Raw genomic sequence first — 51249 nt, forward strand, 5'->3', positions numbered from 1 at the left:
AGCGTATTCGATACTCCGAAAGATTAGGAGATACTTCTGTTTTTGAGACAAATATATTCGATGAAAATGCCAATTTGATTGAGTACAAGAGCAAAGAGAATATGCCTATTCAAGCAAAAATTATATTTCATTATGACGAAAATAATTTCTGCTATAGGGAAGATTACTATCGAAATCATATCCTCTATCAATACAAAGAAATCAACAGGACTCCTTTAAAGCAAGTGGAACGATACTACAGTGTGACTGGTGAGTATAAGGGCTTGCAGCAAACGACCTACTTCAACGAAGATGGTAAAGAAGAAAAGTTGATTATTAAGAGAAAGGGACACCCAAAAGTGACGAGAAAGTACTTTTATCATGATAATGGAAATCTGAAACAAATCTGGGTTAAGAAAGATGGCAAACCGACGATCGCCAATTTTGATCTGAATGGAGATAGAATAGGGGAGGAACAGAAAAAGGAGGTTCCAAGAAAAGTTCTTGCCTATCATGAAGATGGGGCCGTGAAAATAGATACGCGCATCTTTACCGTGACAGATATACTTCCAGATGAGATTATAAAAGTGGGAAAAGGATATCAAGATGAGTATAGTATGGAAATGTATACGTATTACCTTCCGAATGGACTCAATGAAATGACTCAAATATGTATCGAAGATAAGCTGATGTACACCTACTTTTCTGATTACACCTTTCATGAAACAGAAGCTCCCCTTGAACCATTTATTGAAAAAGAAGTAAATATCTCAACATCCTCCTTAGAGTAGAGCATAAGAATTATTTCCACACTCCTTAGAAATTTATTAAATTGGATGTATAGGAAATGAAAATAATCGCTTATGAGATCTATGATAATGTATTTTGGAATGCTATTAATTAGCCTTGGATTAAATGCACAAAACGATAATCCGAAATATGATGCAGAGCTCGCGGCTGCTTTAGGTGCCGATGATTATGGGATGAAGACTTATGTGTTTGTCATTCTGAAAACGGGAGATAATACTTCGAAAGATGAAGAAAAGAGAAATACCAGTTTTGCAGGGCATATGAAGAATATTTCGCAATTGGTGAAAGAAGATAAGTTAGTTATTGCAGGTCCGATGCTGAAAAACGATAAAAACTATCGTGGCATCTTTATTCTAAATGTTGACAATCTAGAAGCTGCTGAGGATTTACTTGCAACTGATCCAGCCATCAAAGATGGATATATTGCTTACGAAATGTATCCTTGGTATGGTTCTGCAGCGATATCCGAATATCTAGAAGCTTCAGATAAAGTTTGGAAAATTAAGCCCTAACTTATAAGCATATGAATAAAGGGACTCAATGCAGAAAATGCATTAGAATTTGATGGCAAACTTATCTATTATAAAAATTTCCTTGGCGAATTAATTCGAAAGCGACATTTTAGAAACCTGGCAGTCTTTGCAATCTTTGATTTCTCCGAAATAGGTTTCCCTGTATTTGTGCAGGGTTTTAAATGGAATCCCTAAGATAGTTTTTTTGATGTAGGTAACTTTAGTAAGCAGAACTCCCATTTTAGGGTGGTATCTGGTTTCTAGTTTTCTTCTTCTTTTAACGGATAATATTCTAAGTATCAAAAGCTATAATTTTATTAAAAAAATGGATTATGAAAGATATTCTTAACACGAATCCAATGTTTATCAAGCCGCAAAGGTACAAAAATTTAATGGATTAGCTTTTAGACCACGGTTTCTAGGTAGAATTAGACTATTAATGCAGTTATTAGCAAGCAGGAAGAATTCGCTAATAATCGGACAAGGGATTGCATTTGCATTGAAAATGGCAAGATTTCACCATACATGCTCTTGCTGAATTCCAAGGTCTTGAGAGACCAAAAAAAAGACCCGAAACATTGCTGCATCGGGTCTTATATATTTTAAATCTGTAAGATTCTATCTTGCGTAAGCCACCGCTCTTTTTTCTCTGATAACCGTCACTTTCACTTGACCAGGATATTGCATTTCATCCTGAATCTTCTGAGAAATCATAAATGATAAGTCATCTGCAAATGCATCCGTTACTTTATCACTTTCTACGATTACTCTAAGTTCTCTTCCTGCCTGAAGTGCATATGCTTTCTGTACACCATCATATTCCATTGCTAGATCTTCTAACTCAGTAATACGTTTCAAGTAACTTTCTAGAATTTCTCTTCTTGCTCCCGGTCTCGCTCCAGATATAGCATCACATGCTTGAACGATCGGTGCAATAATGTTATTCATTTCTACCTCGTCATGGTGAGCACCTACAGCGTTACAGATGATATCACTCTCTTTATGCTTCTCACATAACTGCATTCCTAAGATTGCGTGTGATAATTCTGATTCCTCTTCTGCTACCTTTCCGATATCGTGGAGCAATCCTCCTCTCTTTGCCATTTTAACTTGCTTAGGACTCATTCCTAATTCAGAAGCCATAATTGCGCATAAGTGAGCTGTCTCGATTGAGTGCTTTAATAGATTCTGACCATATGAGGATCTAAATCTCATTCTACCGACCATTTTCACTAAGTAAGGGTGAAGACCGTGAATATCAAGATCAATTACAGTTCTTTCTCCTATTTCTACGATCTGTTCGTCTAATTGCTTTCTAACCTTAGCAACAACTTCTTCGATCTTAGTTGGGTGAATTCTTCCATCAGCAACTAATCTCTTCAGTGCTAATCGACAGATTTCTCTTCTGATTGGATCAAAACTAGAAATGATAATCGCTTCTGGAGTATCGTCAACAACGATCTCAGCTCCAGTAGCTGCTTCTAGCGCTCTAATATTTCGCCCTTCTCTTCCTATAATCTGACCTTTGATATCGTCTGATTCTAGATTGAAAACAGAAACAGTATTCTCAATGGTATATTCAGCACACATTCTTTGTATAGACTGAATAACTATTTTCTTAGCTTCTTTGTTGGCAGTTAATTGAGCCTGAGAGATCACATCTTTTTGTAAAGCCATTGCATCGGTTTCAGCTTTCGCTTTTACGGCTTCTAATAATTGCTCTTTCGCTTCTGCTTCTGAAAGTTTAGCGACTGATTCCAGTGCTTTGATATGATGTTCATTCGCTTTATCCAGTTGTTCTTTCTTAGTAGAAACTATTTTTAATTGTTTCTCAAGATTGGTACGAATATTCTCTATTTCCTGTTCTTTACTTTCGATGTTTTCTAATTTGTCATCAAAAGATTGTTGTTTCTTGGCTATTTCTTTTTCCTTCTCTTTAATTTCTAGTCCAAGTTCTTTTAACTCAAGTATTTGTTGATTCTTCTTTGCATCTAGATCAGATTTTAAAGCAGCAAATTTGTCTTTAGCTTCTCTAATCTTCTTTTGCTTGATGTCTTCGTTTTTAGATTCTGCTCGTGATACGATTTTTTCAGCTTTCGTTTCTGCTTCATCTATTTTTCTCTTAGCAGTAATATCTGCTTCCTTTAATGTCAGATCTGCTTTCTTATTGGCTTCTTCTATTTTACCTAAACTGCCTCGTTTAACAGTAAAGTATACAGCAAGAAAACCAACTACGGCCCCAACTACGAGTCCTATAACTAATCCCATCATGTCCATATGTTCTTAATTTAAAAATGATTAATACCGTTCACCTTCGTGACGGCTTTATGTAGAAGTGAAAATCCTACAGGATTACACTTCATTAAGAACAGCAAAATTTTAATCTAGGAGCGCTTCTATTTCATCTAACTTACTACCTAATACTCTAACTTCATCAGGCTTTTGAGCCTTCTGTAGTTCATAGGCGTAAGAAATAATTGCCAGACTCATATAATCACGAATGTCTTTTCCTTCGTACGACAACTGTAAATCATTGATTTTGTCATTAATATCTTTTTCAATGCTCCGCATAATCGGCTCTTCAGCATCGTTGACTTTGACAGGATATGTTCTTCCCGCAATCGTTAGAATGATTCGTTTCAATTTCTCTTCAGACATCTCTTTTCTATGTTCGTAATAAATCGATAACTTGATCTATTTCACTTACATGAGCTTCTATTTTATTTCTAAATTCTTTTTTCTGATCAGGGTTTAGCTGATTAGAGTTAGATTCTTTATGGTTAGCTTTATTTTCTAGCTCGTTAATTATTACTTTTTGCTGTTTAAGCTTTTCAACTAAATTTTTATTCTCTTCTTTATAATATGCATTTTCCTTTTCCAGCATTTCTAATCGAGTTTTTAGCTGCTTAACTTTTAACTCAATATTACTTGCCTTTTTTAAAAGTGCTTGCATAGTTCAAATATATTAATTTATTATCAAATAATTATGCCAATGATTTTCAGTTGGTTATTTCCGAATGAAAGCTCCTAAGTTTTTTTCGAATTTATCCATCATCGATTTCATTACTTTATCTACTTCTTTATCTTTTAATGTCTTGTCTAATTCTTGAAACTCGAAACTTACTGCATACGATTTCTTGCCTTCTCCTAATTGCTCATCGTTTTTATAAACGTCGAATAAATTGACCTCCTTCAAAATCCGCTTATCCGTCTTTTTTGCAATCGATTCAACATCGCTGAATTTAACATGATCTCCTACTACTAGCGCTAAGTCTCTTCTCACCTTAGGATATTTGCTGATTACAGAACTCTGTATTTTGTTCTTTGCTCCAGCTTTAACCACTTCATTCCAGTCCAATTCCCCGAATACAACTTCTTGCTTAACACCCATTTTTCCAGATAGTTTTGGATGTAAGACGCCGATCTCTGCAATGACTTTCGGTCCTCGGTGATACTTGATACCGTATAAGTAATGTTCATTTTCAATTTCTGATACTTGAAAAGAATTTACACCTAAAGATTCAAGGAGTTGATTAACTGCTGATTTAACATAATAAAAGCCTTGGTTCTCAATTTTCGCACTGTACATCCAAGATTCCTTATACAAGGAACCAGAAAGCGTTATACTTAATTGTTCTTTCTCCTTTATTTCTTCGCCCTCTTTCCAATAAACTCTTCCGAACTCAAACAACTTAAGATCATTAACCTGTCTATTGACATTATATTCCACAGCTTCAAGTGCACTATGCACCATGTCAGCACGCATTACATTAAGGTGAATATTCGAAGTGTTATTGATGTAAACCAACTTGTCTTGCTCCGAAGCTTCGTAATATTTTGCTTGATTAAGCGATACCGCCATCATTTCATTAAAACCAAATCCACAAAGCAGATCAGCCGCTTTATTACGGAGTGCTGGCTTATTAGGCTTTGGCTTGTAAGAAATATTACTGACTACTTTTTCAGGAATAGAAACTTTATTGAATCCGTAAATTCTTAAGACTTCTTCTATCACATCTGCTTCACGAAGTACATCAGCCTTATTCGTAGGTATTTTTACAATAATGCTATCATCATTTTCACTAATAATGTCAATGTGAAGTGCTTCAAGGATATTATTTACATTCTCTCTTGAAATATCGTCACCGATCAGTCGGTTGATATTAGAATATTTAACTGGAATTTCCTTTGGCTCTATTTTTTGAGGATAAAGGTCAATGATCTCTGAAGCGATTTTTGCGTCTGCATATTCGACCATTAGTTGAGCTGCTCTCTTTAACGCTGTTACGGTTGAGTTAGGATTGCTTCCCTTTTCGAAAGTCACCGCCGCATCTGTTCTTAGAAGATGTCTAGTGCTGGTTTTTCGAATCGATTTCGGATTAAAATACGCACTTTCTAAAAAGATGCTCTTTGTAGTATCAGAAACACCTGAATCTAGACCTCCAAAGACACCTCCTATACACATACCTTGATCATTTCCATCACAAATCATGACATCCTCCGGATGAAGTGTTCTTTCTTTTCCATCTAGATCTACGAAGGTAGCTCCTTCAGCAAGCGTTTGAACCTTGATATGGTTTCCTGCTATTTTTTCAGCATCAAAGGCATGTAATGGTTGTCCCATTTCATGTAGAACAAAATTAGTGATATCTACAACATTGTTTTTCGGATTGATGCCGATCGCCTTTAGATTATTTTTCAACCAATCTGGAGATTCCTTGATGACTATATTTTCAATTTTTACTCCTGAATATCGAGGAGCTCCATTTTCATCTATAAGGCTAACTTTAATTCCTCCATCACCGCTACCTTCCTTAAACGCAGAAAAGTCTGGATATGTAATTTTACCATCATGATCTGTATTCACTTTCAGATATGCTGCTAAATCCTCTGCAACACCGATATGAGAAGTTGCATCAGAACGATTAGGCGTTAATCCTATTTCATACACAATATCATTATTGATTTCAAATAATTCTTTAGCCCATTGGCCGACTTTTGTATCTTCAGGGAGGACCATGATTCCATCGTGACTTTCTCCTAGTCCGACTTCATCTTCGGCACAAATCATTCCGTTAGAAACTTCGCCTCGGATCTTGCCAGCTTTGATTTTCCAAGCTTCTCCGTCAGGAGCATATAGTGTAGTTCCTACCGTTGCAACTAATACTTTCTGGTTTTTAGCTACATTCGGAGCACCGCAAACGATTTGGATTGCTTCTGCTTCACCGATGTCTACTTTCGTAAGGGAAAGTTTATCAGCGTTAGGATGTTTTCCGCATTCAATTACATGACCGACTTTGATTCCTTCGAGACCACCTTTTATCGTTTCAATTTCCTCCATTCCTTCTACCTCAAGCCCTATAGCTGTTAGAATTTCAGAGATTTCCTCAGGACTTTGTTCAAGGATAATATATTGCTTAAGCCAATTGAGAGATATCTTCATTTACTTGTTTATCGTGTTATATTTTTCCTAAAGGTTAAGTATCAATTCTAACCTCTAAAAACTAAAAGCCCCAAAGATAAGAATGTTACTAATGAAACCTGCATTGTTACGCCCAAAAATAAATGGGTAGTCAATTGCTAGTCTAAAGACTTGATAAATAGAAAAAAACTGCTTGCAGGATAATAGAGCAAGCAGTTAATAATCATAGGAAATTGCAATATTTTATAGATAGTTAAGCGCTTACAATGCGCTGCGTTAAATAACTATTCTTTTTCAGTTGAAATGAATTTGTAGACGACTCCAGCAAGGATGGCTCCAGCAATAGGTGCTACCCAGAAGAGCCACAGCTGACCTAGTGCCCAGTCTCCAGCAAATAATGCTTGACTAGTACTTCTTGCAGGATTTACAGATGTATTGGTTACAGGTATACTGATGAGGTGTATTAAGGTCAGACATAAACCAATTGCAATACCAGCAAGTCCTGCCGGTGCCTTGGGGTATGTGGAACCTAGAATAATAAATAGAAAAAAGAAAGTAAGCACAAATTCTGTTATTAATGCTGCTAGCATGCTGTATCCAGCGGGAGAATGTTCTCCATAGCCATTAGCTGCGAAGTCTCCTACTTCATAACCGACTTTTCCTGAAGCAATTAAATATAGTGTTGCTGCTCCAGCGATACCTCCTAAAAGTTGAGCGCCAATGTAACCCAATAAATCTTTTCCTTCGAATCGACCTCCGACCCATAATCCAATAGAGACAGCAGGGTTAAGATGGCAACCTGAAATATGGCCGATGGCATAGGCCATTGTTAGAACAGTAAGACCAAAAGCTAATGAAACACCTACGAAGCCAATACCTAATTCTGGGTAAGCAGCTGCTAGAATAGCACTACCACATCCACCAAGTACTAACCAAAATGTTCCGAAGAATTCTGCGATTAATTTTTTCATTGTTTTAAGTTTCGTTTAACAATATTTCTTCTTTGGACTAGAAAAGAATATAAAAGTCACAAAAAACCTAAAAATGAGGATGATCATGTTGTAGATTCGGGTTGGAACCAAACAAAAAAAAGCCACTCAGAAATGAGTGGCTTTGTATCTTATAAGTAAGTGAGATTTATTAATCTGCTTTTACTACTTCAAAGTCAACTTTCGCATCTACTTGAGGATGTAAGTTTAGAACAGCAGTATATTTTCCTAAAGTTTTAATGTCTTCAGGAAGAACAATTCTTCTTCTTTCTACATCAACATCCTGCTCTTCTTTAAGCTTATTAGCTATCTGAAGATTAGTTACACTACCGAAGATTTTACCAGAAGTTCCTGATTTTGCAGGAATAGTAAGGGTAACATCTTTAAGTTTTTGCGCTATTTCTTGGAATTCACTTAATCGTGCAGCACGTTCTGCTTCTTCCTTAGCGATGATGTCGTTTAATTTACCTTTGTTCTGAGCATTAGCGATAAGGCCAAGCCCACGCGGGATAAGATAGTTTCTACCGTAACCATTTTTCACAGTTACAATTGAATGCTTATCTCCCAGGTTATCTATATCTGTTAATAATATTATATTCATTTCTAAGTATTTTTTTAGTTAAGCAATTACTTAAAAAGATCAGTTACATAAGGAAGCATTGCTAGGTGTCTAGACCTTTTGATAGCTACTGCTACTTTTTTCTGATATTTTAAAGAGTTTCCAGAAATTCTTCTAGGAAGAATTTTTCCTTGTTCATTAATAAACTGAGCTAAAAAATCTGGATCTTTATAATCGATGTGCTTGATTCCAAATTTTCTAAATCTACAGTACTTTTTACGCTGCTTCCCGATGTTCGGGTTACTTAGAAATTTTATATCGTCTCTATTTGCCATGATTCGAATCTTTAATAAATGATAAAATTATTCCTCTTCTGTCTTAGTGACAGCAGGTGGAACAGGAGGTTTAGTTGGAACTGGTGCTGGAGCTTTAGCTTTTGATGCAGCAACAGCTTCAGTAGGAGCAGCAGATCTAGAAGGCTTACGGCCATCTTTCTTATCTTTTTTGTCCTTCTTGGTAATCTTACCAATTTTACCTTCTCTTTTATCTTCGTTATATTTCACGCCGTATTTGTCTAATGCAACAGTTAAGAATCTCATGATTCTTTCGTCTCTTCGCATTGACAATTCTAGATTTGAAATGATAGCACCGCTTTCGATTTCAAATTCTAAGCTGTAATAGATCCCTGAAGATCTTCTGTTTATAGGATACGCTAACTGGCGTAATCCCATCTCATCCATGTTTACGATTTTTCCACCGCCGTCTTTAACGAGGTCTTCGTATGTCTGAGCTGTCCCTTTAATTTCATCGCTGGACAGTACTGGATCAACGATGAAAGTTACTTCATAATTTCGCATTAATAAAGTTTAATTTTTAAATATTGTTTAAAATGGAGCGCAAAGATAGTATTTTTATAATCTTTTGCAAACGAAGTTGTTTAAAAAACATATTATTAATTTCTTCACATGTCATTGATTCTCAATATTTCACCTTTTTTTAGATCCGTCCGCTGTCTAGCGGATGAATCTCAAAAAACGCATCATTGTGTGAATCAAGCCTATCCGCCGCAATGCTATGGAAGGCGGGCACATGCAAATAATCTGAACATTTGTTATTAAAACAACTTCAATAATAACTTGCTCTAATGCATAGACTTATCTACTTATTTCTAATAATTTTACCATTTTCGTGTATGAAAAAGGCTGAAATCAATATTCCCGTACCTAATCCGACTAGCTATGATATGGCGAACACACCACTTACGGAAGATGTATTTTATGATAAAATACTTGGCGCACTGGTCGGTTCGGCCATCGGTGATGCGATGGGAGCACCTACAGAGATGTGGGATAGAAACGATATCCAGGCGAAATTTGGTTTTGTAAATGGCTTGACACCTGTTATAAGAGAAAAAAGCCCAGAAGGTACTTGGCAACATAATATGATTTCCGGATCTACGACTGATGATACCCGATGGAAAATGTTAGTAGGTCAATATTTGATCGAGAATAAGGGGGAAATGTCTCCGGATTCATTTGCCAAATTTATTGTTACTTATTATCAATCATTGCTCAAGGGATTAAGTAACAAAGAAGTTCTCAACTCAACGGATGTGTTGGAAGATGAAATGGAAAAGGTGGATTGGATTAAAGAATGGGCGCGAGTTGCCTTGGTTTATGGAAAGGATGAAGTCGAATATGCAGCGGCGCAGAATAGATTTTATGGAGGTGAAATGGCATGTGGTGGTTTGCTTTATTCGCCAATGTTTGGATTAACTGCCACAAGTTCAGAAAAGGCCTATCGAACAGCATTCGAGCATTCCTTTTTTGATATTGGTTATGCACGAGATCTTTCAGCATTGGCATCGGTGATGACGAATTTGGCATTATATCATGAATCCATTGATACTATACTGACGGAAACGTTTAAGGTTGACCCTTTTAAATACAAAGAAAGTCGCTTAATAGGACGATTGTCTTATAATATGGCGATGGAGGCGAAAGGAATTGTCCAAGCACCTATAGAAGTAGAACAAGATCAAATATTCGATACACCACCTTTAAATTTTAAAGGAAGTCCAGAGGATTGGTATCGACTCAATAATATTTATGATAGACTCTCTTCCACCCAGCGATCTATTGCCTTTCATGCAGGAGAAATCTGGCAGATACTTATTGCGGGCTTGACTTATGGTGATGGCGATATTCTAAAAACCATGCAATTCATTGTAAACTATGGTCGAGATAATGATACCGTCGCAGCAATTGCGGGTATGATTTTAGGTGCAAAGGTTGGGTTCACAGGATTGCCTGTGGAAATTAGAGACGAAGTTGTAAGAGTAAGTAAGGATGTAATGGGTATAGACTTAAAAGAACTTGCTAAGAAGTTGGTGAAGAATTAAAGTGTCAAGTATAGCTTGTAAAAGATTCTGGTTTTACTCGAATACTTAATCTTGAATAATATTCTCATCTGAGTAAACCACGTCATGTTCTAGCTCTAATCATTAATAAAAACGCTCTTGGTTTTGTTTACTTTGTATTTCTTTACCAAAGTAGTAGACGAGAATTTATAACAATGGACGATTTTGAATATTACTCAAATAGCTGAAGATTTTGCAATTTTCTTGTTGTAAAAATATTGTGCGGTGAAAATGAAGAACAATAGTAATAGAATAATTAGGCCCCATTCTCCCATGACTGGGACAGCAACATTAACCTGTAATGTGGCTGACGCTGACCCACTATTTCCCGCATCTTAGGTTAGATCGCTGGTTGTGTTAACAAAGGCGCCAGTAACAGTTGCTGTTACATCTACCATGATTTCACATGATGAATTTGCTCCGACATCCCCACCTGAATAAGATATACTTGTAGAACCTAGAGCAGCGATTATAGATCCTCCTATGCAAGTTGAGGAAATATTTGGAACAGCGCTGACCTGAAGACCTGCAGGCAGATTATCCACAAAGGATAAATTGGCTGAAGTAGCGTTGGAGATGGAATTGTCTATCGTAAATATTAAAGTGGTGGATTGCCCCTCAGATATCATCGGTGGATCAAAAGCTTTGCTGAAAATAGGAACAGGAGGCAATATGGAGACAGTTTGACAAGTGGAGTCTGAACCAAAATTATTTGCTACGGTCAAACAAGTCGTATAATTTCCATACGCGCCAAATGTATGCGTAACATTTTGCTGAGTGGATGTATTACCATCTCCAAAATCCCACAACCAAGTAGTAGGTGACTCTGTTGAAAGGTCTGTAAAATCTACTGATTGATTATTCACAACAAAGGAAAATACTGACTCAGGCATTTGACCTTGAAGAGAGGAACTAGAGAGCCCAAGAATTAAAATTACTAAGACTAAAACATGTTTCATGGTGATGATTTTTGAGATATGGCAAAGGTATCAAAATAAACTGAAGGATATTTACTTTTCTCTTGCTTGCTTCGGCAAGTTAGGTATAGTTGAGTTTGTTATTGTTACGCAAATGTTTGAGGCGTCTTCTTTAAATAAATAACTTTCATACCACCGAGCCGGAGGAATGAAAGGATCGTTGAACTGGGTGATTGTGAGATATTTTGTTTCCGGAGCATTATGGTGAATATGCTTATGAGTTTTATAAATAGCTCGGCGATCTTTCCGCTTCGCTCCTAGCTCAACGATCTATCGCTAATTTCTTCGGTAATTTTCTTTATAATCATGATGTAATAGAAAGAATTGTTCTTTCCCACCAAGAAATTCTAACATTTCATTCTTAGCTATTTGTGTGTTAACTTCATTGGCATAAGCGTTATAAGAACAAAATTGCCAATACCTATAATTATTTGTTATTCCATGATGTATAGGATTGTGGTGAACATAACAAAGGAGTTGCGAAAGCCTTGTATGGGACTTTATCAAAACTCTCTTAGTACCTTGCTTAAAGAGCTGTCCCATTCTTTTATATCTTTTATTAAAAGATAATGTATATCCACTTAGCATCCTAGAGAGTTGGCTTTCTAGGAATTTATTCAAAGATACCTGACCATTTATTAACTCTCTTGAGCAAGAAGTTTGCTCGCTTTCAATTTGAACTAAATTAATTTCTAGAACACGAATCAAGAAATGAAAATGATTTGGCATCAGGCAGTAAGAGTATCCTTTCATGTAAGGGCACATATACTTTCTGAATCTACTTAGGAATCTATCATAATCTTGTTTTGGCTTAAATAATAATTCATTACCAACAACTTTGTTGTATAGATGATAGTAATCACCTTCTTGAAAAATATCTCTTTGATATCGCATAATTTTTATTTATAAATTAGCTCGCCGATCCCTGCACTCAGTTTCGGCTCGACGATCTGATGTTTGATCACCCTGCCCAGCCCTCACGATCCAAGCTCCGATATTGTATCGCTTCACTGAGATGGAAAGTGTTAATGTGTTCCGATCCTTCTATATCGGCTACCGTGCGAGCCACTTTTAAGATTCGATCATATGCCCGAGCGGAAAGCTGTAGCTTTTCCATCGCTTTTTTCAAGAGTATCATTTCCGCATCTCCTAACTTACATTCCTTTCTGACCATTCTAGAAGTCATCTGGGAATTAGAAAAAATATTGTCTGCCTTTCTAAATCTGCGGTTCTGGATTTGTCTTGCTTTTAAAACTCTTGCTGTGATTTCTGCACTCGTCCCACTACAAGTCGTATTCTTCTCGCTTAATTCATCATAGGAAACTGGTGTCACTTCCACGTGAAGATCTATTCGATCCAGCAAAGGACCCGAGATTTTATTGAGATATTTTTTCACAACTCCTGGACCACAGACACATTCTTTGTCTGGATGATTATAGTATCCACAAGGACATGGGTTCATAGAAGCGATCAACATAAAACTAGAAGGGTAGTCAACAGAAATTTTAGCTCTAGAGATGGTGACTTTTCGTTCTTCCATAGGTTGACGCATTACTTCAAGAACTGTTCTTTTGAATTCTGGAAGTTCATCAAGAAATAGAACACCATTGTGAGCCAATGATATTTCACCTGGTTTCGGATTAGATCCTCCGCCTACCAATGCAACATCGCTTATCGTATGATGAGGTGACCGAAAGGGTCGGGTCTTAACTAACGCCTCGTTATCGCCTAACCTCCCAGCCACCGAATGTATTTTTGTTGTTTCTAATGCCTCATGCAAATTCAAAGGAGGCAAAATAGAAGGCATTCTTCTTGCTAACATGGTCTTCCCTGCTCCAGGAGGCCCGATTAGTATAACATTGTGACCCCCAGCTGCTGCAAGTTCTAATGCGCGTTTTATATTTCTTTGTCCTCGGACATCTGAAAAGTCCATTTCAGCATTTTGACATGCGATATTAAAGTCTTGTCTAGTATCATAGAATAATGGTTCTTTAGACTGTCCATTTTGAAAGAATTCAATTGCTTCTTGCAAGGTTTCGATTCCATAGACATTTAATTTATTGACAATGGCAGCTTCCTTTGCATTTTGTTTCGGAAGAATGATTCCTTTGTATCCATCATTTCTCGCTTGAATGGCTATTGGTAATGCACCTTTTATGGGTCTAAGGCTTCCATCTAATGACAGTTCGCCCATGATCATGTAATCGCTTAAGCTGCTACCATCTATTTGATTTGTACTGGCCAGAATTCCTAAAGCTATAGGCAAGTCAAAAGAAGAGCCCTCTTTCTTAATGTCTGCTGGTGCTAAATTGACAATGAGCTTAACCCTTGGCATTCGGCGACCAATATTCTTTATGGCTGCTTCTACTCTTTGGAATCCTTCGCGAACTGCACTGTCTGGGAGACCAACTAAATAATACAACCCTTTTCCAGCGGCAGAAGTCCCTCCAGCATTTACTTCTACGGTAATGGTTCTAGCCTCTACACCATGAACAGCCCCTGCATACGTCTTGATTAACATTGATAAAAAGTTTATTCAATGTACTAGTGTAATTATGCATTAAAACGTTACAAAAAAAATTGAAAAGAATTATAACGGCAACGGCCAAAGTACAATATCCACCCTCCGATTCTGAGCTCTACCTTCCCACGTCGCATTGTCGAATTCTGGATTATCGAAGCCGTGGTCTTTGATAAATATATTATCCATGAGGTATCCACCTTCTTCTAACATCTGATAAGATGCACCAGAACGCATCTGAGAAAGGTATTCATTAAATTTTCGACTTCCAATATTGTCTGTATGAGAATGGATATGAATTTCGTAATTTTCTAAGAGTACACCATTTAGGAATTCAAAAACAGCTTGCTCTTGCTCTTCGTCGATATAATAACTGCCACCTCCGAAAAAGATGGATTTTATCAAATATGGTTTTTCTGAATCACCCAATAATTTGTCCTGACCAAAAACCGAACAGCTTCCAATCAAAAATAAAAAGACAATATATCCTTGGATAATTTTCATTGTCAATAAGATAAATCAAAATAACGAAAAATAAAAATCACTTCTTCATTCAAGCAACCTTCACTTCATTTATAACTTTGGATTTTCAACTTTGTTTTACAAAGCGTTAAGAATTATTCACACGAAACTAGATTAACGTGCCATAAAACCATTCGTGTAGTGCGGAATTTAAGAAGTTACTTTTGCAAAAAGCTGGTCTAGAAACTCTCTTGCTTGCTGCAGATTCCCTACTCTTTCCTTAATCATAATAAGGAATCGTGGTGATTGTTTCAAGGAGATTCTTTTACGTTCGGAATTAGCATTGACATAAGCCAAAACATCCGTAAATAATTTAGATTCGAAGTAACTGGATTGGGCATTTCCGATGAAATATGCTCTCATCTTATTTCCTTTCAAAGACAATCGCTCAAAACCTAATTTCTTACATAACCAACGAACTTTTAAACCATCCATTAACTCTCTGAGCTCTTTAGGTATTGGCCCGAATCGATCGATGATTTTCGCCTCGAATTTCTTAAGTTGTTCTTCGTTGTCTATAAGATCCAGCTGTGTGTAGATTCGAAGTCTTTCCTGTATATTATTAATATATTCATCCGGAATCAACATTTCGATGTCCGTCTCAATTTCTACATCTCGAACGTAACTGCGGTCTTTGTCTAAAGTTTCTTTGAAAACGTCTTTGTATTCCGTTTCCTTTAATTCCATCACCGCTTCCTCCAGAATTTTTTGATAGGTTTCATAACCGATATCTGAAATAAATCCACTCTGTTCTCCACCTAGCAAATTCCCAGCACCTCGAATATCTAAATCCTTCATCGCAATCTCGAATCCACTGCCCAAGTCCGAAAATTCCTCCAATGTCTTAAGCCTTTTTCTTGCCTCTGGCGTTAACACAGAAAGTGGCGGTGCAAACAAATAGCAAAAAGCTTTTTTATTAGATCGGCCGACCCGTCCTCTCAATTGGTGAAGATCACTCAGACCGAAATGGTGGGCATTATTGATGATAATGGTATTCGCATTTGCAATATCTAATCCTGTTTCGATAATGTTCGTACAGACTAAAACATCGTACTTCCGATCTATAAAATCGAGTAATGTTTTTTCTAATTGTTTTGCTTCCATCTGACCATGCGCCATGGCCACATCAGCTTCAGGAACAAGTCTTCGAACCATTGCTGTAATATCAGGAAGTGATTTCACTCTATTATGGACGAAGAAAACTTGACCTCCTCTATTGTATTCGTAGTAGATTGAGTCCTTAATCGTTTCATCATTGAAAATTCGACGTTCTGTATGAATTGGCTGACGATTAGGTGGAGGCGTCTTTATAATGGAAAGATCTCTTGCAGACATCAATGAAAACTGAAGTGTTCTCGGAATCGGTGTGGCCGTTAAGGTAAGTGTGTCAACATTGACCTTTATATTTCTCAATTTCTCCTTCGCAGCAACCCCGAATTTCTGTTCTTCATCTATAATCAACAATCCTAGATCTTTGAAGCCAATTTTTTTATTCAGAATTCCATGTGTTCCGATGACTAAGTCTAGCTCACCAGATTTGAGTTTCTCGAAAATTTCATTTTTCTCTTTGGTGGTTCTGAATCTATTGATATAATCTACAGAAACACCGAACTCACTCAGTCTGTCACTAAAGGTCTTAGAATGTTGCAAAGCAAGAATAGTAGTAGGAACGAGGACTGCTACTTGTTTGCCTCCCACTACACACTTAAATGCTGCACGTAACGCGATCTCCGTCTTACCAAACCCCACATCTCCACAGATAAGTCTATCCATCGGATATTCCTTCATCATATCGTCCTTCACAGCGATGGTAGCTTTTTCCTGATCTGGCGTATCTTCATAAATAAACGAAGCCTCCAGCTCATTCTGTAAGTAACCGTCTGGAGGAAATGCGTATCCTTTAGAAGCCTTTCTTTTCGCGTATAATTTTATCAATTCCCGAGCGATATCCTTGACCTTTTTCTTGGTCTTCGCTTTCATGGTTTTCCAAGCATCGCCACCTATTTTGCTCAGTCGCGGAGGCGTACCGTCTTTACCTACGAACTTTGATATTTTATGCAAGGAGTTGATACTGACATATAAGATATCATTGTTCAGATATTTTAACCTTACAGATTCCTGAACATGCCCATTTATATTGATTTTTTCAAGTCCTGAATATTTACCAACTCCATGATCTATATGCGTAACGAAGTCACCTGGCTGGAGCTCACGAAGCATTTTTAAATTCATGGCCTGTTCCTTCGTAAAGCCTTTACGAAGTTTGTACTTGTGGAAACGATCGAAAATTTGATGATCGGTATAGACAGCTACATTTAGATCTTTGTCAATGAAGCCCTCATGTAAGGCTGTGTTCAGTGGAAACCAAGCCATCTTTGCTTCGAGATCATCAAATATGCTATAGAACCGCTCTATCTGTTTTTTATTCTCAGCGAAAACAAAATTTGTCAGCCCTTTACGCTCATTCCCTTCAAGATTATCAATAAGGATCTTGAAGTTTTTATTGAAAGCAGGTTGTGGACTAATATTGTAAGAGATTTTCTGATCTATTTTTAGGTCAATGTGTGGTTTCTTTAAGACAACTGTATGGAAACCTTCTATTTCATCTAAGATTTGATTAGGATAGATAAAGGCACGCTCTTTAAATAAGCCTTCGATTTCTTCTGCACTTTTTACTCCGCTTAGTGAATTTGAAAAAACTACACTCTTTTCGAAGCTGGTCTGAAGTTTTTCCATCATCACTTCTACATCCTGAATCCAGACAGATGTTCCCTTCCCAAATATTTCAAATAGGGAAACTTTTTGTTCTTTTGTGAATTCAGAATTGACATTTGGAATAATGGAGATGGCTTTAATATTTCGAATAGATAACTGGGTCGTCGGATTAAAATTTCGAATACTTTCTATGTCTTCATCGAATAATTCTATTCGATACGGCCATTCATTCCCATAAGAGAAAATATCTACGATTCCACCTCTAATGGCGAACTGGCCTGGTTCGTAAACAAATTCTTCACGAACGAAACCATATTCTACTAGTACTTCTATGATCGTGTCTGTGTCTAACTTTTCCCCGACCTTAATTTCTATTTTTTGTTCTGACAGTAATTCTGGAGAAACTACTTTCTCGAAAATCGCTTCAGGATACGTGATAATAAAATGACCTTCCGCGTGTGAAAGAATAATTTTATTAATGGCTTCCGTCCTCTGTAGGATGTTGGTTTTATTCAGTTCTTCGAACCTCAATGGTCTGGAGAAAGAATCTGGAAAGAAGTGGATGGTTTTATTATCGAATAAGTTTTCTAAGTCATTCTGAAGATAAGCTGCATCCTCTTTGGTGTTAGCGATATAAATATGATTCGCAGGTCTTAGGTTATACGTTCCCGCTAGGACAAAGCTATCCACTGCCCCGATGAAACCTTCTACAAGTATTCTTTTAGGACTCTCCGAGCTTAATAGCTCTGTTATATTTTTCGTTCGCTCATCTTCTTGGTATCTTTTAAGAAGACTATTCAGATTTTCCACGGTGCGAAGATATGATTTTTATTTTTCTAGTATATTGCCATCATGAATATTGATTTTAAAAGTTTTCCGGCTAAGATTTTACTGTTTGGCGAATACTTGGTTATAAAAGGAGGAGCATCTCTTGCGATTCCTATTCGGAATTATTCTGGGAGGTTGGTTTTGAAAAACTCATTTCAAGAAGATAATGTTGCTCCATTTATTCAATATCTGGGCGCACTACCGAATATATATTTGAATCAAGATTTAATAGAAGAGATTGATTTAGATCGACTTTTATTTAATTCTAATATTCCGATAGGTTATGGTGCAGGAAGTTCAGGAGCATTAACAGCTGCGGTTTTCGATGCGTTTGTGGAGAAATATGAAGGGAGTTTGCAGGAAGCTCTTGCGAGCATGGAAGATTTCTTTCATGGTTCTAGTTCTGGTCTAGACCCATTAATTTCATACAGTATGACGCCATCACAAGAAATGAATGAGGATACACTTAAGCATTTTTTCTTGTTAGATACGGGGATTTCTAGAAAAACAGCGCCCTTGGTGGAGATTTTTAAAAATAAAACCTCTGAGATTGATTTTGCTAAATTAGAAATGGCAAATGATGCTGCCATTCAAGCTTCAACGAATTATGATTTTAAATCTTTAAAACAGTCGATGGGGATTATTTCCGCGTTTCAGTTTGAGCATTTTAAAGAAATGATCCCTGATGCTTATAAAGAAATATGGAAGGAAAGTCTTGGTGATGAACTAATAGATATTAAGCTTTGTGGTGCTGGAGGTGGAGGCTTTTTACTCTTATTCGCGAATGAAGCTCAGTATGCGGTGGATTGGGCACTAAAAAATAAGGTTGATATAATTCCTATTGAATTAAACAAAGTTGAAGATGCTTCTTAAATTCCTAAGGTGAAGAGGACAAACTTGATGCACAATACCTATTAGTTATTATGACACACAAAAACAAATGCTGGCGGTATGTTTAATGGTACCCAGTTAATATCTAGATTCCCGAAAACATTCTCATACAATTTCTTAACCATTAAACTATAATGTACTTGTACATAATTTCCACCTTGTATTAAATGATCTTTGCAAGCTTGGATAATAGAATTAGCTACAGGCTCTGGAAAAAGAACAAATGGGATTGCTGAAATTACAGAATCTAATTTACTGAACTTATGAAGTTCGAGATAATGGGATAATTTCTCTGCGGAGTCTTGTATGATAATTAATCTATCGTCATGGATTTCACTAAGTTGCTCGTTAAATGCCTCATTCACTTCGAAAATCATCAGTTTGCAATCTTTATGCATACTACGTAGAATGTGTTGTGTAATAACACCATCTCCTGCACCTAATTCCACAATATACCTAGCTGTATCAAAATCAACATGCTTAATCATTCCTTTGCATAGAAATTTTGAGCTTCTAGTAATTGTACCTATCGTCTTTAAGTTCTTAACACTCTCTTTAAAAAAACTTATAGTCCCCATTTTATTGTCCATTATACTGTAAATAGTTTACCAGATCAGGAAATTTTTGCGCATAATTCATTAACTCACTCGGGTTCATTCGTTTTCCATCAATGAAAGGTATGATTTTCGCTTCTTCAATATTATCTTCTTTTAAAGATTTGAGAACAGCTTGGGCATCAAAATAATCTTTATAAATCCCAATTGTATATACATAATCTTTACTGCCGTAATCTCTTTCGATAATAGCGTCTTGGTAGTGGTTTAGAATTTCATTTTGATACATCTGGCTTACCTTTGCAATAAAAACTTTATAAGTAAGGCCATTCTGAATGGTTCTATATAGTTCTCCAGAAATATCTTTCAGAAATTCGGCAACAACTGGATCATTGTAAGAAATCGATAAGTTCAAATCATCAATATTCTTTATTCTTATCTCAAGTCGTCTGTTTAATTTTTCAGCGAGCTTACCAGCCTGTACTCCTTTTTCTGTAGAAACTAAAGGGTAATTTGATCCAAGGCCTCTCATTAAAACTCTACTTTCATCGATACCATTAACTTTAAGGTAGTCCATGATTTTCTCTGCTCGCTTAATACTAAAATAGAGTTCATAAGCAATCTGACTCTCAGGCACAGAGTGACTTTCAATTTCTATTTTGGTATCTGGATAAATTTTCATGATATCTACCACATTTTCTAAAGTTTTCAGATTAGAAATGGTCAGCAGGTTTTCATCCTTAGTGAAAAAAAGTGGTTCTAAAATATATTCTTTAATTTTTTCAGCTGAATTCTTATTGGATGCTGCTTTAGAGCTTTCATCATTCAGTCCGATCTTCTTATCTTTTACGATATCTTTAACGACATTATCATTAGCGATGAATGGTAATGTAGGGCTATAAGCAAGCTGTCCTAATTCTTGTTGTTTTAAGTAGGCTTTATAAAGGTCGAATTTGCCCATCCCATTTTTTCTAGAAGAACTAAAATAAGCAGACTGACCATCAGCTGAAATTCTAAAATACATGTCATCTAGTGTAGAATTTATACCAATATTCATGTTCTCGCCGACACTCCATCCTCCTCCTTCGAAGGAAAAAGTGGACTTGAAAACATCAAATCCGCCTATACTTTTCACACCATTAGAACTGTAAAAAAGCGTCATACCATCTTTCGTTAGAAATGGAGAGACTTCATCCAGTGGACCGTTTACAGCAGGACCTAGATTCCTAGGAGAAGACCAGTAATTGTTGCTTTTATAGCAAACATAAATATCATAACCGCCGTATCCACCTTTTCGCTTGCTTGAAAAAATGATGGTAGAATCATTATAAAATTGAAGATAGACATCACCCTTTTCTCCTATAAGAGGACTCTCGAATTTGGGTGGATAGATATTGTCATGGTCTACTCCGAAAGTATCTACATAGATAGTTGCAGAAGTCGGTGAATCTCCTTTTAAGAAAAATAAAACGGATCCGTCAGAACTGAAATCTAATACTCTTTCATGTCGAGAAGTATTGAGCAACGAATTTAATGGTTGGATCGGTGACCACTTCCCATTCTCTAGACTAGCTGAAAACATATCTAGGAAGTGGGTCCCGTATACATTGTCTTTTATACCTTTTTCATTTCGAAGTCCGCCTGCTGCAGATGGTCGATTACTGGAAAAGTAATATTTAGAAAGATAGTTAGGACTTTGAATCGGATCGATCTCATCATATACAGAATTGATTTCAGGGCCCATATTTTCTACAAAAGCCTTCTGATCAAAGTATTGCAAACTTAACCCTGTTGCACAACGCTTAATTTCGCTAATGACAAATGGTCGATTTTTATCTTTCTCATTTGTTCTACGAAGGTACTCCTTGTAGTATTCTATAGCCTTCTCAAAGTTTAACTCAGCGTGATATATTTTGCCGAGATATAGAAAAAGTTCATCTTCCTTTTTTTTAAAGGAAAGCAAACTTGCAATGTCCCGTTTTGCTGCATTTAATTCATTCGTCTCATATAAGCTGATCATCCTTTTTAAAATCAGATCTCTATTCTTATGAGCGTTTTTATCCTTGCTGAATTCTTTCAAGGCATCCCGGTAAAGTTCGTGCTCGAAGAACTTTACACCTGAACGATAAAATCTATCCTGACCATTTGCCACAGAGACAGAAACCAATAATAGTATCGGTAATATGTAATAGTATAGATTTTTTAATTCCAATTTTCTAAATGTTTCTATCCTTATCGAAGGCTTCTAAATAGTCAGCGATTTTTCTCAAAAATGAGCCTCCTAAGAATCCATCAACTATTCTGTGATCATATGATAACGAAAGAAACATCATATGACGTATAGCAATGAGGTCACCCATTTCAGTTTCAATAACCGCAGGCTTCTTTTTTATAGCTCCAACCGCTAATATAGCAACTTGTGGTTGATTAATAATAGGTGTCCCCATGACATTACCGAAAGTTCCTACATTTGTCAGTGTGAAAGTGCCGCCTTGAATCTCATCAGCTTTCAGATTATTCTCTCTAGCTCTTTTTGCTAAATCATTTACCGCTTTAGTTAAACCTAGTAAATTCAGATGGTCTGCATTTTTTATTACTGGAACAATCAAGTTTCCAGATGGTAACGCAGCCGCCATTCCAAGATTAATGAAGTTCTTTTTAATAATCTTATCTCCTTCTAGAGAGATATTAACCATCGGATAATCTTTAATGGCCTTAGTTACAGCTTCCATGAAAATAGGAGTGAAGGTTATTTTCTCACCATGTTTTTTCTGAAATTCTGCCTTTACTTTTTCTCTCCATTGAACGACATTAGTAACATCTACTTCTACGAATGATGTTACATGCGGCGCAGACTGCTTGGACTTGACCATATGATCTGCGATTAATTTTCGCATTCTATCCATCTCTATGATCTCCGTTCCGCCATTCAAAGAAGGAGAAGGTGATGGCGAGGTAGTTTTAGCCGCGACATTACTAGGAGATTCTACTTTCGGAGTATTTTTTATCGTTTCAGGTTCTTGCTGAACTTGAGGTGCAGATGGCTTAGAATCCTTCTGCTCTAAGTAATTTAGAATATCTTTTTTAGTAACTCTGCCATTAGCTCCAGATCCAGGTACTTGATCTAGTTCTTGGATGCTGATAGATTCTCTCTGTGCAATGGTTCTTACCAATGGGGAATAAAATCGATCAGTAGTACTAGGTTGGTAATCTGACTTGTGACTTACTTTAGGTTGTTCTTTTAGAATGGTTTCCTGCACATGCGCGTGACCGTTCTGATGAGTGCTTTTTAATTCTTTTTCAGGATTAATAGGCTCTTCAGGTACTGCTGGAGAAGGTTTTACTTCTTGTGTTGCATCAGTCTTGATTCTAGCAATTACTTTTCCGACTTCTACAATTTCATTCTCGATAAAAAGAATTTCAGAAATAACGCCTTCTACAGGAGAAGGGATATCTGAATCCACTTTATCGGTGGCTATTTCCAAAATTGACTCGTCTAATTCTACAGTATCTCCTTCCTTCTTAAGCCATTTTAATATGGTAGCCTCCATAATGCTTTCGCCCATTTTGGGCATTACTAAATCAACTATTGCCATACCTATGGAGTATTAGTTTTATGAAATGTAAAAGTACGTGAATTATTGACCAACTAAAAATTTTCTTAACATATTCAATGCTGCGATAGATGTATACGTGATATTTTTATTTCTATTCTTTGTCAAATTTAGTTTGTGTGTGATGACTTTATCTGCGCTTCCAACAGCGATCCATATAGTGCCAACTGGCTTTTCGGGCGTCCCACCTCCAGGCCCAGCAATTCCACTTGTTGCGATGGCCACGTCTACATCTAATTTTCGAAGAGCACCTTGAACCATTTCTGTAACCGTTTCTTTACTAACAGCTCCATGATCTTCCAGTGTTTTCGATTGGACACCTAGTAAATCAGTCTTTATTTCATTAGCATAAGAAACAATGCTCCCTTTATAATAAGCAGAAGAGCCTGCAATACTAGTAATCATTCTTGCTACATTTCCCCCAGTGCAGCTCTCTGCCGTCCCAAGTGTTAATTTCTGTTCTAACAAGATCGCCCCGATTGCTTCTTCCAGTCTGATATTATCAAAGCCATATACAATATTACCAAGTGAATTACATATTTGGTCTACTGTCGCGGTAAGTTCTGAATCGTCATTTTCAGACTTGCTACTGACTCGTATTCTTACATTTCCTAGCCCTGGTAAATACGCCACTTTAATATGAGGTGGTAAGGCATCTATAATTGGAAGTATTTTTTCCTCTATCATCGTCTCTCCCCAGCCCGCAGTCATAATCGTTTTATGAAATATACGATTGCCATTATTTAAGGCAGCTAATTTTTCTAAGCCACCATTCTCCATGATATATTTCATTTCATAAGGGACGCCAGGCATTGATATGATTATACTTCCATTGTGTTCCATCCACATTCCTTGGGCAGTTCCCATCTTATTCGATAGGATCGCACATCCAGCAGGAACATATGCCTGAGTTTTATGACTTTCTTTAACTTCTATATTTATTCTCTTAAATAAAGCAGTCAGTTGCTCTAAGATAGAAGCGTTGAACTCTAACTCAACACCTAGAAAATTGGCAAGAGCTTTCTTGGTAACATCATCTTTAGTCGGTCCGAGGCCACCCGTTAGAATAATTACGTCCGTCTTACCAGTTAATTCGCTAAGATGTTTGATGATCTCGTCCTCTGTATCCTGAATGGACCTGATTTCAGTAACTCTTATGTTAATCGCTTCTAATTCAGCTCCAAGCCAAGCAGAATTACTATCGATTACTTGTCCGATAAGCAATTCATCTCCTATCGTTATAATTTTAGCTTCCATTTAATTCGAATTATACATTGACATAAATGTATTAGAATTAAAAAGGTTGCCAAGCACATTTAGAGGAAAATGTTTATATAGATCATCATTTATATTTTCTAGGGGCTAAATCTTTCTATTGCACATATTCTTTTCGGTACTCTAAAGGAGTTCGATTGGTTATCTTCTTAAATTGACGATTAAAATTGGAAAGCGTCTGGAATCCTGAATCATAGCAAGCTTGAGAAATATTAACTTTGTTCTCTATTAATAATTTGCAGGCATGGCCAATTCTTATTTCAATTAAAAAATCAGAGAATGTCTTGTTAGCATGTGTTTTAAAATATCGGCTAAATGATGTAGGCGTCATATTCGTAAGCGTAGAAAACTCTGAGATGCTAAGTTTGCGTTTGAAATTCTTAAGCGCATGTGCATACACTATATTCATTCTTTCCGTATCTCCATCTTTCAGTGAATTCGTATAGCCTGCACTTGCTAATACATTGATGTCAGAGCACAAAGAAATAAGATGAAGTATTTTTAACAATTCAAGAACACCCTCGAATCCTCTTAAGGAAACAAGATTAATGAGCATTTTCTTTATTGTTTTCGCTACAGGGCCTTGAATATCGACGCCTCTTAAACTCTTCTTGAAAAGCTTCCTTATTTTGATAACTTCTTCTTTTTGTAGGAGGTTTTCACTGATGAGTTCTTCATTAAAATAAACAACGATACCTTCTGACCAGTTTTCACCGTCTTCTGATGATGAATCTGAATCACTCCGCCATAGGTGTGGTAGATCTGGTCCAGTAAAAGTTATATCATCAGGATAATAAGTCATTACACTGTCTCCTATAAACCTTGTTCCTGTCCCTTTCAGGACCATGAAAAGTTGGTATTCTGAATGAAAATGCCATGTAGGGTCAAAAACTAATTCTTTTAAATGCTTTACGACAAATGCATGGGTATATGGAATGGGTGATTTTTGTAGTGCCGATTTCATTTTGTGGGTGTACGTTTTTATATGAATTTTCTCCAAAAAGTAGAATAAGGTACTAAATTACCCCGAAATGTTCATTTATTTCAATAAATAAGATATGATATAGTCAGTATGTGAAATAAAAGAGGATATTATAAACTAATATTCTTTGTATAATTATATCAAAGTTAAATACACAAGACAATGATATCCAAAATGGTAAAAATCGCAAGCTTCGTATTCGTGTTAATATTCATATATGGTTGTAAGTCTGATCCTCCACTTCCTGCTGATGATGTACCACGGAGAATCGAAATGCTTTTTCTTGGACATCATCAGGAACATCATAATTCTAGAAAATATCAACCGATCCTTGCATCGGCATTGACCAAGGAAGGTATTAATTTAACATACACAGAAGACCCTGACGATCTGAATGCTGATAATCTGAATCAGTACGATGGTGTAATAATCTACGCAAATCATGATAGCATTTCGCAAGCACAAGAGAAATCCTTGCTGGATTATGTAAAGGCAGGTCATGCATTTATTCCTATTCATTGCGCTAGTTATTGCTTTAGAAACTCTGATGATTATGTGGATATGGTCGGAGGTCAATTTTTATCTCATGAGACGGATACTTTTGTCACTACGATTGTGGACAAAAGCCATCCTACGATGCAGTCAGTAGAGCCATTTTCTACTTGGGATGAAACCTATGTGCATCATAAAATTGCAGAAGATATTAAGGTGTTAATGACAAGAGCAGAAGGTGATAAAGAAGAGCCTTGGACTTGGGTGAAGGAATATGGAAAAGGAAAAGTTTTCTATACAGCTTACGGTCACGATGAACGGACATGGACTAATCCAGGGTTTTCGAACTTAATAAAAGAGGGAATCGTATGGGCGGTTTCGGATCAAGTGAAGTCGAACTGGGAAGCATTCGCAAAGGATATTCCTGTGTTGAGCTATGAGGAAAAGCCTAACATTCCTAATTATGAAAAGAGAGATCCTGCTCCTAAATATCAGTTGCCTTTGTCTCCTGAGCAATCAGAGAAATTGATACAAGTACCTGTCGGATTCAAATTGGAATTGTTTGCTTCAGAACCAGATATTATTAATCCTATTGCGATAAACTGGGATGAAAGAGGAAGGCTTTGGGTGATCGAAACAGTTGATTATCCTAACACCGTTCGAGAAGATTCAGGGGTCGGAGATGATAAAGTGAAGATCTTAGAAGATACAGATGGTGATGGCAAGGCAGATAAAGTGACTGTTTTCGCTGATAAGCTTAATATACCGACAAGTTTCACCTTCTCGAATGGAGGAATTATCGTTTCTCAAGCGCCTCATTTTATATTCTTAAAAGATACAGATGGCGATGATAAAGCGGATGTTAGAGAAGTCATCATTGATGGATGGGGCACATATGATACACATGCAGGCCCATCGAATCTGCAGAATGGAATAGATAATAAAGTATATGGTGTACTTGGATACTCAGGTTTCAAAGGTCAGATATTCGGGAAGGATCAAGAATTCCGACAAGGAATATACCGATTCGATCATGGTTTGAATAATTTTGAATATTTAACAAGAACGAGTAACAATACGTGGGGACTAGGAATTACGGAAGACAACTCGATATTTGGATCTACAGCAAACAATACACACAGTGTATTCTTGGGAATTCCTAATCAAACTTGGAAGGAAGCAGAAGGTATTAGATTTGAAGGAAGCAAGAAAATAGATGGGCACTACGATATGCAGGCCATTACACCAAATGTAAGACAAGTGGATGTCTTCGGAGGATTTACTGCAGCGGCAGGTCATCAGTTTTACACGGCTCGAAATTATCCAGAGAAATATTGGAACAAAGTAGCATTCGTATGTGAACCTACGGGAGGCTTGGTGCACATCGCTAAAATAGAACATGACGGAGCTGGATATGTCGAAGAAGATGGTGGTAATTTATTTGCAAGTTCGGATGAATGGGTTTCTCCTGTAGAAGCAAAAGTGGGACCTGATGGAAATGTTTGGGTTGCAGATTGGTATAATTTTATCGTTCAGCATAATCCTACTCCGAGTAAAGAAAGAGCAGGCTTCGATGCAGAGAATGGTGACGGAAATGCTTACGTGAATCCATTAAGAGATAAGTCAAATGGTAGAATATGGAGGATAGTTCCGAAAAATGCTAAGCAATCGAAGGCGCTGTCGCTGGATAGAAATAAAACGAAAGACCTCATCAGTGCATTAAAGAATGATAACCTGTTTTGGAGAATTACTGCACAGCGCTTGCTTGTAGAATCTGGTGATCTAGAAAATTTAGATGACCTTTTTGAATTGGTCAATGACAAATCTGTGGATGATCAGGGAATGAATGTAGGTGCGCTTCACGCATTGTGGACCTTAGAAGGATTAGGTGTTTTAGAGAAAAATAAAGAGGCGCAATCTGTAGTAGAAGCGGCTTTTTCTCATCCTGCTTCAGCTGTTAGAAAAGCGGCTATTCAAGTATCACCAAAAATGAAATGGGTGGATAATGGGATCTTATCTGGTGATTTATTGAATGATAAAGATCCAGAGGTCCAACTTGCTGCGATCTTATATTTTACAGATAGATACGCAACAGATTCAGTAGGAGAGAAGCTTTATGCACTTAGTCAGTCTCAAAAAGTGCAGGACGATTTATGGCTTTCGCAAGCAGTATATATTGCGGCGGCTAAGAATTCTGAAGAATTTGTAGCAGCATATCTAAAAGATAATCCAGGAAAGAAATTTGATTCGTCGAAAGCGGATGATGATGAGTTACCGAAGTTAGATGGAAGTAACTTGGCGGAAATGTTCGTTCAGAATTATATTGATAAAGTGGATATAAAAGTGATGGAGTCGGATAGTGAGGAAGAGGCTGGAAATAAAATAGTCATAAGAACGATCAAAAATGAGATGAAATACGATCTCACGAAATTCACAGTGAAAGCTGGGGAAATGGTGGAAGTGGTATTTGAAAATAATGACTTTATGCAGCATAATTTGGTGATTGTGGATAAAGGTGGACTAGAGAAAGTAGGGGCTGGAGCAGACAAGTTGGCGGCAGATCCTCAGGGTGCTGAGAAAAGTTATGTGCCAGATATGAAAGAAGTGCTGCATGCTACTAAGATTATAGATCCTAGTCAGAAAGCATCTTTGAAATTTAAGGCACCAAGTGAACCGGGGATATACCCATTCGTGTGTACATTTCCTGGGCATTGGCGAATAATGCAAGGAGAGATGACAGTAGTAAAGTAAGTGCGAATTAATTAAAATTTATGTCAATGTTAAAAAACATCAATTTCGGAGCGAGTACATGGTTATGGGAATCGCCTTTTAGTACGGACTCTATAGCATTGTTTCCGAAAATTAAAGCTTTGGGCTTCGATCTGGTAGAAATACCAGTGGAGGATCCAAGTTTGATAGATGGAAATACTGTAAAAAAAGCTTTAGCAGATAATGGACTGAAGGTAAGTGTTTGTGGTGCTTTCGGGCCGACGAAGGATTTTACTTCAGATGATATAGACCTTCATGAGAATTGCTTTCGATATATCGAGGAATGCTTTAAGCTTTGTGAATTGTTTGAAGTTGATTTTTTGGCGGGGCCAATGTATTCAGCAGTAGGCAAAGCGAGAATGCTTCCTGATGAGCAAAAAAAGGTAGAGTGGGAACGGGCAGTATCTAACCTTTACAAGGTATGTGAAATGGGAAAGGATTATGGTCAATTTATCGCACTAGAACCTTTGAATCGGTTTGAATCAGATCTTGTGAACACTGCAGATGATGTTCTTCGACTCGTCAATGATATCAATCATTCTAATGCTAAAATAATACTGGATGGATTTCATATGACCATTGAAGAAAAGAATATAAAAGATGCGATTCATACGGTAAAAGATAAGTTGATTCACGTCCAAGTTTCTGAGAATCATCGCGGAGTTTGTGGAACGGGATTGACACCATGGCGTGATTTCAGTGAGGGATTGTCTGAAATCGGGTATGAAGGTTCGATTGTGATCGAGAGTTTCACACCTGAAATTAAGGAATTAGCTGGCGCAGTTTGTATTTGGAAAAAGCATGAAGGAGGGCAAGATGATTTTGCCTCGAAAGGATTAAAATTTATAAAGGAAACATTTAAATAGCGAGAAATGGGAAATAAGAAAATTAATATTGCAATTATAGGTTTGGGATTTGGAGCTGAATTTATTCCTATCTACCAGCGGCACCCGGATGCCAATTTGATAGCTGTGTGCCAGCGAAATGAAACGAAGCTTAATGAAATAGCAGACAACTTCAACATTGAAAAGCGATTTACATCTTATGATGAATTGCTGAATGATCCGTCTATAGATGCAGTTCATATTAATACTCCGATTCCGAATCATGGAGAACAAACCATTAAGGCGCTAAAGGCTGGGAAGCATGTGGCGTGCACGGTTCCGATGGCAACTTCCGTAGAGGAATGTGAAGAGATTGTAAGGTTGACGGAAGAAACGGGATTGACGTATATGATGATGGAAACGGTCGTGTATGCAAGGGAGTTCTTGTATATGAAGGAATTATATGAGAATGGCGACTTGGGAAAAATTCAGTTTTTGAAAGCCAGTCACCAGCAAGATATGGATGGATGGCCGAATTACTGGCCAGGATTGCCTCCGATGTATTATGCAACTCATTGCGTAGGGCCAGTTTTGGGATTGACGAGAGCTGAGGCGGAGTATGTTTCTTGTTTTGGGTCTGGAACAATTAGAGAAGAGTTAATCGAACATTATGGTTCTCCATTTGCTGTGGAAACGACGCATATTAAGTTTAAGGATTCAGATCTTAGTGCTCAAGTATATCGTTCTCTGTTTGATGTAGCTCGTCAATATAGAGAGAGTTTCGAAGTGTATGGATCTGAGAAATCGGTAGAATGGCCGTTAATAGAAGAAGAGCCATTAGTAGTTCATACTGCTAAGAAGCCAGAACCTGAAATACCTGAGAAAGTAGAATGTCCAGATTTTGCAAAACTTTTACCGAAAGAAATTCAAGGTTTTACCACTGGAGGCGTCTATGATTCGGATGATAACCAGCATCTGTCTTTTACCCAAGGAGCTGGTCATGGTGGGTCTCATCCGCATCTTGTGCATGAGTTTGTTGATGCTTTGCTGGTAGAGCGATCACCTTATCCGAATGCGAGGCAATCAGCAAATATGACTTGCGTGGGAATTTTAGCGCATGAGTCTGCGCTGAAAGGAGGAGAGCTTATTAGGTTGCCAGAGTTTACATTTGAAAAGAGTTGAAATTAAAGATACATGATTTGTGTAAGTGCCCGATGTGACCAGAGAAGTTATGTTGTTCATTTAATTACACACCATTTTTTGAAATAGATAAGATCGACGATAATGAAGACTGAAGTACTCTTGTACAATAAGATTTCAATCGTGAAATAACTTAACACCCTTTTGTTTGAATAAATAAAAGTGTTAATCTTATCTAGGCACTAGCAAATCAATTTTAATTAATAAGATCAAGTTTTAGAACCCACAAATCGGTGCGCTGCACCTCATTTTTTTTTGCTAGATATTTAGTTACAGACAACTTCGGTCCTCTAGACCTGCTATTTCAGCGAGATGGCTAAGAGCTAAGGGCTTAATGCTAGTTGTTGATTAACTAGAAACTTTTCTTTTTAAGATATATATTTTGCGAGATCGCTAACAGCTAACAGCTAACAGCTAAAAACAAAAAACTAAAATCACATCCACTTCAACTCTCCGAAGCTAAAAGCAGCATATTTACCATCTAATTCTACGATAAGGTTTCCTTCTCTATTCACGAAAAGTACTTTGGCAGAAAAAAGATTCCCATTTTCATCTTCGAAAAATCTAACTTGATCCTTAGCATAAAGGTGGTCATTGTACCTTTTATCCTGAATTTGCAAATTCCTTTGAAGTAACATATATTCCGTTTTGATGTCCAACATAAGAATGTCAAGTAACTCCCTTTTGTCAAAATCCACTCCTAATTCTATGGCTAAAGAAGTTGCTTTAACATCGGGTGGAAAATCTAATTGGTTCACATTGATTCCAAGTCCGATGACGGTAGATTTGATTTTATTCCCTGAAATTGTGTTTTGAATAAGGATGCCACCGATCTTTTTAGGGCCACAATAAATATCATTTGGCCATTTTATTTTAATTTCTTTTGACGATAAAAAAGAATTTAAAGTATTCTGAACGGCAAGAGAAATGGCTTTACTAAGAGAAAATTGCTCACTGACAGGTAAAAATTCAGGATATAAAATAATCGATGAAAGCAGGTTCTTTGTAGATTCTGACATCCATTTTCTGCCATATTGTCCTCTTCCTTGTGTCTGAAAGTCAGCTGAAATGACTGTTCCCTCTGCTGGTGCGCTTTTTGCTATAAGATTAAGCGCGTATTTGTTAGTAGAGTCTATTTCAGAGAAATGGTAATGTTTCGCGCCAGTGAATAGGCTGTCTAATTTAGTAGGCAATAAACTATTTATTTAGTAGTTTTGTTTATAACAATATCTAGGTAAAGATAGCAAGTCCTTTTTGGGTTTTGTATTTTGCCGTTAAAATAATTTAATAACAATTTGAATAATACAAACCATGCAGTTCAAGAATCCCAGGAAACTGGTGCATTAAACGAACTAATCATTGATTCGATACAAGACATTAAAGGTAAAAATATCGTTAAAATAGATCTCCGATCTCTACCTGAAGCTCCGGCTGATTTTTTTATAATCTGTGAAGGCGAATCGACCACTCAAGTGGGAGCAATTGCTGGAAATGTTTACAAAAGAGTTAAAGACGAAATGGGTTATATCCCACATCGAGAAGGCCAAGATGCCGCTAATTGGGTATTAGTTGATTATTTTGATACCATAGTCCACGTATTTTACCCAGAGACAAGAGCATTATACGACCTTGAAGATTTATGGAGTGATGCACAGTTTACGGAATTTCAGAACCTTTGAATTAAATGAGCCTAAGGCTAATATATGAGCGAAAAAGAAAATAATAAAGATAACAAGAACAATAAGCCTAAGATAAATTCTTATTGGATATACGGTGTTCTGATAGCTTCTATACTGGTATTTAACATATTCATGTATAGTAGTTCTAATACTCCTCCTACAACAATGAACTCTTTTGCTGAAATGGCAAGAGCTGGAGATGTTAAAGACGTAGAAGTTCTTAATGGAAAATTAGTCAATGTTTTTCTAAAGAAGGAGAGTCTGGATAAATATTCAGATGTCAAAGAAAATAAATTTGCAAGTGGTGTCAATCCTCACTTTTCATTCGAAATTGGGTCTGTAGATATATTTTACAGCTTAATCCAAGATCTTGAAAAAGAAGGTGTTATGATTGATCCTGTATATAAAACAAAGGAATCTTGGCTAGCTCCTTTACTGGGTTGGGTACTTCCTTTTATCATCCTTATCGCGATCTGGTTGTTTATCATGCGGAGAGTTAGTGGTGGTGGTGCAGGGCCAGGTGCGCAAATTTTCAATATCGGAAAATCTAAAGCTACATTGTTTGATAACAATGCGAAAGTCAATGTAACTTTTAAAGATGTTGCAGGGCTTGATGAAGCAAAGGAAGAAGTAATGGAGGTCGTAGACTTCCTGAAAAATCCTAAGAAATATACTTCATTAGGAGGTAAGATTCCTAAAGGTGTATTACTTGTAGGCCCTCCGGGAACAGGTAAGACATTACTTGCGAAAGCAGTTGCTGGTGAAGCAGGTGTGCCATTCTTCTCGATTTCTGGATCTGATTTTGTGGAAATGTTCGTTGGTGTCGGTGCTTCTAGAGTAAGAGATTTATTCAAGCAAGCAAGAGAAAAAGCACCTTGTATCGTATTCATCGATGAGATAGATGCAATAGGACGTGCAAGAGGAAAAGGTGCAATGCAAGGTGGAAATGACGAGAGAGAAAATACATTGAACCAATTACTAGTGGAAATGGATGGTTTTAGTACAGACAAAGGGGTAATCCTTATGGCAGCTACAAATAGACCAGATGTTTTGGATTCAGCACTACTTAGACCTGGACGTTTCGATCGACAGATTGGTATTGACAGACCTGACTTAAAAGGTAGAGAAGATATTTTCAAAGTTCACCTAAAGACCATTAAGACTGGTCCAGACATTGATGCAAGTGAATTATCTGAAATGACACCAGGTTTTGCGGGTGCAGATATTGCGAATGTATGTAATGAGGCAGCATTGATTGCAGCGAGAAGAAATAAGAAGGAAGTGGACATGGATGACTTTAACTATGCGTTAGATAGAGTTATCGGAGGATTAGAAAAGAAAAGTAAATTGATCTCTCCTAAAGAAAAGCAAATCATTGCTTATCACGAAGCAGGTCACGCGATTTGTGGATGGTTCTTACCACATGCATCTCCATTAGTTAAAGTAACGATTGTGCCAAGAGGAATTGGAACCTTAGGTTATGCTCAGTATTTACCGAAAGAAGAATACATTACGAGAACTGAAGCCCTTTTAGATAGAATGTGTATGACATTCGGAGGAAGAGCGGCTGAGAAAATAATTTTTGGAAAGATTTCTACAGGTGCTCAAAGTGATTTGGACCAAGTAACGAAGATGGCTTACAGCATGATTTCGGTTTATGGAATGAATGATAAAGTAGGTAATGTTTCCTTCCATGGCATGTCTCAAGATCAGTTCAGCAAACCTTATTCTGAAGATACGGCTACATTGATTGATAATGAGGTTAGAAAAATGGTAGAAAGCCAATATCTAAGAGCTCAAGAATTATTGAAAGATAAAAAGCAAGAATTAGAAATTTTAGCTCATGCTTTATTAGAGAAAGAGGTATTGTTAAAATCGGATGTAGAAACGCTGATAGGAATGAGACCTAAAGAAGCTGGTGTAGAAGCTGAGATTTTTTCTGACAGTAATCACGTAAGCGACGATAACGAATAAATGTAAGTTAGTAGAACGACTATTCTGCTTATTATAAATGATAAAATGAGCTTCAAGCCCTTTTTTTGATTCACTTCAGAAAAAGGGCTTGATCGTTATGGTTAATTTCGTTAACTTGTAGTCCCTATGCCAAATAAAATAGATACAGATAGTATTGTCAGAGATAGACAAGATAAGCTGAAAGATAGTGCCGATCAATCTAATGCTACCTACGTAAAGCAATTAGAAAAGTCGTCTTCTATCATGCCACCAGAGAAACCTTTCGAAACGGAAGCTGCTCAAAATCAGACAACCGTCAAAGAAGAAGCTGATCCAACTGTAAACAACGACTTTGTTCAGAATGTCAAAGATTCCACAAACGAAATAGAACGCATAGATAAAACCAATGAAGTAAAGCTTCACTTGTTAAATAATGAATACTCTAAGCTTACTGAAAAATTAAGTGATGGCTCGCTAACGAAAAAAGATGTTGCCACTTTAGAAAGTGCTTTATTTGATGTTCAAGATAAAATAGAACTTTATAAGTCTAAGTTGCAAGCTGGCGCGATGTCATCTCTGAGTGGTGAGTTACAAGAAGAAATAACAGATGAAGAGGGCGATGGAGAAGGTGGTGGAATTTCTGATACGATTCTAGATGGTCTGAAAGATCAAGTGATAACGGCTGTTCCAGGAATCTTTCTTGCTGTGAAAGATGATGAAGAAGAGGAGGAAGAAGAACTGGAAGAAGGAGAAAAGAAATACGACTAGTAACTATTAAGGTCTTCTAATTCAATATACTTTTCAGCATATTCCATTGCGTCTATTCCTTTAATATCTTTAATGATGCGTAGTTCTTTTCTGAATGTCAATTCTATAAAAAAGTCACAATAACTGTAAAGGTCTATTCTCACGTCTTCGTCTTCGATACTTTCTACCTTAGAAGCTTTTGCCTTTGCAATATTAACCTGTTCGTCCATGCTAAGGGTGTTAAACGATTCTAGGTCATGTTCATAATGTTCCATAAACTAATCTTTATTTGCTAATTGACCACAAGCTGCATCGATGTCTTTTCCTCGGCTTCGTCTAATGGTAACCATAATATCTTGATTTCTTAAATAAGAAGCAAATTCATCTACAGCATCTTCTTTACTTTTTACGAATTCAACACCTTCTATGGGATTGTATTCGATGATATTCACTTTTACAGGAAATCTTTTACACAATTTAGCTAAATTCTTGGCATCTTCTATACTGTCATTGAAATTCTTAAATGCAATATATTCGTAGCTGATTCTATTCCTGGTTTTTTGATAGAAATATTCGATGGAATCCATTAAAACATCAAGTGTATTGGTCTCGTTAATCGGCATAATTTCATTTCGCTTCACATCGTCTGCCGCGTGAAGTGATAACGCAAGATTAAATTTGACACCATCATCAGCAAGCTTCGTGATCATTTTCGCAATTCCTGCTGTACTGATCGTAATTCGCTTAGGTGACATATTTAATCCGTGATCTCCTGTAATCAACGCCACACTATCCATAACACTTTTATAAGCAAGGAGCGGTTCTCCCATTCCCATATAAACAATGTTCGTCAATGGATGTCCGAAGGTCTCCATGCTTTGTTGATTCACACGTACCACTTGATCATATATTTCTCCTGGATCAAGGTTTCTCATGCGCTTCATTTGGCCTGTTGCACAAAACTTGCAAGTTAAACTGCACCCAACTTGCGATGAAACACAAACAGTAAACCGCTTATCATAAGGCACTGGAATCAAGACAGATTCTATCATGTGTGCATCATGCAACTGAAATCGAGACTTGATGGTACCGTCATTAGACTTCTGAAATTTATCTAAGCTGATAGCATTAATTGTGAAATGCTCATTTAGGAATTCACGTAGGTCTTTAGAAAGGTTTGTCATTTGATCAAAACGAACGGCACTTTTTTTCCATAGCCATTCATAGATTTGCTTTGCGCGGAAGGCAGGTTGTTTCTGCTCTAGCATCAAAGTTTTAAGATCTTCCAACGAAAACTTTCTTATATCAGCCTTTTGAATTGTTTGCGACATGGTGCAAAGTTAATATTAATTATAGAAACAAAATTGCAAGCTTATAAAGCGTTTGAGCTTGTTTTTAGTTCATGAAAAAGGGTTTTAGTTTTTACCTTTATTTTTCAATGCAAATCTTATAATTCTAAATGTTATTTTTTAGCTGAAAGAAATGTAAAGATGAGTAAATAAAACCTTTTTTAAGAACGCTTGAAACATGAAAAATCCAACCTAATCAATCCACGTAATCCTAGCAACTGTACCTCCATTCCCCCAATCTTCAACATAAAATTCATCCCATTCCAATCTTTTCCGTTTTTCACACGTTATATTTACGATTAAAAGAAAACTTATGAAGTTCACTCCCTTGCTATTGCTATTATTCATAGCTTTTCAAGGCATTTCGCAAGGTATTTACACTGAAACTGAAATTGCTGCCCAGGATTTGTTAATTGCTGCTAAAAAGCAAGTACTCCTTGGTGATGTAGATGAAGCAATCGATATCTATAAAAAACTGCTGGATGAGCATAATGAAAATGCCGCAGCTTACGAGCTATCCAGAATCTATGTGAAAAAAGAGGATTATTCTACAGCATTAACCTATGCTAAAAGGGCGCATGAAGCGGAACCTAAGAACGAATGGTACTTGATCCAACTTACAGATATTCTCGCTTTCTCTGAGAACTTTGAAGAAGCGGCTACTTTGTATGAACAGTTTACTAAGCAAGAGCCTAATAATGAATTCCATTATTTGCAGTCAAGTTTTTACTATCTGAAAGCCGAATTGCCTAAGAACGCCATTAAAGTGCTGGATGATTTAGAAAAAAATAATGGCATCACAGAGCAAATCATCCAACGCAAATTCGAGATTTACGATGTAATGGGAAAGGAGAAAGATGCGCTTAAAGAACTTGAGAAGTTGAATAAAATGTATCCTACTGAGCCTAGATTCTTACACAATATTGCTGGTTACTTAAGGACGATGGGCAAAGAGAATGAGGCGAATAAGGTAATGCAAAAGATCTTAGAGATCGATCCAGATGATGAAACAGCCTTGTTGTTTGTGAATTCTACAGGGAAGAATAAGGATGCGAATTATCTGAGGTCTTTAGTACCTGTGATTAAGGATGAAAGAATAGAACTAGATAAGAAAGTCATAGAATTGATCCCTTACTTGCAAGACTTTGCGGAAAAGGGTGACCCGGAATTAGGTCAAAGTCTCTTAGATATCGGAGGGATTCTTGATGAGACTTATCCGAGAAATGCTAAAGTGAAAAGCATCTTAGGTGATATTCATTTCTACAATAAAGACCTTCCTCAAGCCACTAATTTCTATGCACAATCTGTGGATTCAGACAAGTCCACATGGACAGTTTGGGCGCAATTGTTTATCACGTTAAATATTACAGAAGACTACAAGCGAATGATGAAGTATAGTGAAGATGCAATCGATGTGTATCCGAATCAAGCTTTAGCATATTATTATAATGGATTAGCATTACTAGAATTAGGCGAATTGTCGGAAGCTGAAATGTCTGCAGTTGAGGCAAGAATGATAAGTGGAAATAATCCTAATGTGATTCCTGAGGTTCTGTTGTTAGAGAGTAAAATAAAATTTAAGCAAAAGAAATATGAGGAATCTCTGAAGTTAGTTTCCGAAGGTATGGAAGTTTCTCAACAACCAAATCCAAGAATTCTGGATCACTTAGGGGATGTATATTGGATTATGAATGAAAAAGATTCAGCTAAAGAATCATGGAAGAAAGCAATTAAAGCAGGAGGAAATCCCGCAGTAATTAATAAAAAAATAAATGGGGAGACTGATCTTAATAATTAGTGTGATTTTCTGTATCTCGTGCACTGGAGGAAAAAAAATTGTAGATAACAAGAATGTTGAAGAGCTTTCAGAAGAAGCAACGATAAGAAAGGTGAAATCTACTTTCGTGACATTCGATCATTTTAATTCTAATGCGGATCTGTTCATAAAGACGGAAATGTTTACTGGCTCGGTCAATGCTAAGTTCCGAATGATAAAGGACAGTGTGATATGGATTGCGGCTAATAAATTAGGATTCGAAGTAGGCCGTGTTTTAATTACACAAGATTCTGTTTTTATGATGGAAAGGTTGCAAAGAACATATGTTAAAGCTTCATTTGATGAACTTTCAGAAATGGCTGGGATGCAATTGGATTTTAATTTTGTCCAAGACTTTTTGATGGGAAACCCATATTTAGGAGAGACAAGTAATGAGGTGACCTACTTTGCAAGTGATAGTCTATTGATTAAACCTGCTCTTTACGATTTGAAAATTGCTCACAACATTGACCTATCGAATTACAAATTAACAAGCACATCGATTCGAGATGATGAAACTAAAATGGACGCGACACTTCATTATAGTGACTACAAAGAAATCGAGGAAAATCAATTATTTTCTTACATTCGTGATATTCTTTTAGATGACGGAAGCAGTGAAAAAAGGGAGATCTCCATTAAATTTAATAATCCAGAAATTAACGTTGAAAAAAATATCAAGTTTTCTATTCCTGACACTTATACTGCTAGGGAGTTTTAAGGCTAATGCACAGACTAGAGAAGATCTTGAAAAACGACGCTTCGAGATTATTCAGCAGATAGATGATACGAATGAACTACTGAATCTTACGGCTAAAAACAAGAAAGTTTTAATCTCGGATCTGGCCATCATTGATACCCAAATCAATAACCGTAAAAAATTACTAGAACAGATCCAGAAGGAAATTGACTTAATCGATAGAGATATTTCCATTAATGATAGCTTGAGAAGTGAGAAAGTGATCAGAATTGATTCGTTAAAGGATCAATACCATATCGTACTCAGAGCGGTATATCGGGAGCGGACATTACATAATCCACTGGTCGCATTGTTATCTGCGAAGTCTGTAAGCAGTTCTTTTTTGAAGGCAAATTTTTACAATAGGCTTAAGCAATATGTAGGCGAGAAGCTGAAGGTCATTAATGATGAACAATACTTACTAGACCAAAAAATAGCAAATCTTAATGATGACAAAGATCAGAAAAGAGAGGTTCTACAACAAGTAGAAAAGCAATCTGCTTTACTTGCTAATGAGCAGGCGAGACAGAAGGTAATGATTGCTTCGATTCAAGAAGATGAAAGTACTTTGAAGAAAACATTGGATGAGCAGAAAAAGGATAGAGAGCAGATGAATGTTCAGATAGAAAATGTGATTAAGTCCAAGTTTACTGAAGGTATTGCTAGTACTACGGTCAGTAATTTCGAGAGCCTAAAAGGTAAGATGGCTTGGCCTGTGAATGGAGGAGTTGTGAGTTCCAAGTATGGTAAACAACAACACCCGACCATGAAAAATCTTACGATAAGTAACAATGGAATAGATATAAGAGCGCCGCTTAATGCTCAAGTTTCAGCGGTGTTCGAAGGGAAAGTAGTCAGTGTTTCGCAGATGTCCGGTTTCGGAACGACTGTTATCATTGATCATAATCAGTATTATACCGTATATTCTAAATTGCAGACCGCTACGGTTTCCAAAGGAGATGAAATAAAAATAGGGCAGAATATAGGTGTCCTAGCGGTCAATGATGATTCGAGTGAATTGCACTTCGAGATATGGAATGAAAACAAGACTCAGAATCCAATGTCTTGGCTAAAAGGCTAGCCTTCTAAAAATGATATTATCGATATCGATCAATTTTGACTAAATTTAAGTTATAAAGGAACAAAACGTAAGAATAACTGCATGAGTGATAATTGGAATATAGGAAAAGAAAAGAAAAAGGGTCTTGAGAAAGAAACGGAGTATGCTGTCCTTGTTGGTGTCATCAAAGAGGGACAGACAGAAGAGCAGGTAGCCGAATATCTGGATGAGTTGGAATTTCTTGCAAATACTGCTGGAGCAGAAACCTTGCAAGTATTCACTCAAAAACTGAAGCGGCCAGATTCGAAGACCTTTATTGGTTCTGGAAAACTTCAGGAAATCAAGGAATATATAGAAGACAAAGATGTAAGCCTTGTCATTTTTGATGATGACTTAACGGGTAAGCAAATGAATATCATAGAAGAAGAACTCAAGGTGAAAATTGTAGATCGATCTTCATTGATTCTGGATATATTTGCTGGGAGAGCACAGTCTGCTCAAGCAAAGACACAAGTCGAACTGGCACAAATGCAGTATTTACTTCCAAGATTGAGAGGTCTATGGACACACTTAGAAAGACAACGTGGAGGAATCGGAATGAGAGGTCCAGGAGAGATGGAGATAGAAACGGATAGAAGGATTGTAAGAGACAAGATTGCTAAACTGAAAGATCGACTAGAAAAAATAGACCGACAAAATCAAACTCAGCGAAAGAACAGAGGAGACCTAATCCGAGTAGCCTTAGTTGGATATACGAATGTAGGGAAGTCAACACTGATGAATATACTGAGTAAGTCGGAGGTTTTTGCAGAAAATAAATTATTTGCAACGTTAGATACGACGGTGAGAAAAGTTGTGTTCGGGACGATGCCATTCTTACTATCCGATACGGTAGGATTTATTAGAAAGCTGCCAACACACTTGATCGAGAGTTTCAAGTCTACGCTTGATGAGGTAAGAGAATCTGATATTCTGGTGCATGTAGTGGATATGGCGCATACCGAATATGAAGATCATATAGCAACAGTGAATCGAACATTAAAGGACTTGAAGGTAGAAGAGAAGCCTACACTGATGGTGTTCAATAAGTTAGATTTATATAGAGAGAAGAATTATGACGAGTTGTTATTAGATGAGGAACGAGAAGATATAGAAAATGGAATCAAAACCCATTTAGAAAATAATTATGGGAATACAACGCTACTGGTATCAGCTCATACGAAAGAGAACATCGATCAATTAAGAGATGTGCTCGGTGAGATGATTTTAAGCGAGTACAATGTGAGGTATCCTTACATTGCGAAGCAATGGTAATCATGGTCAAAAACAACAGAAATATTCACTTATTAGTCAATTTAGGATTTTTCTCTCCAAAATAAAAAGTTTATCTTACACATCTCAAAACCTCAAATGTGTAAAATTAATGACTTGTACAATTGAAAATCTAGGTAGAGTTTTCTTGCTCTATTTATTTGTATTTTTATCAAATCATACCTTTGCTCAAGATTTACTGATGGTATGGAAAACCGATAATCCAGGTTATTCTGATGATAATTCCGTAGAGATTCCTACATATCCTTCATTATCATATTACTACGACATCGACTGGGAAAATGATGGAACTTTTGATATCACAGGAGTGACGGGAAGCATCAAGCATACTTATAGTTCTCCTGGCACCTATACGATTAGGATAAGAGGAATATTTCCTGGTATATGCTTCAATAATGTACCGTATAGTGATAAAGATAAGATCCTCGATATTACCCAGTTTGGGAGTATTGTATGGGAAAGGATGGACTTTGCTTTTTATGGATGCAGTAATTTTCAAATTACAGCTGGAGATACTCCTAATATGTCAAATGTGCAATCTATGCGATGGGCATTTGCAAACACGAATGTTTTTAATACAGATATATCAGCGTGGGATGTGAGTAATGTGGAAGATATGAGCTTCATGTTTTATAATGCGATTGCCTTTAATTCCCCACTGAATTGGTCTAACAAAACTTCGAAAGTTAAAGAGATGTGGCGGATGTTTCAGAATGCCACTGCGTTTAATCAAGATATATCTGCTTGGGATTATAGCGAAGTAGAAAATATGAATAATATGCTAGACCTGAGTGGTTTGTCTATAGAGATGTATGATTTGCTACTTATTTCCTTGGCTTCCCAGAATGTAAAATCTAACGTTACGTTCGGAGCGGAAGGCCTTACTTACTGTAATGGGGAGGTAGCTCGTGATTTCTTAATTAGTCAACATGGTTGGACCTTTGTAGGAGATTCTAAAGGTACCAGCAACCTCAGATGGACAGGAGAGGGTAATGATGGTAACTGGAGTAATGCTCTAAACTGGGAATACAATATGCTTCCTTGCGATTGTAATATTGTGCAATTAGAACAGACAAGTTCCCCAATCAATATTTCAAACCAAGTGAAAGTTTTAAATCTTTCGTTAGAAAATGAGACAGAATTAGTTGTAAAAACTGGAGGAAGTCTCATCCTAGAAGAGAACTAAGTCTGAACACTGAAAAGGAATCCAAGGCTAATTGACAGGCACCGTAATTGATATTTTTCGAAGAAAGTATTTAAACTTTGATGAAAAGTATAATTCTAATTAATGAATAAGAGGCTTGGATTCGACTCACAAAGCATGAAGGCGATTTTTTAGAAGGAGAAGCTCATTTCGCACTTGCCTATGATAGTACATTCTCTAGAGATCGTGTCTATCCAGAAATTCCAGATACTTTAAATTATCAAGATTTTGAATTTAAGGATTATTTCGTGGAATTATAAAGGATTTAAGAAACCGAATATTTGTAGATAGAACAGATTTTTATACTGGGAGTCTCATTGAATATCGAGCAATGAAGTTTTTCCATCATTTACCATTCTTGACTTAATAGAGCTAACAAATTCTTTTTAATAATTTACAACTTTCATTATTAACTCTAGGTCAAATTTTATATGTTTATTCGTAATAAATAAAAAATATGAAATTTCACCCTAGTATATTTTTGATTTTATGTGCATTTATTCTCTCTTGTCAACCTAATACAAAAGATAGTGTAAGTCATGAAAAAGTCATCGAAAATGGATATGAAGTAATCCAAGAATTATTAATTGATGCAGAAGCTGGATCGACCATCACAATTCCCGAAGGGTTGTATAAGATTAATCGATCTATTAGTTTAGACGGAATTCCAGGAGTTTCTATTAAAGGCGCAGGAAAAAACGAAACCATTCTTTCTTTCTTAGGTCAAACATCAGGTGCTGAAGGTCTTCGGATAACAGCGGATTCGATTACATTGGATGGATTCACAGTAGCTGATGCAAAGGGTGATGCTATTAAATTGCAAGATTGTAAGGGTGTAACGCTAACGAATGTAAAAACCACCTGGACGCAAGGAGCGAAATCTACCAATGGCGCGTATGGATTTTATCCTGTTCAATGTGAAGATGTTGTGATCGATAATTGTGAAGCAGCTTACGCTTCAGATGCGGGTATTTATGTAGGTCAATCTAAAAACGTCATTGTTAAAAATAGCTATGCCCACCATAATGTAGCGGGAATAGAAATTGAGAATTGTATTAATTCTGAAGTTTATGATAATGTGGCGGAAAACAACACAGGAGGCTTGTTGGTATTTGATCTTCCTGACTTAGAATTGGTAAATGGGCACACATGCAAACTTTACAATAATAAAATCATTAACAACAATTTAAAGAACTTTGCTTCTGAAGGGAATATGGTTGCCATCATTCCACCAGGCTCTGGTGTTATTCTCCTTGCTGCTAAGAAAGTAGAAGTATATAACAATGAAATCTTGGATCATAAGACAATGGGAATCGGAATTACCAGTTTTCATTTCACAGAATTACCGTGGAAAGATCAGCGATATGATCCTTTTACTTATGACATTAGCATCCATCATAACACGATAGAAAGAAGATCGGCGTTGCCAGATGTGACGAAGAAATTCGGGCAAATGGTTAATTTGCTATTTCCTGGAAAGCCTCAGGATATATTATATGACGGTATATTAAGAGAAGGAAACGCAAGTGATAATCCGATGAACATTTGCATAAAAGATAATATAGTAGATGATATTAGATTTGCCAATGTAGATGCAGCTAATGATTTTGATAATGTCAATAAATCTCTCGAACCATATGACTGCATTTAGAATTCTTATTTTAAGTCTAGTCGTTTTTTGGTCTTGCTCTACACCTAAGCAGAGTGGAATTAGCTTACCAGAAGATGGGGAGTTCTTCGATTTGCTTTCTGAGTATAATGTATTTGATGATTTAGTTCCGAATGAAAAGCTCACAAAATATGAAGTGACCAATTCATTATTTACCGATTATGCTGAAAAAGATAGGTATGTTTATATTCCTGATGGGCAATCAGCTACCTTGAAAAAAGACGGCTTTTTTGATTGGCCAGTCGGTTCTATGATGGTTAAAAATTTCTACTATACGGTAGATCAAATTGACACAGAAAAAATTATAGAAACTCGTCTTCTGATCAAAGATGAAACAGAGTGGAAGGCGATTTCATATGTATGGAATGATCAGCAAACGGAAGCAAAAATTTCGAAAGTTGGAGCGGTTTTTCCATTGACAATAGATCATAAAACAGAAAAATTAGCCTTCGATTACGTTGTCCCAAATAAGAATCAGTGCAAAAGCTGCCACAATAAAAACGAAAAAATTGACCCAATAGGTTTTAAATATGGTAACCTAGATACTGATATTTCTGTGGATAGCAAGTCAGTGAATCAGCTTGCATACTTAGCAGATAAAGGTATTATCAAGTTAAATGTATTTCAAGATTCTATAAATTCGATGATTTCATATAATGATGCAGGGCAGGATATTCAAGAACGGGCACTCGCTTACTTAGATATTAATTGTGGACATTGTCACCGACCAGATGGTCCTGGAAATACCTCAGGTCTTTTCCTTCAGTATGATGAAACGAGATCGAATCACTTAGGATTCTGTAAGAGTCCAGTTGCAGCCGGGAAAGGATCAGGAGGTCGAATTTTCGATATCTATCCAGGTCATGCCGATTCTTCAATTTTATATTATAGAATGGCATCTGTAGATCCAGGGTCAATGATGCCTGAGGTCGGGAGAAGTTTAACACACAAAGAAGGATTGTCCATAGTGGCGGAATGGATAAATGCTCTTGAATACGATTGTTTCGCTCAATAAAATTACCCTTATGAAAATTTTACTCAGTGTATTCGTATGTCTTTTTTTAAGCTCTAGTTTATTTTCACAAGCTTTAGAAACAACAGTTCGTGGTGTTGTAATAGATAAAACATCTGGCGAGCCATTAGTGGGAGTTAGTGTTGGATTGGTTTCTGATGAATCAAAAGGTACCACTACAGATGAAAATGGATTATTTGCATTATCAGGAGTACCTGTAGGGCGGCAACAATTGCAGTTTACTTATATCGGATTTCAGACTTTTACAACGGAAGGAATCATCATTAATGCGAATCGGGCAGAATACATTAATGTGGAACTTCAAGAAGGGTTGTTGTTGGACAATGTGCAGATTGTTGCTGATGGAAATGTTAATGCGGCAGTTAATGAATTAGCGACTGTAAGTGCAAGATCATTTAGTGTAGAAGAAACGGAAAGAATTCCTGGCGGTGCCAATGATATGGGGCGAATGGCATTGTCTTATCCCGGTGTCCAACAAGGAGCTAATGATACAGAAAATGACATCATTATAAGGGGGAATTCAAGTGTAGGGATTCTATGGAGGCTAGAAGGAATGGATATTCCTAATCCTAATCACTTTGCCCGTCCTGGAACTTCAGGAGGTGGAATTACTGTTTTTAGTGCGCAATTACTAGGGAAATCTGATTTTTATACGGGTGGAATGCCAGCGGAATTTGGGAATGCATTGTCGGGAGCGTTCGATGTTCATTTCAGGAAAGGGAATAAGGTAGATCGCCAGCATAGAATTAGAATAGGAATATTGGGTTTGGATTTTGCAACGGAAGGGCCAATTAAGAAAGATAAGTCATCGTACTTAGTGAATTATCGATATTCTACATTAGGCATATTAAATGATTTAGGGTTCGAATTAATAGGGGAACGGGTTAGCAATAATTTCCAGGATCTATCTTTTAATTTAGCTTTTGATGGAAAGAATGCTGGTGAGCAATGGACCGTTTTCGGGATTGCTGGTATTTCAGAAGAACACTATTCGCCTAAGCCAGCGGAAGAAAGAGAATTCGGAACATCTAATCATTACGAAGATCGATTTAATACGAGCAATATAGCAGTTGGAGGTGTTACGTACACTAAGATCTTAGGAAGTAATTCTTATCTGAAAGGGACGACAACATTGATGACCGGAAATGTAGGAAGAGCTTATGACACGTTGTCTATTACAGATGATCGGTATCGGTATAATACACAGATGTACAATGATTCTCGAATATCAACTGCTTGGACGTACGGGAGTCAACTTACGGATCATTGGAAGTTGAAGACAGGAACGATTCTGCATGGAATCAGTTATGATTTTTTCAAGGAGACTAAAGCAAGGTCGAATACTTCGAATATTACGGACTTCAATTTGAATAGAAGTTTGAATGGTGGAGGGACAAGTTTTACAGGTCAATTATATGGACTTGCCCAATATGCACCAAGTAAGAAATTGAGTTTGAATTTTGGATTGCATGGGATGGTCTTAGGCATTAATAGTACGGGTGCCATAGATCCGAGATTTTCTTTAAAGTATGATGTGTCTAATAATCATAAAATCGGAGTAGCACTTGGGAAGCATAGCCAGATTTTGCCCATGGCTGCTTATTTCTATGAAGAAGAAACATCTGAAGGATCGGGTGTTTATACTAGACCAAATTTCGATGCGCCATTTTTGCAAGCGAACCATTATATCATGAGTTATACTTATGTGAGTCCTAAATTGATCAAGTTTAATGCAGAGGTTTACTACCAGCAACTATTCAAGGTTCCGGTCAGAGCAGAAACGTTAAATGATGGCTATTGGATGTTAAACAAGCAGGGAGAGTTTCCAGATTTTAATACGGTCAGTGAAGGAAAAGGGGAGAATTATGGTATTGATCTAGCGCTTGAAAAATTCTTTTCTAACAAGATGTATTTTTTATTGACGGCTTCGTTTTTTGAGTCTAATTCTATATCGAAGGATGGTGTTAAGAATCCGACAAGGTTTTCTACGAAGTGGGTTTCTACATTCACTTTAGGAAGAGAGATCGAGTTTAAGAAGGGTGGGGCACTGCAGTTTGGAGCGAGGTTGCTTTATAATGGAGGATATAGATATACACCATATGATCCTGTTCTTTCTGGAATTGAAAAAAGATTTGTACCGTTAGAAGGGCATTATTGGGCAACACAAGTTTCGCCTTATTCTCGAATCGATTCTCGGATTGCATATCGATATAATAAGAAGAGGTACAGTGGAAGTATAAGTCTTGATGTGCAGAATTTGACGAATAGAAAGAGTCCGAATAGTGTTTCATATAATGCAGAGACGAATGAGTTAGAATTCAGAAATTTTGATGGAGGGAGTTTTATACCGGTATTGAGTTTCGTGTTTGATTTTTGAGAAAAGAGTTGTGAATCGTGAGTCGTGAGCTGTGAGTCATGAGCTATCAAAGGGCCTTAGAACTTCAGTTCGAGAAAAAAATAGCTCGTCAGTCACTCAAACGTGAAATACCGAATATTTAGACTCGTAAGCCGAGCGAAGAAATGTGTTTTAGCAAGGATTTCGAAGCTGTCTTGCTTTAGCGAGAAGCTGAATATGGATTAAGAAAACTAGCTAAGCAGTCCCTCCACTATGTTAAGTACTTACTAGTCCAATGGCCCTTCGACGTCAGGTCTAGGAGATCCTAAAAGAATAAAGTGTCACACCTACGGCGTTTAATCGATATGGATGATTGTTAGTTACAAAGTTGTCACTCCTCTGGAGTTAAACGGCAGCGATTATTTTCATCAAGAGAGCTACTAAATGGACCTTGGGCGTATGTCCGAGAAATTAAAGTCTTAGGTTATCCTGGCACTATGTTATATGTTGCTCTGTGCCGAATATTTAGATTCCGACCTGTTCAGCTTTAGCAGGAAAGGCAAAGCTAGGAAAGGTGCAAGAGCAAGGACTACGACCTGTCTTGCTTTAGCGAGAAGCTAAATATGGGTAAGAAAATGGCTCAGCAGTCTTTCCGCTGCGCTCCAAGCTTACTGGTCCTTGATATGAAAGGAACTTAGAGAAGTCTGATTTTTGATTGTATCATTTGCAATAAACTTTGATTAAGAATTTTTATGCAAGAAAAAAGCGACACCTAAATGAATAGATATCGCTTTTATTTATGAATTTGCTGTGAGATCCCTAAACGTTGCGCAGCAAATGAGTGACAGCAGTCACTCATTAGTTAAGGGACCAAAACCAACGGATTTTGGATGGGTTGGTCGAACCTCCACGAGGAGCTTAGCTACGGTACAACTTTCGGTGGTCAATCCCATTTCAGAATAAACTGAAAAGTATACCAAGTTTATGGAATTTAAAGACACAATGGAGTAGAATTCATGCTCGATAACAGCTCGGTGGTCCCTTCACTTTGTTGCTACTCGACGATCTTTACCTCTAACCTAAAAAAAGCGACACCTAAATGAATAGATATCGCTTTTTGAATATGCTGTGAGATCCCTAAACGTTGCGCAGCAAATGAGTGACACCAGTCACTGATTAGTTAAGGGACCAAAACCAACGGATTTTGGATGGGTTGGTCGAACCTCCACGAGGAGCTTAGCTACGGTACAACTTTCGGTGGTCAATCCCATTTCAGAATAAACTGAAAACTATACCAAGTTTATGGAATTTAAAGACACAATGGAGTAGAATTCATGCTCGATAACAGCTCGTTGGTCCCTTCACTTTGTTGCTGCTCGACGATCTTTACCTCTAACCTAAAAAAAGCGACACCTAAATGAATAGATATCGCTTTTTGAATATGCTGTGAGAGAAGGAATCGAACCTCCACGAGGAGCTTAGCTACGGTACAACTTTCGGTGGTCAATCCCATTTCAGAATAAACTGAAAACTATACCAAGTTTATCGCTGGTTCCTCACCCCCGAGACAGGAGGGCATGTCTGCCTGTTTCATCACCTCACAGTGAATGTTATCGCTTTCGATAATACAAATATACAATGAAAGTATTCTTTTGTGCAAATTATTTCAATAAAAACATTGAATAAATATGTAATTGGTAATAAAATCGACTTTTTGTTAGTTGATTTAAAATTATAAGGATTGGTTTTTGCGCTTGATTTGAAAAATTTTAAATTTAAAAAAAGTTAATATGATAAGTTTAGTTCTGGCACTTTGCTTATGCAGTATTTGAATCTAGTTATGGTCTTTATTACTCCACCTCCGCTCAGCTTTTAGCCCAGATCTTTTTTCTTTGGCTTTTCTCCTTTTCGCCATAGCGGCTTTCGAAGGCTTGCTTACTTTTCGTGATTTCGGTTTGTAGAATGCTTTACTTAATAGTTTGCCCCACTTCCTAATGGCACTTTCCCGATTTTTGACCTGTGATCTTGAAGATTCATCATGAATAATTAGTTCTCCATTTTTATTTATGTAGTTACTTAACTTCTCATTGATTAATTCTTTTTGTTGATCAGTAAGAATCTCCGACTTATTAATATTCCACCTTAAAGTAACTTTAGTTTCTACCTTATTGACATGTTGACCTCCAGCTCCACTAGATCGGGAAGTCTTAAAGTTTAATTCTAATAAACAATGTTCTGTTATTTTTTGAGCTTCTTTATGCATTAGAAGTTAATGAATTAAAAAAAGGGCAAAAAAGTTCCAATAAAAAAAGGCTAGCAAATTTAATTGCTAGCCTCGTATGATTTTACTTAAGCAGAAATTACTTAACGGTTAATTGAACAGGAACCAAAGTTGTATCCCAAACAATAGAAAGCACACCACTTGTGTCTCTTAATTGATCTATAAAGATTAAGAATGATTCTACGCCAACTGCACCTAGGTCAACAGAATTAACATTTACTGTTAATTTAGGTTTTTTGTCACCGTAAGAACCTGCGCCACTTTCACCAAATTCAAAAAAGTGAACAGCCCAAGATGATTGTCCTGGAGTTGTGAAAAGAGCATAAGTACCAGCAGCAAGAGTTTTTCCTTCAACCATTACATCTTTGCTAAATGTAATTTTTGTTGCAGCGTTTGCACCAGTTCTCCATTGTTTACCATAAGGTACCAATTCACCAAATATTTTTCTGTCTTTAACACCTGGACGAGAATACTCAATAGTTACATCAGTTGTTCCAACTTTTTGCTCTACTTTACTAAAAGGTGAAGGAGCAGCTTTATCCTGCGCATTTACAGAAATCGTGAAAGCGAAAAATGCAATCGCTAATACAGAAGTTAATAATTTTTTCATTTTACAATTTTGATTTTTAAAAACGCTAAAATAATATTTTTTAGACGATGAAAATGTCTTAGCTTACTTGGAGTGGACATTTAAGATATTATTAACACTTAGGGTTATAGGGTTTAGTTGATCCTTCTATCTAAGAATGAACTAAGTTAAATGTTAAAGTGGAAATAGAGTTTCATGCTCGATAAAAGCTTGCCGACCCCTAGACTTCGTTGCAGCTCGACGATCTATACCTTGCCAAAAAAAAAGCGATACCTAAATGAATAGATATCGCTTTTATTTATGAATTTGCTGTGAGATCCCAAAACGTTGCGCAGCAAATGAGTGACAGCAGTCACTCATTAGTTAAGGGACCAAAACCAACGGATTTTGGATGGGTTGGTCGAACCTCCACGAAGAGCTTAGCTAAGCTCTAAAGGTTGCTTCTGGATATCCACCCATCGGCAATATAAATTAGCTTTTCCTTCACTAATCACTAATCTGATTTTTGTCATTTTGCTTTCCAATGGTCAGATCGCTTAGGTGAATTATTATTCTCAATGAATAATTCATACTCGATAAAAGCTCACTTTTACTTGCACTTCGTTGCAG

General features: G+C 36.9%; 42 protein-coding genes (1 of these 42 only partly in view). 18 read left to right on the forward strand and 24 right to left on the reverse strand.

Annotated features, from left to right (window positions below; translation table 11 throughout):
• On the forward strand, positions 1 to 770 hold the 3' portion of the coding sequence (locus L2586_RS17910) for a hypothetical protein (RefSeq protein WP_235294313.1). 124 nt of this gene lie to the left of the window's left edge; 770 of the gene's 894 nt are visible here — the last part of the coding sequence; its start codon lies off the left edge, out of view; the stop codon is at positions 768 to 770.
• 72 nt (positions 771 to 842) lie between these two features.
• On the forward strand, positions 843 to 1301 hold the full coding sequence (locus L2586_RS17915; protein WP_235294314.1) for a YciI family protein: 459 nt from the start codon (positions 843 to 845) through the stop codon (positions 1299 to 1301).
• Between the two features lie 90 nt (positions 1302 to 1391).
• On the opposite strand, the gene L2586_RS17920 is transcribed toward L2586_RS17915, so the two are convergent.
• The 9 genes from L2586_RS17920 to rpsF all read right to left on the reverse strand — a co-directional run bounded on the left by L2586_RS17920 (position 1392) and on the right by rpsF (position 9128).
• Positions 1392 to 1604, reverse strand: coding sequence for a hypothetical protein (locus tag L2586_RS17920; protein ID WP_235294315.1), 213 nt, complete (start codon positions 1602 to 1604; stop codon positions 1392 to 1394).
• A 315-nt stretch (positions 1605 to 1919) separates the two neighbouring features.
• Entirely contained in the window at positions 1920 to 3578 is a 1659-nt protein-coding gene (rny, locus tag L2586_RS17925; RefSeq protein WP_348535568.1) for a ribonuclease Y, read from the reverse strand.
• A 102-nt stretch (positions 3579 to 3680) separates the two neighbouring features.
• Positions 3681 to 3959: a cell division protein ZapA gene (locus L2586_RS17930; RefSeq protein ID WP_235294317.1), complete on the reverse strand. Its 279-nt coding sequence runs from the start codon at positions 3957 to 3959 to the stop codon at positions 3681 to 3683.
• Between the two features lie 7 nt (positions 3960 to 3966).
• Positions 3967 to 4254 carry a hypothetical protein gene (locus L2586_RS17935; protein WP_235294318.1) on the reverse strand — a complete coding sequence of 96 codons (288 nt, stop codon included), beginning with the start codon at positions 4252 to 4254 and terminating at the stop codon, positions 3967 to 3969.
• Positions 4255 to 4308: 54 nt separating this feature from the next.
• Positions 4309 to 6744: a phenylalanine--tRNA ligase subunit beta gene (gene pheT, locus L2586_RS17940; RefSeq protein WP_235294319.1), complete on the reverse strand. Its 2436-nt coding sequence runs from the start codon at positions 6742 to 6744 to the stop codon at positions 4309 to 4311.
• 263 nt (positions 6745 to 7007) lie between these two features.
• Positions 7008 to 7694 (reverse strand): aquaporin Z, encoded by a 687-nt coding sequence (aqpZ, locus tag L2586_RS17945; RefSeq protein WP_235294320.1) that lies wholly within the window; start codon positions 7692 to 7694, stop codon positions 7008 to 7010.
• 169 nt (positions 7695 to 7863) lie between these two features.
• Positions 7864 to 8313, reverse strand: coding sequence for a 50S ribosomal protein L9 (gene rplI, locus L2586_RS17950; RefSeq protein ID WP_235294321.1), 450 nt, complete (start codon positions 8311 to 8313; stop codon positions 7864 to 7866).
• 26 nt (positions 8314 to 8339) lie between these two features.
• Positions 8340 to 8606, reverse strand: a complete 267-nt coding sequence (gene rpsR / locus L2586_RS17955) for a 30S ribosomal protein S18 (RefSeq protein ID WP_235294322.1) — start codon at positions 8604 to 8606, stop codon at positions 8340 to 8342.
• A 27-nt stretch (positions 8607 to 8633) separates the two neighbouring features.
• Positions 8634 to 9128, reverse strand: coding sequence for a 30S ribosomal protein S6 (rpsF, locus tag L2586_RS17960; RefSeq protein ID WP_235294323.1), 495 nt, complete (start codon positions 9126 to 9128; stop codon positions 8634 to 8636).
• A gap of 335 nt (positions 9129 to 9463) precedes the next feature.
• Here rpsF and L2586_RS17965 point away from each other — a divergent pair, with 335 nt between their 5' ends.
• A complete protein-coding gene (locus L2586_RS17965; RefSeq protein ID WP_235294324.1) occupies positions 9464 to 10672 on the forward strand; it encodes an ADP-ribosylglycohydrolase family protein in 1209 nt (402 codons plus the stop codon).
• A 353-nt stretch (positions 10673 to 11025) separates the two neighbouring features.
• Here L2586_RS17965 and L2586_RS17970 read toward each other — a convergent pair whose 3' ends face one another.
• The 5 genes from L2586_RS17970 to mfd all read right to left on the reverse strand — a co-directional run bounded on the left by L2586_RS17970 (position 11026) and on the right by mfd (position 18235).
• Entirely contained in the window at positions 11026 to 11649 is a 624-nt protein-coding gene (locus tag L2586_RS17970) for a PKD domain-containing protein (protein WP_235294325.1), read from the reverse strand.
• A 294-nt stretch (positions 11650 to 11943) separates the two neighbouring features.
• Positions 11944 to 12561 carry a hypothetical protein gene (locus L2586_RS17975; protein WP_235294326.1) on the reverse strand — a complete coding sequence of 206 codons (618 nt, stop codon included), beginning with the start codon at positions 12559 to 12561 and terminating at the stop codon, positions 11944 to 11946.
• Between the two features lie 67 nt (positions 12562 to 12628).
• A complete protein-coding gene (locus L2586_RS17980) occupies positions 12629 to 14188 on the reverse strand; it encodes a YifB family Mg chelatase-like AAA ATPase (protein WP_235294327.1) in 1560 nt (519 codons plus the stop codon).
• Positions 14189 to 14257: 69 nt separating this feature from the next.
• Positions 14258 to 14692 carry an OmpA family protein gene (locus L2586_RS17985; RefSeq protein ID WP_235294328.1) on the reverse strand — a complete coding sequence of 145 codons (435 nt, stop codon included), beginning with the start codon at positions 14690 to 14692 and terminating at the stop codon, positions 14258 to 14260.
• Positions 14693 to 14860: 168 nt separating this feature from the next.
• On the reverse strand, positions 14861 to 18235 hold the full coding sequence (mfd, locus tag L2586_RS17990) for a transcription-repair coupling factor (protein WP_235294329.1): 3375 nt from the start codon (positions 18233 to 18235) through the stop codon (positions 14861 to 14863).
• Between the two features lie 42 nt (positions 18236 to 18277).
• On the opposite strand from mfd, the gene L2586_RS17995 reads away from it, so the two are divergent.
• Positions 18278 to 19126 carry a mevalonate kinase family protein gene (locus L2586_RS17995; RefSeq protein WP_235294330.1) on the forward strand — a complete coding sequence of 283 codons (849 nt, stop codon included), beginning with the start codon at positions 18278 to 18280 and terminating at the stop codon, positions 19124 to 19126.
• 41 nt (positions 19127 to 19167) lie between these two features.
• Here the strand turns inward: L2586_RS17995 and L2586_RS18000 are convergent, their stop codons facing one another.
• The 5 genes from L2586_RS18000 to L2586_RS18020 all read right to left on the reverse strand — a co-directional run bounded on the left by L2586_RS18000 (position 19168) and on the right by L2586_RS18020 (position 25551).
• Positions 19168 to 19734 carry a class I SAM-dependent methyltransferase gene (locus L2586_RS18000; RefSeq protein ID WP_235294331.1) on the reverse strand — a complete coding sequence of 189 codons (567 nt, stop codon included), beginning with the start codon at positions 19732 to 19734 and terminating at the stop codon, positions 19168 to 19170.
• Positions 19724 to 21910, reverse strand: a complete 2187-nt coding sequence (locus L2586_RS18005; protein ID WP_235294332.1) for an OmpA family protein — start codon at positions 21908 to 21910, stop codon at positions 19724 to 19726. The genes L2586_RS18000 and L2586_RS18005 overlap by 11 nt, the downstream gene beginning before the upstream one ends.
• A 4-nt stretch (positions 21911 to 21914) precedes the next feature.
• On the reverse strand, positions 21915 to 23294 hold the full coding sequence (locus tag L2586_RS18010; RefSeq protein ID WP_235294333.1) for a dihydrolipoamide acetyltransferase family protein: 1380 nt from the start codon (positions 23292 to 23294) through the stop codon (positions 21915 to 21917).
• 42 nt (positions 23295 to 23336) lie between these two features.
• Positions 23337 to 24569, reverse strand: a complete 1233-nt coding sequence (locus tag L2586_RS18015) for a CinA family nicotinamide mononucleotide deamidase-related protein (protein WP_235294334.1) — start codon at positions 24567 to 24569, stop codon at positions 23337 to 23339.
• 115 nt (positions 24570 to 24684) lie between these two features.
• On the reverse strand, positions 24685 to 25551 hold the full coding sequence (locus L2586_RS18020) for an AraC family transcriptional regulator (RefSeq protein ID WP_235294335.1): 867 nt from the start codon (positions 25549 to 25551) through the stop codon (positions 24685 to 24687).
• 180 nt (positions 25552 to 25731) lie between these two features.
• Here L2586_RS18020 and L2586_RS18025 point away from each other — a divergent pair, with 180 nt between their 5' ends.
• Genes L2586_RS18025 through L2586_RS18035 form a run of 3 tightly spaced genes read left to right on the forward strand, consistent with a single transcriptional unit; the run spans position 25732 to position 30836 of the window.
• Positions 25732 to 28812, forward strand: coding sequence for a PVC-type heme-binding CxxCH protein (locus L2586_RS18025; RefSeq protein WP_235294336.1), 3081 nt, complete (start codon positions 25732 to 25734; stop codon positions 28810 to 28812).
• A gap of 26 nt (positions 28813 to 28838) precedes the next feature.
• Positions 28839 to 29696 (forward strand): sugar phosphate isomerase/epimerase family protein, encoded by an 858-nt coding sequence (locus L2586_RS18030; protein WP_235294337.1) that lies wholly within the window; start codon positions 28839 to 28841, stop codon positions 29694 to 29696.
• 6 nt (positions 29697 to 29702) lie between these two features.
• Complete coding sequence (locus tag L2586_RS18035) at positions 29703 to 30836, forward strand: Gfo/Idh/MocA family protein (RefSeq protein WP_235294338.1); 1134 nt, start codon at positions 29703 to 29705, stop codon at positions 30834 to 30836.
• Positions 30837 to 31288: 452 nt separating this feature from the next.
• On the opposite strand, the gene L2586_RS18040 is transcribed toward L2586_RS18035, so the two are convergent.
• Positions 31289 to 32047, reverse strand: a complete 759-nt coding sequence (locus L2586_RS18040; protein ID WP_235294339.1) for a biotin--[acetyl-CoA-carboxylase] ligase — start codon at positions 32045 to 32047, stop codon at positions 31289 to 31291.
• A 102-nt stretch (positions 32048 to 32149) separates the two neighbouring features.
• Between L2586_RS18040 and rsfS the strand changes: the two genes are divergently transcribed.
• The 3 genes from rsfS (at position 32150) to L2586_RS18055 (ending at position 35254) form a co-directional block, all read left to right on the forward strand.
• Entirely contained in the window at positions 32150 to 32533 is a 384-nt protein-coding gene (rsfS, locus tag L2586_RS18045; RefSeq protein WP_235294340.1) for a ribosome silencing factor, read from the forward strand.
• Positions 32534 to 32557: 24 nt separating this feature from the next.
• Positions 32558 to 34507, forward strand: coding sequence for an ATP-dependent zinc metalloprotease FtsH (gene ftsH, locus L2586_RS18050; protein ID WP_235294341.1), 1950 nt, complete (start codon positions 32558 to 32560; stop codon positions 34505 to 34507).
• A 126-nt stretch (positions 34508 to 34633) separates the two neighbouring features.
• Positions 34634 to 35254, forward strand: a complete 621-nt coding sequence (locus L2586_RS18055) for a hypothetical protein (protein ID WP_235294342.1) — start codon at positions 34634 to 34636, stop codon at positions 35252 to 35254.
• Here L2586_RS18055 and L2586_RS18060 read toward each other — a convergent pair.
• Together L2586_RS18060 and rlmN are read right to left on the reverse strand one after the other, a co-directional pair.
• Positions 35251 to 35508, reverse strand: a complete 258-nt coding sequence (locus L2586_RS18060; protein ID WP_235294343.1) for a hypothetical protein — start codon at positions 35506 to 35508, stop codon at positions 35251 to 35253. The genes L2586_RS18055 and L2586_RS18060 overlap by 4 nt on opposite strands.
• Before the next feature lie 3 nt (positions 35509 to 35511).
• Complete coding sequence (gene rlmN, locus L2586_RS18065; RefSeq protein ID WP_235294344.1) at positions 35512 to 36564, reverse strand: 23S rRNA (adenine(2503)-C(2))-methyltransferase RlmN; 1053 nt, start codon at positions 36562 to 36564, stop codon at positions 35512 to 35514.
• Between the two features lie 331 nt (positions 36565 to 36895).
• Between rlmN and L2586_RS18070 the strand changes: the two genes are divergently transcribed.
• The 8 genes from L2586_RS18070 (at position 36896) to L2586_RS18105 (ending at position 47812) form a co-directional block, all read left to right on the forward strand.
• On the forward strand, positions 36896 to 38380 hold the full coding sequence (locus L2586_RS18070) for a tetratricopeptide repeat protein (RefSeq protein WP_235294345.1): 1485 nt from the start codon (positions 36896 to 36898) through the stop codon (positions 38378 to 38380).
• The gene (locus L2586_RS18075) at positions 38355 to 39119 is read left to right on the forward strand and encodes a DUF4292 domain-containing protein (RefSeq protein ID WP_235294346.1); all 765 of its coding nucleotides are present in this window, start codon (positions 38355 to 38357) and stop codon (positions 39117 to 39119) included. The genes L2586_RS18070 and L2586_RS18075 overlap by 26 nt, the downstream gene beginning before the upstream one ends.
• Positions 39064 to 40218, forward strand: coding sequence for a murein hydrolase activator EnvC family protein (locus tag L2586_RS18080; protein ID WP_235294347.1), 1155 nt, complete (start codon positions 39064 to 39066; stop codon positions 40216 to 40218). Before L2586_RS18075 ends, L2586_RS18080 begins: the two co-directional genes overlap by 56 nt.
• 81 nt (positions 40219 to 40299) lie before the next feature.
• Complete coding sequence (hflX, locus tag L2586_RS18085) at positions 40300 to 41511, forward strand: GTPase HflX (RefSeq protein ID WP_235294348.1); 1212 nt, start codon at positions 40300 to 40302, stop codon at positions 41509 to 41511.
• A 109-nt stretch (positions 41512 to 41620) separates the two neighbouring features.
• Positions 41621 to 42715 carry a BspA family leucine-rich repeat surface protein gene (locus L2586_RS18090; RefSeq protein WP_235294349.1) on the forward strand — a complete coding sequence of 365 codons (1095 nt, stop codon included), beginning with the start codon at positions 41621 to 41623 and terminating at the stop codon, positions 42713 to 42715.
• A 475-nt stretch (positions 42716 to 43190) separates the two neighbouring features.
• A complete protein-coding gene (locus tag L2586_RS18095) occupies positions 43191 to 44384 on the forward strand; it encodes a parallel beta-helix domain-containing protein (RefSeq protein ID WP_235294350.1) in 1194 nt (397 codons plus the stop codon).
• Positions 44371 to 45417: an SO2930 family diheme c-type cytochrome gene (locus L2586_RS18100; RefSeq protein ID WP_235294351.1), complete on the forward strand. Its 1047-nt coding sequence runs from the start codon at positions 44371 to 44373 to the stop codon at positions 45415 to 45417. Before L2586_RS18095 ends, L2586_RS18100 begins: the two co-directional genes overlap by 14 nt.
• Before the next feature lie 10 nt (positions 45418 to 45427).
• A complete protein-coding gene (locus L2586_RS18105) occupies positions 45428 to 47812 on the forward strand; it encodes a TonB-dependent receptor (protein WP_235294352.1) in 2385 nt (794 codons plus the stop codon).
• A 1792-nt stretch (positions 47813 to 49604) separates the two neighbouring features.
• Here L2586_RS18105 and arfB read toward each other — a convergent pair.
• Entirely contained in the window at positions 49605 to 50033 is a 429-nt protein-coding gene (gene arfB, locus L2586_RS18110; protein ID WP_235294353.1) for an alternative ribosome rescue aminoacyl-tRNA hydrolase ArfB, read from the reverse strand.
• Positions 50034 to 50130: 97 nt separating this feature from the next.
• Positions 50131 to 50661 (reverse strand): DUF2911 domain-containing protein, encoded by a 531-nt coding sequence (locus L2586_RS18115; RefSeq protein WP_235294354.1) that lies wholly within the window; start codon positions 50659 to 50661, stop codon positions 50131 to 50133.
• Positions 50662 to 51249: the final 588 nt, after the last annotated feature.

Origin of the sequence: Portibacter lacus (assembly GCF_021533215.1) — a bacterium.
GTDB classification, from domain to species: Bacteria; Bacteroidota; Bacteroidia; order Chitinophagales; family Saprospiraceae; genus Portibacter; species Portibacter lacus.

Coding starts and splice junctions, on each gene's coding strand:
- L2586_RS17915 (WP_235294314.1), top strand. CDS start 843: ATGAGATCTATGATAATGTATTTTGGAATGCTATTAATTAGCCTTGGA.
- rny (WP_348535568.1), bottom strand. CDS start 3,578: ATGGACATGATGGGATTAGTTATAGGACTCGTAGTTGGGGCCGTAGTT.
- L2586_RS17930 (WP_235294317.1), bottom strand. CDS start 3,959: ATGTCTGAAGAGAAATTGAAACGAATCATTCTAACGATTGCGGGAAGA.
- L2586_RS17935 (WP_235294318.1), bottom strand. CDS start 4,254: ATGCAAGCACTTTTAAAAAAGGCAAGTAATATTGAGTTAAAAGTTAAG.
- pheT (WP_235294319.1), bottom strand. CDS start 6,744: ATGAAGATATCTCTCAATTGGCTTAAGCAATATATTATCCTTGAACAA.
- aqpZ (WP_235294320.1), bottom strand. CDS start 7,694: ATGAAAAAATTAATCGCAGAATTCTTCGGAACATTTTGGTTAGTACTT.
- rplI (WP_235294321.1), bottom strand. CDS start 8,313: ATGAATATAATATTATTAACAGATATAGATAACCTGGGAGATAAGCAT.
- rpsR (WP_235294322.1), bottom strand. CDS start 8,606: ATGGCAAATAGAGACGATATAAAATTTCTAAGTAACCCGAACATCGGG.
- rpsF (WP_235294323.1), bottom strand. CDS start 9,128: ATGCGAAATTATGAAGTAACTTTCATCGTTGATCCAGTACTGTCCAGC.
- L2586_RS17965 (WP_235294324.1), top strand. CDS start 9,464: ATGAAAAAGGCTGAAATCAATATTCCCGTACCTAATCCGACTAGCTAT.
- L2586_RS17970 (WP_235294325.1), bottom strand. CDS start 11,649: ATGAAACATGTTTTAGTCTTAGTAATTTTAATTCTTGGGCTCTCTAGT.
- L2586_RS17975 (WP_235294326.1), bottom strand. CDS start 12,561: ATGCGATATCAAAGAGATATTTTTCAAGAAGGTGATTACTATCATCTA.
- L2586_RS17980 (WP_235294327.1), bottom strand. CDS start 14,188: ATGTTAATCAAGACGTATGCAGGGGCTGTTCATGGTGTAGAGGCTAGA.
- L2586_RS17985 (WP_235294328.1), bottom strand. CDS start 14,692: ATGAAAATTATCCAAGGATATATTGTCTTTTTATTTTTGATTGGAAGC.
- L2586_RS17995 (WP_235294330.1), top strand. CDS start 18,278: ATGAATATTGATTTTAAAAGTTTTCCGGCTAAGATTTTACTGTTTGGC.
- L2586_RS18000 (WP_235294331.1), bottom strand. CDS start 19,734: ATGGACAATAAAATGGGGACTATAAGTTTTTTTAAAGAGAGTGTTAAG.
- L2586_RS18010 (WP_235294333.1), bottom strand. CDS start 23,294: ATGGCAATAGTTGATTTAGTAATGCCCAAAATGGGCGAAAGCATTATG.
- L2586_RS18015 (WP_235294334.1), bottom strand. CDS start 24,569: ATGGAAGCTAAAATTATAACGATAGGAGATGAATTGCTTATCGGACAA.
- L2586_RS18020 (WP_235294335.1), bottom strand. CDS start 25,551: ATGAAATCGGCACTACAAAAATCACCCATTCCATATACCCATGCATTT.
- L2586_RS18025 (WP_235294336.1), top strand. CDS start 25,732: ATGATATCCAAAATGGTAAAAATCGCAAGCTTCGTATTCGTGTTAATA.
- L2586_RS18030 (WP_235294337.1), top strand. CDS start 28,839: ATGTTAAAAAACATCAATTTCGGAGCGAGTACATGGTTATGGGAATCG.
- L2586_RS18035 (WP_235294338.1), top strand. CDS start 29,703: ATGGGAAATAAGAAAATTAATATTGCAATTATAGGTTTGGGATTTGGA.
- ftsH (WP_235294341.1), top strand. CDS start 32,558: ATGAGCGAAAAAGAAAATAATAAAGATAACAAGAACAATAAGCCTAAG.
- L2586_RS18055 (WP_235294342.1), top strand. CDS start 34,634: ATGCCAAATAAAATAGATACAGATAGTATTGTCAGAGATAGACAAGAT.
- L2586_RS18060 (WP_235294343.1), bottom strand. CDS start 35,508: ATGGAACATTATGAACATGACCTAGAATCGTTTAACACCCTTAGCATG.
- rlmN (WP_235294344.1), bottom strand. CDS start 36,564: ATGTCGCAAACAATTCAAAAGGCTGATATAAGAAAGTTTTCGTTGGAA.
- L2586_RS18070 (WP_235294345.1), top strand. CDS start 36,896: ATGAAGTTCACTCCCTTGCTATTGCTATTATTCATAGCTTTTCAAGGC.
- L2586_RS18075 (WP_235294346.1), top strand. CDS start 38,355: ATGGGGAGACTGATCTTAATAATTAGTGTGATTTTCTGTATCTCGTGC.
- hflX (WP_235294348.1), top strand. CDS start 40,300: ATGAGTGATAATTGGAATATAGGAAAAGAAAAGAAAAAGGGTCTTGAG.
- L2586_RS18090 (WP_235294349.1), top strand. CDS start 41,621: ATGACTTGTACAATTGAAAATCTAGGTAGAGTTTTCTTGCTCTATTTA.
- L2586_RS18095 (WP_235294350.1), top strand. CDS start 43,191: ATGAAATTTCACCCTAGTATATTTTTGATTTTATGTGCATTTATTCTC.
- L2586_RS18100 (WP_235294351.1), top strand. CDS start 44,371: ATGACTGCATTTAGAATTCTTATTTTAAGTCTAGTCGTTTTTTGGTCT.
- L2586_RS18105 (WP_235294352.1), top strand. CDS start 45,428: ATGAAAATTTTACTCAGTGTATTCGTATGTCTTTTTTTAAGCTCTAGT.
- arfB (WP_235294353.1), bottom strand. CDS start 50,033: ATGCATAAAGAAGCTCAAAAAATAACAGAACATTGTTTATTAGAATTA.
- L2586_RS18115 (WP_235294354.1), bottom strand. CDS start 50,661: ATGAAAAAATTATTAACTTCTGTATTAGCGATTGCATTTTTCGCTTTC.